This window comes from Thioalkalivibrio versutus (genome assembly GCF_001999325.1).
In the GTDB taxonomy this organism is placed as follows: domain Bacteria; phylum Pseudomonadota; class Gammaproteobacteria; order Ectothiorhodospirales; family Ectothiorhodospiraceae; genus Thioalkalivibrio; species Thioalkalivibrio versutus.
In genome coordinates this window covers 55,686-113,356 of the sequence record NZ_MVAR01000007.1, presented here as the reverse complement: position 1 = coordinate 113,356, position 57,671 = coordinate 55,686, and the positions used below count along the sequence as shown (strand labels likewise).

The 57,671-nt window shown below is 66.0% G+C and carries 47 protein-coding genes and 1 tRNA gene (2 of these 48 cut by a window edge); 25 read left to right on the top strand and 23 right to left on the bottom strand.

Annotation, left to right across the window (positions count from 1 at the left end; translation table 11 throughout):
• The 3 genes from B0684_RS03160 to B0684_RS03150 form a co-directional block, all read left to right on the top strand.
• Positions 1-661, top strand: partial view of a pteridine reductase gene (locus B0684_RS03160; protein WP_026312998.1) — the 3' portion only. It extends 62 nt beyond the left edge of the window; 661 of the gene's 723 nt are visible here — the last part of the coding sequence; the start codon falls outside the window, past its left edge; it ends in the stop codon at positions 659-661.
• Positions 662-725: 64 nt separating this feature from the next.
• Positions 726-986, top strand: coding sequence for a ubiquinone biosynthesis accessory factor UbiK (ubiK, locus tag B0684_RS03155; protein WP_018145076.1), 261 nt, complete (start codon positions 726-728; stop codon positions 984-986).
• Between the two features lie 59 nt (positions 987-1,045).
• Positions 1,046-2,551, top strand: a complete 1,506-nt coding sequence (locus B0684_RS03150; protein ID WP_018649613.1) for a YifB family Mg chelatase-like AAA ATPase — start codon at positions 1,046-1,048, stop codon at positions 2,549-2,551.
• Positions 2,552-2,623: 72 nt separating this feature from the next.
• Here B0684_RS03150 and B0684_RS03145 read toward each other — a convergent pair whose 3' ends face one another.
• Positions 2,624-3,502, bottom strand: coding sequence for a c-type cytochrome (locus B0684_RS03145; RefSeq protein ID WP_018649612.1), 879 nt, complete (start codon positions 3,500-3,502; stop codon positions 2,624-2,626).
• A 183-nt stretch (positions 3,503-3,685) separates the two neighbouring features.
• Between B0684_RS03145 and B0684_RS03140 the strand changes: the two genes are divergently transcribed.
• Positions 3,686-3,762 (top strand) — tRNA-Arg (locus B0684_RS03140).
• A 179-nt stretch (positions 3,763-3,941) separates the two neighbouring features.
• On the opposite strand, the gene rfaH is transcribed toward B0684_RS03140, so the two are convergent.
• Entirely contained in the window at positions 3,942-4,493 is a 552-nt protein-coding gene (gene rfaH, locus B0684_RS03135) for a transcription/translation regulatory transformer protein RfaH (protein WP_018168896.1), read from the bottom strand.
• Positions 4,494-4,667: 174 nt separating this feature from the next.
• Here rfaH and B0684_RS13995 point away from each other — a divergent pair, with 174 nt between their 5' ends.
• Entirely contained in the window at positions 4,668-4,802 is a 135-nt protein-coding gene (locus B0684_RS13995; protein WP_018168895.1) for a hypothetical protein, read from the top strand.
• Positions 4,803-4,896: 94 nt separating this feature from the next.
• Here B0684_RS13995 and B0684_RS03130 read toward each other — a convergent pair whose 3' ends face one another.
• The 3 genes from B0684_RS03130 to B0684_RS03120 form a co-directional block, all read right to left on the bottom strand.
• Positions 4,897-5,835 (bottom strand): dimethyl sulfoxide reductase anchor subunit family protein, encoded by a 939-nt coding sequence (locus B0684_RS03130; RefSeq protein ID WP_018168894.1) that lies wholly within the window; start codon positions 5,833-5,835, stop codon positions 4,897-4,899.
• Positions 5,836-5,861: 26 nt separating this feature from the next.
• On the bottom strand, positions 5,862-6,557 hold the full coding sequence (locus B0684_RS03125) for a 4Fe-4S dicluster domain-containing protein (protein ID WP_038032074.1): 696 nt from the start codon (positions 6,555-6,557) through the stop codon (positions 5,862-5,864).
• A 75-nt stretch (positions 6,558-6,632) separates the two neighbouring features.
• Entirely contained in the window at positions 6,633-9,542 is a 2,910-nt protein-coding gene (locus B0684_RS03120; RefSeq protein ID WP_018168893.1) for a molybdopterin oxidoreductase family protein, read from the bottom strand.
• Positions 9,543-9,777: 235 nt separating this feature from the next.
• On the opposite strand from B0684_RS03120, the gene moaA reads away from it, so the two are divergent.
• Positions 9,778-10,788: a GTP 3',8-cyclase MoaA gene (gene moaA, locus B0684_RS03115; protein WP_018168892.1), complete on the top strand. Its 1,011-nt coding sequence runs from the start codon at positions 9,778-9,780 to the stop codon at positions 10,786-10,788.
• 96 nt (positions 10,789-10,884) lie between these two features.
• Here the strand turns inward: moaA and B0684_RS03110 are convergent, their stop codons facing one another.
• Positions 10,885-11,373: a universal stress protein gene (locus B0684_RS03110; RefSeq protein ID WP_018145067.1), complete on the bottom strand. Its 489-nt coding sequence runs from the start codon at positions 11,371-11,373 to the stop codon at positions 10,885-10,887.
• Between the two features lie 310 nt (positions 11,374-11,683).
• On the opposite strand from B0684_RS03110, the gene B0684_RS03105 reads away from it, so the two are divergent.
• Positions 11,684-13,189: a SulP family inorganic anion transporter gene (locus B0684_RS03105; RefSeq protein ID WP_018175974.1), complete on the top strand. Its 1,506-nt coding sequence runs from the start codon at positions 11,684-11,686 to the stop codon at positions 13,187-13,189.
• Positions 13,190-13,455: 266 nt separating this feature from the next.
• Positions 13,456-14,184: a rhomboid family intramembrane serine protease gene (locus B0684_RS03100; protein ID WP_018175973.1), complete on the top strand. Its 729-nt coding sequence runs from the start codon at positions 13,456-13,458 to the stop codon at positions 14,182-14,184.
• A 115-nt stretch (positions 14,185-14,299) separates the two neighbouring features.
• Here the strand turns inward: B0684_RS03100 and B0684_RS03095 are convergent, their stop codons facing one another.
• On the bottom strand, positions 14,300-16,420 hold the full coding sequence (locus B0684_RS03095; protein WP_018175972.1) for a TonB-dependent receptor family protein: 2,121 nt from the start codon (positions 16,418-16,420) through the stop codon (positions 14,300-14,302).
• Positions 16,421-16,663: 243 nt separating this feature from the next.
• Here B0684_RS03095 and B0684_RS03090 point away from each other — a divergent pair, with 243 nt between their 5' ends.
• Positions 16,664-17,689: a porin gene (locus B0684_RS03090; RefSeq protein ID WP_018168888.1), complete on the top strand. Its 1,026-nt coding sequence runs from the start codon at positions 16,664-16,666 to the stop codon at positions 17,687-17,689.
• A gap of 121 nt (positions 17,690-17,810) precedes the next feature.
• Here the strand turns inward: B0684_RS03090 and B0684_RS03085 are convergent, their stop codons facing one another.
• Complete coding sequence (locus B0684_RS03085; RefSeq protein ID WP_018649611.1) at positions 17,811-18,683, bottom strand: dienelactone hydrolase family protein; 873 nt, start codon at positions 18,681-18,683, stop codon at positions 17,811-17,813.
• Between the two features lie 113 nt (positions 18,684-18,796).
• Positions 18,797-19,261, bottom strand: a complete 465-nt coding sequence (locus tag B0684_RS03080) for a tRNA (cytidine(34)-2'-O)-methyltransferase (protein ID WP_018649610.1) — start codon at positions 19,259-19,261, stop codon at positions 18,797-18,799.
• Here B0684_RS03080 and B0684_RS03075 point away from each other — a divergent pair.
• Positions 19,260-20,252, top strand: a complete 993-nt coding sequence (locus B0684_RS03075) for a dihydroorotate dehydrogenase (RefSeq protein WP_018168885.1) — start codon at positions 19,260-19,262, stop codon at positions 20,250-20,252. The genes B0684_RS03080 and B0684_RS03075 overlap by 2 nt on opposite strands.
• 277 nt (positions 20,253-20,529) lie before the next feature.
• Here the strand turns inward: B0684_RS03075 and ntrC are convergent, their stop codons facing one another.
• The 6 genes from ntrC to B0684_RS03045 form a co-directional block, all read right to left on the bottom strand.
• Entirely contained in the window at positions 20,530-21,966 is a 1,437-nt protein-coding gene (gene ntrC, locus B0684_RS03070) for a nitrogen regulation protein NR(I) (protein ID WP_018145059.1), read from the bottom strand.
• A complete protein-coding gene (gene glnL / locus B0684_RS03065) occupies positions 21,966-23,063 on the bottom strand; it encodes a nitrogen regulation protein NR(II) (protein WP_026312996.1) in 1,098 nt (365 codons plus the stop codon). The genes ntrC and glnL overlap by 1 nt, the downstream gene beginning before the upstream one ends.
• Before the next feature lie 188 nt (positions 23,064-23,251).
• Positions 23,252-23,899, bottom strand: a complete 648-nt coding sequence (locus B0684_RS03060; protein ID WP_018168883.1) for a DUF4124 domain-containing protein — start codon at positions 23,897-23,899, stop codon at positions 23,252-23,254.
• Positions 23,900-24,001: 102 nt separating this feature from the next.
• Positions 24,002-24,856, bottom strand: a complete 855-nt coding sequence (locus tag B0684_RS03055; protein WP_018168882.1) for a hypothetical protein — start codon at positions 24,854-24,856, stop codon at positions 24,002-24,004.
• The gene (locus B0684_RS03050) at positions 24,856-25,251 is read right to left on the bottom strand and encodes a DUF2782 domain-containing protein (protein ID WP_018168881.1); all 396 of its coding nucleotides are present in this window, start codon (positions 25,249-25,251) and stop codon (positions 24,856-24,858) included. Before B0684_RS03050 ends, B0684_RS03055 begins: the two co-directional genes overlap by 1 nt.
• Complete coding sequence (locus B0684_RS03045; RefSeq protein WP_018168880.1) at positions 25,251-25,976, bottom strand: LOG family protein; 726 nt, start codon at positions 25,974-25,976, stop codon at positions 25,251-25,253. The genes B0684_RS03050 and B0684_RS03045 overlap by 1 nt, the downstream gene beginning before the upstream one ends.
• A 144-nt stretch (positions 25,977-26,120) precedes the next feature.
• Here B0684_RS03045 and polA point away from each other — a divergent pair, with 144 nt between their 5' ends.
• From polA to B0684_RS03030, 3 genes are read left to right on the top strand one after another with little or no spacing between them, the layout of a single operon-like run.
• The gene (gene polA / locus B0684_RS03040) at positions 26,121-28,823 is read left to right on the top strand and encodes a DNA polymerase I (RefSeq protein ID WP_018649609.1); all 2,703 of its coding nucleotides are present in this window, start codon (positions 26,121-26,123) and stop codon (positions 28,821-28,823) included.
• Complete coding sequence (locus B0684_RS03035; RefSeq protein ID WP_018168878.1) at positions 28,824-29,342, top strand: hypothetical protein; 519 nt, start codon at positions 28,824-28,826, stop codon at positions 29,340-29,342.
• A gap of 11 nt (positions 29,343-29,353) precedes the next feature.
• Positions 29,354-30,001 carry an SCO family protein gene (locus B0684_RS03030; protein WP_018168877.1) on the top strand — a complete coding sequence of 216 codons (648 nt, stop codon included), beginning with the start codon at positions 29,354-29,356 and terminating at the stop codon, positions 29,999-30,001.
• 282 nt (positions 30,002-30,283) lie between these two features.
• Here B0684_RS03030 and yihA read toward each other — a convergent pair whose 3' ends face one another.
• Positions 30,284-30,898 carry a ribosome biogenesis GTP-binding protein YihA/YsxC gene (yihA, locus tag B0684_RS03025; protein ID WP_018175968.1) on the bottom strand — a complete coding sequence of 205 codons (615 nt, stop codon included), beginning with the start codon at positions 30,896-30,898 and terminating at the stop codon, positions 30,284-30,286.
• Positions 30,899-31,058: 160 nt separating this feature from the next.
• Here yihA and B0684_RS03020 point away from each other — a divergent pair, with 160 nt between their 5' ends.
• The 8 genes from B0684_RS03020 to B0684_RS02985 all read left to right on the top strand — a co-directional run bounded on the left by B0684_RS03020 (position 31,059) and on the right by B0684_RS02985 (position 40,745).
• A complete protein-coding gene (locus B0684_RS03020; protein WP_018168875.1) occupies positions 31,059-31,682 on the top strand; it encodes a c-type cytochrome in 624 nt (207 codons plus the stop codon).
• Between the two features lie 266 nt (positions 31,683-31,948).
• Entirely contained in the window at positions 31,949-34,018 is a 2,070-nt protein-coding gene (locus B0684_RS03015; RefSeq protein WP_018175967.1) for a cytochrome c biogenesis protein ResB, read from the top strand.
• A 26-nt stretch (positions 34,019-34,044) separates the two neighbouring features.
• Positions 34,045-35,217, top strand: a complete 1,173-nt coding sequence (gene ccsB, locus B0684_RS03010) for a c-type cytochrome biogenesis protein CcsB (RefSeq protein ID WP_018168873.1) — start codon at positions 34,045-34,047, stop codon at positions 35,215-35,217.
• The gene (locus tag B0684_RS03005) at positions 35,218-35,850 is read left to right on the top strand and encodes a thiol:disulfide interchange protein DsbA/DsbL (protein WP_018145046.1); all 633 of its coding nucleotides are present in this window, start codon (positions 35,218-35,220) and stop codon (positions 35,848-35,850) included.
• Between the two features lie 27 nt (positions 35,851-35,877).
• Positions 35,878-37,518 (top strand): acetolactate synthase large subunit, encoded by a 1,641-nt coding sequence (locus B0684_RS03000; protein ID WP_018168871.1) that lies wholly within the window; start codon positions 35,878-35,880, stop codon positions 37,516-37,518.
• A gap of 37 nt (positions 37,519-37,555) precedes the next feature.
• Positions 37,556-38,437, top strand: coding sequence for an endonuclease/exonuclease/phosphatase family protein (locus tag B0684_RS02995; RefSeq protein ID WP_018145044.1), 882 nt, complete (start codon positions 37,556-37,558; stop codon positions 38,435-38,437).
• Between the two features lie 117 nt (positions 38,438-38,554).
• Positions 38,555-39,841, top strand: a complete 1,287-nt coding sequence (locus B0684_RS02990) for a GGDEF domain-containing protein (protein ID WP_018175966.1) — start codon at positions 38,555-38,557, stop codon at positions 39,839-39,841.
• 19 nt (positions 39,842-39,860) lie between these two features.
• On the top strand, positions 39,861-40,745 hold the full coding sequence (locus B0684_RS02985) for a carbohydrate kinase family protein (RefSeq protein WP_018168869.1): 885 nt from the start codon (positions 39,861-39,863) through the stop codon (positions 40,743-40,745).
• Positions 40,746-41,307: 562 nt separating this feature from the next.
• Here the strand turns inward: B0684_RS02985 and B0684_RS02965 are convergent.
• From B0684_RS02965 to B0684_RS02945, 5 genes are all read right to left on the bottom strand, one after another.
• Positions 41,308-42,732 (bottom strand): HlyD family type I secretion periplasmic adaptor subunit, encoded by a 1,425-nt coding sequence (locus B0684_RS02965; protein WP_018649608.1) that lies wholly within the window; start codon positions 42,730-42,732, stop codon positions 41,308-41,310.
• Between the two features lie 8 nt (positions 42,733-42,740).
• On the bottom strand, positions 42,741-44,894 hold the full coding sequence (locus B0684_RS02960; RefSeq protein WP_018175964.1) for a type I secretion system permease/ATPase: 2,154 nt from the start codon (positions 44,892-44,894) through the stop codon (positions 42,741-42,743).
• A 136-nt stretch (positions 44,895-45,030) separates the two neighbouring features.
• On the bottom strand, positions 45,031-49,050 hold the full coding sequence (locus B0684_RS02955; RefSeq protein WP_018649607.1) for a calcium-binding protein: 4,020 nt from the start codon (positions 49,048-49,050) through the stop codon (positions 45,031-45,033).
• Between the two features lie 473 nt (positions 49,051-49,523).
• Positions 49,524-50,147 (bottom strand): hypothetical protein, encoded by a 624-nt coding sequence (locus tag B0684_RS02950; protein WP_018175962.1) that lies wholly within the window; start codon positions 50,145-50,147, stop codon positions 49,524-49,526.
• A gap of 274 nt (positions 50,148-50,421) precedes the next feature.
• Positions 50,422-51,783: a calcium-binding protein gene (locus tag B0684_RS02945; protein WP_026304758.1), complete on the bottom strand. Its 1,362-nt coding sequence runs from the start codon at positions 51,781-51,783 to the stop codon at positions 50,422-50,424.
• Between the two features lie 417 nt (positions 51,784-52,200).
• Here B0684_RS02945 and B0684_RS02940 point away from each other — a divergent pair, with 417 nt between their 5' ends.
• Genes B0684_RS02940 through ubiB form a run of 4 tightly spaced genes read left to right on the top strand, consistent with a single transcriptional unit; the run spans position 52,201 to position 55,642 of the window.
• Positions 52,201-52,566, top strand: coding sequence for a gamma-butyrobetaine hydroxylase family protein (locus tag B0684_RS02940; RefSeq protein WP_018145031.1), 366 nt, complete (start codon positions 52,201-52,203; stop codon positions 52,564-52,566).
• Between the two features lie 13 nt (positions 52,567-52,579).
• On the top strand, positions 52,580-53,329 hold the full coding sequence (gene ubiE, locus B0684_RS02935; RefSeq protein ID WP_018649606.1) for a bifunctional demethylmenaquinone methyltransferase/2-methoxy-6-polyprenyl-1,4-benzoquinol methylase UbiE: 750 nt from the start codon (positions 52,580-52,582) through the stop codon (positions 53,327-53,329).
• Positions 53,330-53,336: 7 nt separating this feature from the next.
• Positions 53,337-53,957, top strand: a complete 621-nt coding sequence (locus B0684_RS02930; RefSeq protein ID WP_018168864.1) for a ubiquinone biosynthesis accessory factor UbiJ — start codon at positions 53,337-53,339, stop codon at positions 53,955-53,957.
• Positions 53,957-55,642: a ubiquinone biosynthesis regulatory protein kinase UbiB gene (gene ubiB / locus B0684_RS02925; protein ID WP_018168863.1), complete on the top strand. Its 1,686-nt coding sequence runs from the start codon at positions 53,957-53,959 to the stop codon at positions 55,640-55,642. Before B0684_RS02930 ends, ubiB begins: the two co-directional genes overlap by 1 nt.
• Before the next feature lie 64 nt (positions 55,643-55,706).
• Here the strand turns inward: ubiB and odhB are convergent, their stop codons facing one another.
• Positions 55,707-57,050, bottom strand: coding sequence for a 2-oxoglutarate dehydrogenase complex dihydrolipoyllysine-residue succinyltransferase (gene odhB / locus B0684_RS02920; RefSeq protein WP_018175960.1), 1,344 nt, complete (start codon positions 57,048-57,050; stop codon positions 55,707-55,709).
• A gap of 35 nt (positions 57,051-57,085) precedes the next feature.
• On the bottom strand, positions 57,086-57,671 hold the 3' portion of the coding sequence (locus B0684_RS02915) for a 2-oxoglutarate dehydrogenase E1 component (RefSeq protein ID WP_018168861.1). The gene runs 2,225 nt beyond the window's last position; only the last 586 of its 2,811 coding nucleotides appear in the window; its start codon lies beyond the right edge, outside the window; the stop codon is at positions 57,086-57,088.

The window sequence follows — 57,671 nt, the reverse complement described above, 5'->3', positions numbered from 1 at the left end:
CGCCGGGTTGCGGGTACTGATCCACTACCGCGGCTCGCGCACGGATGCCGAAGACCTCGTCGCCGAACTGAACGCGGAGCGCCCGGACAGCGCCCACGCCCTGCAGGCCGACCTCCTCGATCTGGAGGCCATCGAACGCCTGGCGCGCGAGGCCGAGGCGGCCTGGGGCCGCCTGGATTTCCTGGTCAACAACGCCTCGACCTTCTACGCCACCGCCGTGGGCGAGATCAGCCAACAGAGCTGGGACGACCTGATCGGGTCCAACCTGAAGGCCCCGACTTTCCTCACCCAGGCCTGCAATCCGGCGTTGCAGCGTCAGCAGGGCGCGGTCGTCAATATCGTCGACATCCATGCGCTGCGCCCGCTAAAGGGCTACCCGGTGTACTCGGCGGCCAAGGCCGGGCTGTGGACCCTGACCCAGGCCTACGCCCGCGAGCTGGGGCCGGACGTGCGGGTCAACGGCGTTGCCCCCGGCGCGATCCTCGCCCCCGAGGAGGCCGAAAACACGGGCACCCACGAGGCAATGATTGAACGCACCGCACTCAAGCGCGAGGGCACCCCGGAGGACATCGCGCGTACCGTGCGCTTCCTGCTGCTGGACGCGCCCTACATCACCGGCCAGGTGATCCCGGTGGACGGCGGCCGGTCGGCATCGCAGTAGCCGCGCCCCCGTCCCGCCGCGCTACACTGGTCCCAACCGAGCATTTGCGCCAGGAGACTGCAGCATGATCGATTCCAAACGCTTCGACGACCTCGCCCGCCGCATCACCGAAAGCCTGCCGGAGTCGGTACGCCACATGCAGGAGGACGTGCAGCGCCAGGTCCGCTCGTCGCTGCAAAGCGGCTTCGAACGCATGGACCTGGTGACGCGCGAGGACTTCGACATCCAGGTGGCCCTGCTGGAACGCACCCGCGAACGCCTGGCGGAGCTGGAGGCGCGGGTCGCCGCGCTGGAAGCCCGCCCAAGCGACGAGACCGGGCAGTAACCACCACCTGAATCCACCCGCCGGGCACGGATGCCGGGCGGCAGAACGGAGGGGCACGGATGCCCGTCACCATCGCCTACGCCCGCGCCATCGACGGCATTCACGCCCCGCTGGTCACCATCGAGACCCACCTGGCCAACGGGCTACCCGCCTTCCAGATCGTCGGCCTGCCCGAGGCGGCGGTGCGCGAGAGCCGTGACCGCGTGCGCGCGGCGATCCAGACCAGCGGCTTCGAATTCCCCCGGCGCCGCATCACCGTCAACCTGGCCCCTGCCGACCTGCCCAAGGACGGCGGCCGCTTCGATCTCGGCATTGCGCTGGGCATCCTGGCCGCCAGCCAGCAGATCCCGGCCGCAGCGCTGGCCCGGCACGAGTTCCTCGGCGAGCTGGGGCTGGACGGCACCTTGCGCCCGGTGGGTGGCACCCTGGCTGCCGGACTTGCGGCAGCCGACGCCGAGCGGGCGCTGGTGGTAAACCCGGAGGATGGGGCGGAGGCGGCCCTCGCCAGCCGCGCCCGGGTTCTCACCGGCTCGCACCTGAGCGCCGTCTGCGCCGCGCTGGCGGGGCGCGAGGCCCTAGTGCCGGCACAACCGCCCGAGCCGTCCGCACCCGCGCACCCCGACCTCGCCGACGTGCGCGGCCAGCACCAGGCGCGCCGGGCCCTGGAGATCGCGGCCGCCGGCGGGCATCACCTGCTGATGGTCGGCCCACCCGGGAGCGGAAAATCCATGCTGGCCGCGCGCATCCCCGGCATCCTGCCGCCAATGGACGAGGCCGAAGCCCTGGAGACCGCGGCCATCCACAGCCTGCGCGGCAGTTCGCACCTGCGCCAGGACTGGCGGGCGCGTCCGTTCCGGTCCCCGCACCACACCGCCTCGGGCGTCGCGCTGGTCGGTGGCGGCAGTACGCCACGCCCCGGCGAGATCTCGCTCGCGCACCAGGGCGTATTGTTCCTCGACGAACTCACCGAATTCAGCCGCTCGGTGCTCGACGTACTGCGCGAACCGCTGGAGAGTGGCGTCATCCACATCTCGCGCGCGGCCCGCCAGGCCGAGTTTCCGGCCCGCTTCCAGCTGGTCGGTGCGATGAACCCCTGCCCACAGGGCTTCGATTGCGACCTCGCCGAACGCTGCGAATGCACCCCGGAGCAGCGGGCCCGCCACCGCAAGCGCCTGTCGGCACCGCTACTCGACCGGATTGACCTGGCCATCGAGGTCCCGCGCATCCCACCCGGGGACCTGGCCGGATCGGCCGACGCATCCGAAGACTCGGCCTCCGTGGCGAAACGCGTCGCGCGGGCCCGCAAGGTGCAGCGCGAGCGCCAGAACGGACTGAACAGCGCACTCGATGGCTCAGCCCTGGACCGGTACGCCGTCCTCGGCACGGCTGACCGGGAGCTGCTGGACAAGGCTGCGGAACGCTTCCGGCTCTCCGCGCGGGCCTACCATCGCATCCTGCGGGTGGCGCGCTCCATTGCCGATCTCAACGACGCCGAGGCGATCGCGACCCAGCACCTGACCGAGGCGCTGAGCTATCGCGCCCTGGACCACTGGCGCACGCAATAGCGACGACCAAAGAAAAACCCCGCCCAGGCGATGCCTGGGCGGGGTTTTGTAGTGCCGTTCCTACGGGGACGATTAGTCTTCGAACGTCGCCACGTAGACGGCCAGGTCGGCGATGTCCTCGTCCGACAGGTTGGCGGCATTCGGCGCCATCAGCGCGGTCTGGTCGCCAACGGTCTCGCCGGCGCGGTAGCGCACCAGCTTGTCGGCAATGTACTCGGCATCACGACCGGCCAGCTTCGGGAACACCGGGGTACCCTGACCCTGGGCACCGTGGCAGGCAACACAGGTGTTGTAACGCGACTGACCGCGCTCCGCATCACCATCTTCAACCGCGATGGCGGCAACCGCTGCGGCCTCTTCTTCGGCCGCCGCTTCGCCAGTCTCGGTAGTGGCGACCGGCTCTTCGCCCCCGGCAGCATCTTCGGCGGCGGTATCGCCATTGCCATTGCCGTTATCGCTGCCTTCGTAGTCGTGATCGACCCCGGCCTCATCCAGCATGTAGGCGACCACGTCGCGCATCTGCTCGTCGCTCAGGCTGGAATCGCCACCGCGCGCCGGCATGGCGCCGATGCCGTTGATCGAGTTGGCGAACAGGGTATCCAGGCCCTTGTCGTTCAGGCGGTTGCTCCACTCGTCGGTGTCGTCCTTGATTGGGGCACCGGACACACCAGCGTCATGGCAGGCCGCGCAGACGTTCGAGTAGAGGTCGCCCGGGCTCAGGTCCGCGGCTTCTTCGGCGCTATCCACCTGGCCGGACACCACCTGACCGATCGGCGCGATGCGCTGGGCGACGCGTTCGTCACTCACGGTGTCGGGCTGGGACACCTGCATGCCGCCAAGCCAGCCGGCCAGGTGCGACACCAGGAAAAGGACCGTACCCAGCAAGGCCAGGGACGCAATAAACAGCAACACCTTGTTCCCGGTGTCCATCTTGATCGGTTGATTTCCCACTTCTCTCCCTCCGAGATCCCGGCCTTGAGCGGCCATGTGGTGTGCTATTCGAAAGCCCTCGCGCATCAAGCGCAAATCGGGCGCAGAGTATAGGGCATCATGCAAACCACGACCACAAACCGAGTGTGGCGGTCAAATATGGCTGGACGCGTCAAAGCTCGCGCCCGTATCATTGCAGATCTTGCGCCCGTAGCTCAGCTGGATAGAGTACTGCCCTCCGAAGGCAGGGGTCGCAGGTTCGAATCCTGCCGGGCGCGCCATCATGACGACGAAGAAGGGCCCATTGTATGGGCTCTTCTTCGTTATGCGGATGGATCCCGGAGCCGGACGCCCCCTTCTCCAGCCGAGGCCCGCTGAACGGGACAACCGATCCGCCCCACCATGACAATCCCCAGTCTCTGCACATCGCAGACGACCGCCTTGCCCTCGCACTGCCCGATCAGACAACAGGCCCTACGGCCGCAGCCGGCAGCTCGACCTGCTGACACTGGCTCATGATCTGCATGAGAACGATCACGCGCTCTTCTCCGGTACGGGCGAGAAACAAGGCCTCGCGCCCCTGGAACGGCCCATCCGTGATGGTGACCGGCTGCTGCGGGGCAAAGTCACTGTCACGGGTAAGGTCGAGACAGCCGCTCTCGGGGTCCAAGCGCAGGCGGATCCCCTCGATAACCGGCTCGGGAACCGGCACCGGGCTGGAGCCAAAGCGCACCAACCCAAGCACGCCGCGCGTGGAGCGAATTGGGGCCCAGTTTTCTGCGACGTCGCAAAGCTGTGCGAAAAGGTAGCGCGGAAACAGGGACTCGGTGACGGCGGTGCGACGCCCCCTGCGGCGAATGGGCCGGCGGATCAGCGGCCGGAACGTGCGATAGCCCTGGCGGTCGAGATTCGCCTCGGCGCGGGCTTCTTCCCGGGGTTTGCATTGGATGGTGTACCAGTGTTTCAAGGGGACCTCTTCGCAGCAGTGCGCCGGCAATTGCGCACCAGCCATAGCATCAGCTCACTCTAATGATAGGCCGACTGGCAGCGAACGTGCGTAGTTGCATCACGAAACTGGATGCACAGGGTTGCCGGGGCGATCGGCTACTGCCTTGATCTGGATCAAATTCGGCAGCCCGGGGCAGCGCTAGCTTCAGAGGTGCAACAACACCTCAGGAGAACCCTCATGCTGACCGAAATCATGTTCCAGTCGCCCATCGGCATTCTGACCATCATCACCCTGCTGGGGATCGTGGCCTTCTTTGGCTACGTGGGCTATTACATCATCCACGGCATGCGCCAGGACGAGCAGCGCGAGTAAGACATCCGCGCCCGACGGCCAGCGGCCACGACGGGCGCCCATGAAAACGCCCGCGCAAGGCGGGCGTTCGATGTGCCACTTCAGCCAGCGGGGCTCAGGTGTGCTGGTCCCCGTGGTACAAGCGCACGACGTGCCGGGCCTCGGCGAAGAACAGCCAGCGCTCCATGATCACACCCGCCAGGGCCGCGACCAGGCCGAGCCAGGCCACGATGGCCGGCACGCCGGACAGGATCGCGGCGAACACCAGGATCGGGGTACCGAACGCGAGCAGGAACACGCCCATCTTCAGGGTGTCGGTGGTGTTCTTGCCTGCATCGTAGCCAAACTCGTCGGTCAGGAAGGTACCGGCGGTATGCCCGGTATCCAGCAACCGCACGGTCGCGCGGTTGAAGGTGGTGGCGGTGTTGATGGTCGGGCCGGTCACGCGGGAGATCCAGAAGTAGTAGATCCCCTTGAGGACGCCAGCGATCAGCAGCAGCACGATGGCCACGCCCGCATGCATCGCGGTGGCGTTGCCGAACACACTGGCAATGGCGGCGAAGGCGACGGCACCGGTGGCCACACCCAGAAGGATGTAGTTGGCCGGGGTCAGCGCGGTGTTCCACTGGCGGATGGTCTTCAGGCAGCCGTAGATCATCCCGGTGGAGAACAGCGTGACCACCGCCAGCACGGCGGCGATGGCGCCAGCCACTGCGGCCAACGGACCGACTTCGTGGCCCTGCAGCAGCACGCCGAGGCCATAGATCGCGGCGAACGGGTAGAACAGCACGGCAAATACCGCCTCGCGCGAGAGCCAGGAGGTCTTGAAGCGCATGAAGGAACGCCAGGCGTTCTTCTTGTTCGCCAGGTGGCCGGTGGACAGCATGAGCCCGACGGTGATCATGCCCAGGGCCGCAACCCCGTGCGCGATCAGCTCGCCATGGCTCATGACCGGACCGATGCCCGCGAGATGGAAGGCCACCAGCAACAGGAACAGGCCGTAGCCCGCACCGGAGATGACAGTAAACAGAATGACGGAAAACGCCGGATGCATGGTTTTCTCTCCCCGATCGGGCGCGCTTAGCGCGCCACCATCTTGTTGACCCAGTCCTTCACCGAGGTGATCAGCGTGTTGGCACGCACGTCGTCGGTGGGGATGGAACGGGTGATCCGCGGCGGCAGATAGGTGTTGACCGGCTTGTAGCCAAGCTCGGGCATCTGCTTCACACCGCCACGTTCGCGGACCAGGCGGCTCACCTCGGAGGCGTCGTCATCAAAGTCGCCGAAGAAGCGCGCGTGCGCCGGGCAGGTGATGACGCAGGCGGGCTGACGCTCTTCCGGCGGCAGCTGCTCGTCGTAGATGCGGTCCACGCACAGCGTGCACTTCTTCATCACGCCGTCTTCGCGGTCCAGCTCGCGGGCGCCGTACGGGCAGGCCCAGGCGCAGTAGTTGCAGCCCATGCACTTGTCCTGGTCGACCAGCACGATGCCGTCTTCCGGGCGCTTGTAGGAGGCACCGGTGGGGCAGACGTTCACGCAGTCGGCATGCTCGCAGTGCATGCAGGACATCGGGATGTTGACGGTCTTGTTGTTGGGGTAGTCCCCGACCTCGTAGTGGCGGATGCGGTTGAACCACACGCCGCTCGGGTCCTCGCCGTAGGGGCGATAGTCGGTCAGCGGACCCGTGGTGCCGCTGGTGTTCCACTGCTTGCAGGCCACCGCGCAGGCATGGCAGCCCACGCAGGTGTCCATGTCGATTACGAGTCCAAGTCGCATGGTTGGTACTCCCTCAAATCGTTCGTGCGGGCAAGCCCCGCGATGGCCTTGAGGCCGTCGCGGAACCGGGCCGGATCAGTTTTTCTCGTCGTCCAGCGAACCGCGCGTGAGCACGTCGCGGATGTCGCGGTTCAGGTGCACGGGCTTGTGCGCGTGGTAGCGCAGCTGGTCCGGCGATTCGGACATGCCCGGCGTGGCCTTCACCTCGTCGAACTGCGGCCAGGCGCTCTGCTCGTCGGGACCGGCCGGGGTGATCTTGACCTTGAGGTCGTACCACGCGGCCTGCCCGGTGACCGGGTCGGAGTTGGTGATGTTGTCGATCGGGTCGCCCTTCTTCGGGAGCAGCTCGCTGATCAGGTGATTCATCAGGAAGCCCTTCTGCGACTCGTTCGCCTCCGGCTTCAGGCCCCAGGCGCCCTTCTGCTTGCCGATGGCGTTCCAGGTCCAGACGGTGCTGGGCTCGCAGCCCTCGATCAGCTTGACCTGCACGCGAATCTTGCCGTTGTGCGACTCCAGCCACACCCAGGACAGATCCTCGATGCCCATGGACTCCGCCTTCTGACGGTTCATGTACAGGTAGTTCTGGGCGCAGATCTGGCGCAGCCAGGCGTTCTGCGAATCCCAGGAGTGGTACATGAACATCGGACGCTGGTTGACCGCGTAGAACGGGTACTCGTCCTCGTCGATCCGGGTCTGCTCCAGCGGCTTGTGCCAGATGGGCAGCGGATCGAAGTACTGGGTCAGCCGGTCCTTGTGCTCCTGCTTGGTCGGTTGCGGGCCGTCGTACAGGCCCTGGCCGGCCAGCTTGAAGCGCTGCTGGGTCTCGGAGTAGATCTCGATCGTGATCGGATCGGTCTTGCCTACCCAGCCGGCGTGCTTGGCCAGCTCCAGGTAGTCCTTGTTGGCGTAGCGGTAGAACTGCTGATTCGGCGCCAGGTGGTACAGGAAGAACCCCTGGTTCTCGATGTACGCCTCCCACTGCTTCGGGTTCGGCTCGCCGCGCAAGTGGCTCTGGCCGTCCTTGCCGCGATAGCCGGACAGGAAGCCGATGCCCGGCTCCTTCTCGAAGTTGACGATGAAGTCCTTGTAATCCGAGAACTTGCGGCTGCCATCGTCCTTGGTGAACGCCGGGAACTTCAGGCGCCCGGCCAGCTCGACCATGACCTCCTGCCACGGCCGCACGTTGCGATCGGGCTCGAGGATCGGGTGGCGGATGGAGTCCGCCGCCGCGGCCGGCTCGGAGATCGGGCGGTCGAGCATGGAGATGGTGTCGTAGCGCTCCAGATAGGTGGTATCCGGCAGCACCAGGTCGGCGAAGCTGACCATCTCGGAATTGAACGCATCCGAGACCACCAGGAACGGGATCTTGTACTCGCCGTTCTCGTCCTTGGACCGCAGCATGTCCATCACTTCGGCGGTGTTCATCGTGGAGTTCCACGACATGTTCGCCATGAAGAAGATCAGGGTGTCGATCGGGTACGGGTCGGCGTTGACCGCGTTGGTCACCACCATGTGCATCATGCCGTGGTTGGACACCGGCGCATCCCAGGAGAAGGCCTTGTCGATGCGCAGCGGGTTGCCGTCGTCATCGATGACCAGATCCTCCGGCGCGGTCGGGAAACCGAGCGGCGGGCTCTTCAGCGGGGTGTTCGGGGCGCATTCCTTGGCCGGCTTGATGCCCGGCGGGATGTGCTTCGGATACGGCGGCTTGGCCAGGTGACCGCCGGGGCAGTCCACCGAGCCGAGCATGATCTGCAACAGGTGAATCGCGCGGCAGGTCTGGAATCCATTGGAGTGCGCGGAGATGCCGCGCATCGCGTGCATGGACACCGGACGCCCGAACACCTTGTCGTGCTTGCGGCCCCAGGAGTCGGTCCACTCGATGTCGAGCTCGATGGTCTCCTTGAACGCGACGTGGGCCATCTCCAGCGCCAGGCGCTCGGTCTGCTCGGCCGGGATGCCGGTCACCGCGGCGGTATTCTCCGGGGAATACTCGTCCGCCAGGTAACGTTCGGCCAGCAGGGTCATCACGGTCTTGACCGGGCGGCCGTCCGGGGCGGTGTACTCGCCGAACAGGGCCGGCTTGATGTCGACCTGGCTGCCGTCGACGAAGGCCTCCTTCTCCAGTTCCCAGACCTGCGGGTTGCCGGCCTCGTCACGCAGGATCAGGCCGTCGCCCTTCTGGCCCGGGGTCTGTACGACCAGCTGGGTGGCGTTGGTGTAGCGCACCAGGAAGTCCCAGTCGAACTGGTCGTTCTTCAGCAGCACGTGCAGCATCGACAGCGCGAACAGGCCGTCGGTGCCGGGCTTGATGCCCACCCACTCGTCGGCGATCGCCTGGTAGCCGGTGCGCACCGGGTTGATCGCGACGAACTTGCCGCCGCTGCGCTTGAGCTTTTCCAGCCCGATCTTGATCGGGTTGGAGGCATGGTCTTCCGCCACACCCCAGAGCATGTGGTACTTGGTGCGATCCCAGTCGGGGTCGCCGAATTCCCAGAAGGCGAAGCCAGTGGTGTACAGGCCGCCGGCGGCCATGTTCACCGAGCAGAAGCCACCGTGGGCCGCCCAGTTGTAGGTACCGAACTGGGTTGCCCACAGGCCGGTCAGGGCCTGCATCTGGTCACGGCCGGTGAAGAACGCCAGCTTGCGCGGGTCGGTCTCGCGGATCTTCTGCAGGCGCGCGGACAGGGTGTCCAGCGCCTCGTCCCAGGAGATCGGCTCAAACTCGCCAGCACCGCGCTCGGTGCCCGGCTTGCGGCGCATCGGCTGGTGCAGGCGCGCCGGGGACTGCTGCTTCATGATCCCCGCGTTGCCCTTGGCGCAGAGCACACCCTTGTTGATCGGGTGGTGCCGATTCCCCTGGATGTAGCGGACCTTGTTGTCCTGGACGGTAACCTTGATACCGCAACGACAGGCGCACATGTAGCAGGTGGTGTACTTGATCTCCTGCTCGCCGTGCTTTTCGAATTCGGGCAACGCGCTCATGGGGGCGACCTCGTGATCTCGGTTCAGTTATGCATCGCGCATTGTGGACGGAGCGGACACATTCTGCCAACGAGTCTTTTCTATTTGCGGATAAACCAGAATTATCGGGTGAAGATTTTTTTTATTGTGACCCGAATCCACAGATGATTTGCACGTTCATGTGGCAAAGACCGCAAAATGATCTACGATGTGTACCACGGAACATATCGCCCCACTCGACGTCACAGGCCCGCCAATGGAACACGCCGACACCCCCACGGAAGGAAACGCCCTGATCGACGCCTTCGGTCGCCGCATCGAATACGTGCGCCTCTCGGTCACCGATCGCTGCGATCTGCGCTGTTTCTACTGCATGCCCAAGGGCTTTCGCGACTTCGAGGAGCCGGAACACTGGCTCAGCTTCGAGGAGATCGAGCGCGTGATGGGCGCCTTCGGTCGCCTCGGCACCCGCCGTGTGCGCCTGACCGGCGGCGAGCCCCTGGTGCGCAAGAACCTCCCGGATCTGGCCGCGCGCCTGAATGCCCTGCCCGGCATCGACGATATCTCGCTGTCCACCAACGCCACGCGCATGGCGCGCCATGCGCAGGAGCTGAAGGATGCTGGCGTCGACCGGATCAACGTCAGCCTCGATTCGCTCAAGCCCGAGGTCTTCAAGGAGATCACCGGCGGCAAGCTGGAGAAGGTGCTGGACGGGCTGATGGCCTCCAAGGCCGCGGGCCTCGCCCCAATCAAGATCAACATGGTCGTGATGGGCGGGATCAACGAGCCGGAGGTCGAGGACATGGTCGACTTCTGCATCGAGCACGGCTTCACCCTGCGCTTCATCGAGACCATGCCGATGGGCGACACGGGCCGCCAGGCGAAAGAGGGCCATTACGTGAACCTGCAGGATGTGCGTGCCCGCCTGGAGCCGCGCTACAACCTGGTGCCCGGCGTGATGCCCGGGGGCGGCCCGGCGCGCTACATGCAGATCCCGGATACCGATGTGCGCATCGGCTTCATCACCCCGATCTCGCAGCACTTCTGCGATACCTGCAACCGCGTGCGCCTGTCGGTGGACGGCACCATCTACACCTGCCTCGGCAACGACCACAGCCTGAACCTGCGCCCCTACCTGCGCGAGGGCTGTACCGATTCGGAACTGGAGGACCTGGTGGTTCAGGCCATCAACCTGAAGCCGGAACGCCACGAATTCTCCGAGCGCCCGGAGAAAGTCCTGCGCTTCATGTCCATGACCGGGGGCTGAGGCCCGGCCAGCCGGCACCGCGATGAGCATGCCGCAGGAACGAGAAAGGCCCGCTGAAAGCGGGCCTTCTGCATGCCGGGAGGGCTGCGAGCCGCTTCAGTCGACGGCGCCTTCCGGCGGCAGCTTTTCCTTCATCGAGTCGGACAGCGGCACGTCGTGCACCACCAGGACCGGCAGGCGCGCATTGCGCACCAGCCACTCGGTGGCAGAGCCGGAGAGCATGTTGGAGATCTGGCTGCGCCCACGGGTCCCCATCACGATCATGTCCGCACCCCACTCTTCGGCGTGGCGGGAAATTTCCTCGGGGGCGCTGCCCACGGCGATGGCGACGTCGTCGTCTGCCTCGGCCCACTCCTGCATCTGGGCACGCACCTTCTCCTCCGCAGCATTGCGCATGTCCTTCGCGTTCAGCGGCGACGAGCCCGCACCACTGAACGCACCGGCAGAGCTGGGACCGGCCACGTCCGACGGCTTCATCACATAGAGCAACCGCTTCTTCGCCCCCGGGCAGTGCTGGCGGGCAATCGCCAGGGCCGAGGCCGAAGCGGGCGAAAAGTCGATGGCGATGATGACGCGCTGCAGCATGGGGATCCCCTTTGTGATCGCATGAAACCGACCCGGCGTACGCGCCCGGGGTCATGAAAACTTCAGAACCGACTACATAGAGTGGTACAATTTCGCGCCTTTCCTGAGCGGTTCTCAGTCTGTACTGGCACCGAACCGCTTGCAACCGCGCCATCCACTGGTGGCAACCGGGCCCGGCTACTTCCCGGGGAAGCGCCGATCCAACCCTTCGCGTGGATCCGCGCCTCCCAAAGTCTCTGGTACCTGTTCGTTCACCCGTTGATCCCGACCCTGGTCGGCTTCGGCGCGCACCGGTATTGGGGAACGCAACGTGCAGCAGACCATACAAGACTTCCTGTCCCGCCAGCGCAAGGTCTGGTTCTTCAATGTCCGCGGCGACCTGATCGCCGGGATCGTGGTCGCACTGGCCCTGATCCCCGAGGCGATCGCCTTCTCCATCATCGCCGGCGTGGACCCGAGCGTGGGCCTGTACGCCTCGTTCACCATGGCGGTGGTGATCGCCTTCGCCGGCGGGCGGCCCGGAATGATCTCGGCGGCAACCGGGGCGATGGCCCTGCTCACGGTCACGCTGGTGGCCGAGCACGGGCTGCAGTACCTGCTGGCGGCCACCATCCTGACCGGGCTCATCCAGCTCCTGTTCTCGTGGGCCAAGCTCGCGCGCTACATGATGTTCATCCCGCGCACCGTGCTGGTCGGCTTCGTCAACGCGCTGGCGATCCTGATCTTTCTCTCCCAGGTGCCCTACCTGGTCGATGGCGACACCACCATGTGGGCGCTGGTCGCGGCCGGTCTGATCATCCTCTACGGCCTGCCGATGATCCCCGGCTACCCGAAGCTCCTGCCGCCACCGCTGGTCGCGATCATCGCGCTAACCGCCGTCGTCTACTACATGGGCATGCCCACGCTGGAAGTCGGCGACATGGGCGACCTGCCCTCCGGCCTGCCGGTGTTCCTGTTCCCGGACATCCCGTGGAACCTGGAGACCCTGCAGATCATCTTCCCGACCGCGTTCGCGCTGGCGATCGTTGGTCTGCTGGAGTCGCTGCTGACGGCCTCGATCCTCGATGACCTGACCGACACCCCCTCCGGCAAGAACCGTGAGGCCCAGGGCCAGGGCATCGCCAACATCGTCACCGGCTTCTTCGGCGGCATGGCCGGCTGCGCGATGATTGGCCAGTCGGTCATCAACATCAAGTCCGGCGGTCTCGGTCGGCTGTCGACCCTGTCGGCCGGCCTGTTCCTGCTGTTCTTCATCCTGGTGCTGGGCGATCTGGTCTCGATCATCCCGATGGCCGCACTGGTCGCGGTGATGATCATGGTCTCCATCGCCACCTTCGACTGGGGCTCGCTGACCACGCTGCACAAGTTGCCGCGCACCGATGCCGTGGTGCTGATCGTGACCGTCGCGGTCACCGTGATCACCCACGACCTGTCGATGGGCGTGTTCGCCGGCGTGCTGCTCTCCGCGATCTTCTTCGCACGCAAGATGGTCAAGGCGGTGGAAGTGAAGAGTGACCTGTCGGAGGACGGCAAGACCCGTATCTACACCGTTCGCGGCCAGCTCTTCTTCGTCGCCGTGGACAAGTTCATCGACAGCTTCGACTACCGCGAAGGCATCCATAACGTCGAGATCGACCTGACCCGCGCCTCGCTGTGGGACAGCTCGGCCGTGGCCGCGATCGACAAGGTGGTCGGCAAGTTCCGCCGTAACGGCATGGAGGTCGAAGTGAAGGCCCCGCGCGGCGAAAGCGGCGAACTCCACGACAAGCTTGCCCTGCACGACAAGGGCGCCGACCTGGGGCCGGGCGGGCACTAATCCCGCCGTTCGCCTTCGGCACCGTCATTGCGAGGAGCCGAAGGCGACGCGGCACAAAAAGCAGCGGAGCTGGGTTGAACGGCCGCACGCCGGCCCGAAGGGCGTGCGGAGCGAGTAACCGCCATCCGGAACCACCGGCTCCCGACTCGGTGCCAGCTTTGGGAGGTTGCCACGGCCCCTGCGGGGCCTCGCAATGACGGTGCCAGGGGCGGCGCCCGGGAGCCAGAGAGATTGGACCTCGTGCCCGAGCGTGGCAGGCTAGGCGCATGATGAATCTGCGCCGGCCGGCACCCCCGACCGATCCCAGGGCCGAACGCGAGCGCATTCGGCGCGCCCTGATGTGGCCCATGCTCGGGGCCGGCATCCTGATCGCGATCCATGCGCTGCAGGAGCTGACCGGCGGCGACTGGTCACGCCTGGGCATCCTCCCGCGCGACGCGGTCGGGGTGCTGGGCATCATCACCTCGCCGCTGATCCACGGCTCCTGGGGCCACCTGCTGGCCAATGTCCCGACCCTCTGGGTGCTAGGCATGCTGACCCTCTACGGCTTTCCCCAGGCCACGCGCACGGCGGTGCCGCTGATCTGGCTGATGGGTGGACTGGGCGTGTGGCTGTTTGCCCGCGAGGGGCTGCACATCGGGGCGTCCGGCCTTACCCACGGTCTGATGTTCTTCGCGGTCGTGATCGGGATTCGCCGCCGCGATGCGCTGTCCATCGCGCTCGCCATCATCATCCTGTTTCTTTACGGCAGCATGCTGTGGGGCGTGTTCCCCAGCGGGCCCAAGGTGTCGTTCGAGGCACACCTGTTCGGCGCGGTGGTGGGCGCGGCCTGCGGCGGGTTGCTGTACCGGCGTGACCCGTTACCCCCGGCGCGCCGATCCTCCTGGGAGGACGACGACGAGACCGACCCGGAGACCCTGCGCAAGATCGAGCAGGGGCGCCTGGACGAGATCGAGCCCGGGAAGTCGTCGGACGAGCCGTGGCGTCGTGATTAGTCGGACCCGTGTGTGGATGCGGTTCGCTGCGCTCAGCGCATCCTGCGATGATGCTTCCGGCCCCGCAGATCACAGGGTGCCGTGAGCGCAGCGAACCACACCGACCCCACCCCTCTCACTGTCCGAAATACATCCGCACCCCCGCCATCAAGGTCAGACCCGGCGCTGGCTCGTAGTAGCGGCCGCCCGCCGCATTGATCCGGATGTTGTCGACATTGTCAGCATCCAGCAGGTTGTTGGCGGCGACGAAGGCCTCGGCACGGGTATCGCCCTGCTGCCAGAACCGGCCGGCGCGCAGGTTCAGCGTCGTCTGCGGCCCCACCTTCTCCGTGTTCGCGTTGTCCACATAACGCGACCCCACATGCAGCGCGTCCACGGTCACGAACCAGGGGCCGTCGCGCCAGTCGGCCTCGACGAACAACTGCTCGCGCGGCAGCCCCGGCATCCGGTTGCCGTCATGGCGAACACCCTCGGCATCCTCGAACTCGCGAAAACGGAAACGATTGAGGCTTGCAGCGGCGCTCAGGGTCCACTGTGGGTTCAACCGCCAGTCTGCGCTTAGCTCAACGCCATCGCGGGCCGTGCGCCCGGCGTTGGTATAGAACGTCCGGTCGCCCTGACCTTCAAGCTGGTACGGCGACAGCTCGTCGCGCACCCGGGTAGCGTAGACCGAGGCCTCCCAGGAGAGCTGCGGATTCTCGCGCCGGATACCGACCTCGATACTGCGCGCCCGTTGTGGGTCCACCTCGGGGTTGAAGCCGCCTCCGCCCTCCGGATTGGCAAACTCGGTGAAGGTCGGGGTCTCGAAGTTGGTCGCCACATTCACGTAGGCGCGATACTCGGGCCGGAAGTGCCAGATCAGCCCGGCCATGCCGCTGGTCTCGTCAAAGGTCCGTCGGCCCGATCGGTCCGTGACGTCATCACCGTCGTCAAACCGCTCGACGAAGTGATCGTCGATGGACATGCGAATACGGTCGTGACGGGCGCCGGCCACCAGGTTCCAGTCCGACCCGAGTGCGGTATCGGTCTGCACGAACACCCCGCGCGAGCGGGCACGCTCCCGCTGGTCGAGCGCCAGGTCGCTCATGGGATCAACCGGGTCCGCGGAACACTCGCCGCCGTCGCGATCGAAAAGCCGGCCAGCAGAACAGCGCCGTGTGCGGTCATCGCGCTGTTCTTCCAGGTCGATGCCGGTGAGCACACGGGTCGCCCCAACGTCGCGCTCGTACTGGGCATTGACTCCAAAGAAATCGCGCTCGTAGGCGACGCGGGAATCACCGGGGAACGGCAACTGCTGCGCATAGTCGCGCTGGGTCCAGAATCCGCCCAGGCGCAGCTCGCCCCCGGCCAGCGGCTGCTCCCATTGCAGGCCGGTGGTCAGCTGTTCGGCGGACTGGGTACTGTCCAGCGCCGTGGCCAGCGGGGCCGCGGCACGCCGGTCCTCGCGCATCTCCTCGCGGGTCAGGCCGCCGGGATCGTCGGTGCGTGGCGCATCCAGGTAGCGCAGGTGAACGTTGAGCGTGCCGGCATCCAGTTCCGAGGCGGTATGCAGGCGCAGATAGCGCTTCTCGGCGGTGGACTGTTCGCGGTAGCCGTCGATGGCGAAATCATGTGCGGTCAGGGAATAGCGGTGGGTGCCGTGGTCCTGCTCCGCCACCGCCTCGGCGCGACGATAGCCGTAGCTGCCCAGCAGCACCCCGCCGCCGAAGCCGCGCGGATCCCGCCCATCGCGGGTGCGCGCAGCGATCACACCGCCGGAGGCATTGCCGTACAACGCCGCGCTGGGCCCGCGCAGCACCTCGATGTCGCGCAGGTTCAGCAGATCGATGGCATCCACCTGCGACTGGCCGTCCGGCGTGGTCTCGGGGACCCCGTCCTGGAGGATGCGCAGTCCACGCACCCCGAACGGGGCGCGCGAACCGAAACCGCGGATCGAGATTCGCGCATCCTGGGCAAAGTTGTAGCGGTTCTGGCCGAACAGCCCCGGCACACGGTTGAGCGCCTCGTCCAGCTGCAGACCCTGCCGCCCCTCGGTGGCCTGGCGGTCGTCGACCCGGCTGACCGCCGCCGGCAGATCCGCCAACGGGGTCGCCAGGCGCGGCGCCGTCACCGTGATCTCGACCGGATCGAGCACCGGCGGCGCCTCATCCTCCGCGCCGCTTGCCGGGGATACAACCAGAAGGGGCCACAGCATCCAGCCACTCAGGCGGGGGATCGTCGACTCCGATGCTTCCAATGCCGCACCTCCTCTCGCTCGCCCCGAGACCTCCAGTAGACCGGAAACCGGCTCCTCATCGGAAGGACCCATCGCCTTGCGGCGGGTTCCGTTCGAAGCCGTGTCATTTCCGCAACGGTGTGGCCTTTTAACGGGATCTTCATGAGCGCTTAACCAGGGCGTCACCCGGCCTCCCCATGCTTGCGCCCTGTCGAGAGGCACTCGCGTCTCGCCAACGTTCAAACGCAAATAGGGGAGAAATCCATGAACCGCAAGCACCTGCTGACCAGCCTGATCGCCGCCGGCCTGGTCGTCCCGGCCCTGGCCACCGCCGACTGGACGCTGTACGGGCGGGCCCACCTGTCCGCCGACATCCTGGATGACGGCGCCGAATACAACGAATTCAACGTCTCGAGCAATTCCAGCCGCCTGGGCTTCAAGGGCGAGCGCGAATTCCGCGAACAGCTGGTCGGCATGTTCCAGATCGAGCAGCAGATCGATTTCGACACCAACGGCACAAACTTCGCGACCCGCGACACCTTTGTGGGCCTGAAGGGTTCCGAGTGGGGCATGCTGCGCATCGGCAAGTTCGACACCCCGTTCAAGCGCGCCCGTGGCCCGGCCAACTTCTTCGGCGATCAGGTCGGCGATATGCGCAACCTGACTCGCTCACGCGCCCAGACCGGACGTTTCGACGAGCGCTTCAACAACAGCATCCACTACCAGACCCCCAGCTTCGGCGGCCTGACCTGGAACATCCAGTACGCCAACGAGACCGGCGATGCCTCCACCGTGGACGGTGCGACCAACAAGGCCTACTCCACCTCGCTGAATCTCAACATGGGCGACCTGACCGGTGCCCTGGCCTACGAAAAACAGGAAGACGGCGCGATGGATCCGGATGCCTGGCGCCTGGCCGTTGGCTACCGCATCACGCCGGCCTTCCGCATGGGTGCCTTCTACCAGAACTCGGAAACTACCAATGGCGACGAAGCAGATGTGTACGGCCTGGGCGGGCAGTTCCGCCTGACATCGAACATGTACCTGAACGGCCACGCCTTCCAGCTGGATTCCGATCTGGACGATGCCGACGCCACCATGTATGCGCTTGGCCTCGAATACCGTGTCGACAGTGACCTGCGTTTCTACGGCAACGTCGCAATGGTCGACAACGACGCGAACTCCGCCTTGAGCCCCTGGAGTGCGGCCCGCAGTGCCAACCCCGACGATGCCAACCCCCTCGCCCAGACGGCCACGGCACTGTCGATCGGCATGCGCTACGACTTCTAAGGCCGTAGCACGGACACCCCGACGGCCAGGACCGCCGGGGCGTCTACCATCCCAGGCCCTGCCGGATTACGCCCCGGCGGGGCCTTTTTCGTTGGTGCCCAGCTCGCGGACGGCAGCGAGGTCAGTCGCGCAGGTGCTGATTGACGAAGCGGGTGACGCGGATCATGGCGTCGCGCGATGCGAGGTCGTCGGCGAAGGTGCGGTTGTTGCCGTTGCGGAAGTCGAAGCCGCGGCCCACGCCGGGGTATTCGATCCAGTGCACTTCGCCCCCGCGGCTTGCGAGACCATCGGCGGCCATGCGCGCGGTGCGGTGGCGCTGGTACTGCTCCTCGTCCCCGATCAGGATCATCATCGGGATCTCGAGCTCGTTGACCTCGTTGGCGTAGCGATATACCTGGTGCGGCTCGCCCAGGTTCGGGTCCTGCAGGTGCGGGTAGTAGCCAGCCCAGCAGGCGACATCCTCGACCTGGCGCTCGAAGGTGACGGCGACCTTGAGCGCCTTGTAGCCGCCACGGGTGATGGAGAGCAGGCAGGCGCGATTGCCAATGATGTCCTCGCGCTCCAGCAGCACGTCCAGGCCCTGGTTCAGGTCACCTTCCAGCTCGTAGTCATGGTCCAGCGGATGACTCTCCATAAAGCGGCCGGTGTACAGGTCCGGCGCCAGCACGACGAAGCCGCGCGCGGCCAGGCGCTTCACGTGCAGTTCGGCCAGATCGTCCAGGCCGCGCCGGCCATGGGTCCAGAGGATTGCGGGATAGTCCTCACCGTCCGCCGGACGGGCGACCATCGCCGGAATGCCGATGCCATCGCGCTCGTATTCGATGCGTTCGATCGCCACCTTGTGGTTTTCGAGATCGGCGTACATGACCCCGTCCTCCCACCAGTCGTCGTCCCACCACCAGTTGTCGGAACCGGTGGGTTCATCGGCCGCCAGCGGGGCCGAGATCAGGGCCGTGGCGGCCAGCAGACAGAAAGAACGCAGCACTGGAAACATCGGAAACCTCTCGTGGTGGACGTACGGGCGCGATCGCCCTCGAAAGACGGACGGCGCGGGTGCTTTCTTCCGAGGGTAGTGCAATCCCGCACGCCGTACCTGCTGACTCGGCGTCATGCGCCGTCGGGAAACCCCAGCTGGCGCCAGGCCTCGTAGACCACCACCGCCACGGCATTGGAAAGGTTGAGGCTGCGGCTGCCCTCGCGCATCGGGAGGCGCAGGCGATGCTCCGACGGCAGGGTATCCAGGACGGACTCCGGCAGGCCTCGCGTCTCGGGACCGAACAACAAGGCATCGCCATCGCGGAAGGTCGGGGCGTCGTAGCGAACCTGCCCGCGCGTGGTCATGGGGAAGACCCGGCCAGGCTGCACCGATTCCCGCCAATGGTCGAGGCTGTCATACTCTTGCACCCGGGCCAGCTCGTGATAGTCGAGCCCGGCGCGGCGCGCCCGCGCACTGTCCAGCTCGAAGCCTAGCGGATGGATCAGGTGCAGCGCCGCCCCGGTATTGGCCGCCAGACGAATGATATTGCCCGTGTTCGGCGGGATCTCCGGTTCATAGAGGACGATGTGAAGCATGAGTGATTCGCGCACCGATCCGCGGCTGGCCCTGGAATTCTGCGGCCTGCATTTGAACACGCCGCTGGTGCTGCTGTCCGGCTGTGTCGGCTTCGGCGAGGAGTACACCCGCGTGGCCGGCTTTTCCAACCGCGATGCGGGCGCGATCTGCCTGAAGGGCACGACCGGCCAGGCGCGGCTGGGCAACGCCCCGCACCGCGTCTACGAGACCCCGGACGGCATGCTGAACGCAATCGGCCTGCAGAACCCCGGGGTCGATCACGTGGTGGACCACACCCTGCCACAGCTCGATTTCGACGAGACGCGCTTCTTCGCCAACGTCTCGGGCTCCACCCTCGAGGAGTACATCGAGGTCACCCGACGCTTCGACGACTCGCCGATCGACGCCATCGAGATCAACATCTCCTGCCCCAACGTGAAGGAAGGCGGCGTCGCCTTCGGCAATGACCCGGACATGTCCGCCCGGGTGGTCGAGGCCTGCCGCAAGGTCACCTCCAAGCCGCTGATCACCAAGCTCTCGCCCAACCAGACCGACATCGCCGAGAATGCCCGGCGCTGCATCGAGGCCGGCACCGACGCCTTTGCGGTCATCAACACCCTGATGGGGATGGCAGTGGACGTGGAAAACCGCCGCGCGGTCATCGGCAACAACCAGGGCGGCCTGTCCGGCCCGGCGATCAAGCCGATCGCGCTGCTGAAGGTGCAGCAGGTCTATCAGGTGGCCGCGCCGCACAACGTGCCGATCATCGGCCAGGGCGGCGTGATGAATGCCACCGACGCGCTGGAATTCCTGATCGCCGGCGCCAGCACCGTGGGCGTGGGCACGGGCCTGTTCTACGACGCACTGTGCCTGCCGAAGATCCTGCACGGCATCAGCGACTACATGGACCGCCACGGCTACACCCACGTGCGCGACCTGACCGGCACCCTGCAACTGAACGGTGCCGTTTCCGCCTGCGCCCCGCCCGCTCCGCAGGACCCCACGACCTGAAGGGCCTGTTCACCGCGAAGGCGCGAAGAAGGGCAAGGGCGATTTAACCACAGAGTGCACATAGGACACGGAGAACGGCGCCAATTTTTCAGAGGGGTAGGAGCGTTGAGCCATGCGAAACGCATCGGGGCCAACCCACCCCGTGTGGCCGATGCGATTCGCTACGCTCATCGGCATCCTACCCGTAACAAAACGATCCCTGGTTTTCTCCGTGTCCTCCGTGATCTCTGGGGTTAAATCGCCCTTGCCCTTCTTCGTGCCTTCGCGGTGAAAAGACCTACTCGTCGTCGAGGCCGAGCTCCTGGATCTTGCGAGTGAGGGTGTTGCGGCCCCATCCAAGCAGGGCGGCCGCCTGCTGGCGGTGACCACCGGTCGCGTTCAGGGCCTCGCGGATCACCGTGCGTTCCATCTGCGGCAGGACCGAGCCCAGCAGGTCGTGATCGCCGCGCTGCCAGTGCTGACGGGCGACCTGGGCGAGTTCGGCGGTCCAGTCCCGCGGACCGGCAGCGACACGGACCGGGGCACTCCCGGGCTCGGCACGGCTCTCGGTCGGCTGGTGCAACTCGGCCGGCAGGTCATCCAGGTGCACCTCCCGGCCCGATGCCATGACGGTGAGCCAACGGCAGGTGTTTTCCAGCTGGCGGACGTTCCCCGGCCACGGCAAACGCTGCAGCTCCGCGACCACCTCGGGGCGCATGGTCTTGGCCTCCACCCCCAGTTCCTGAGCGACCTCGGCCATGAAGTGCTGTACCAGCAACGGGATATCCTCCGGCCGCTCGCGCAGGGATGGCACGTGGATGCGGATCACGTTCAGGCGGTGGAACAGATCCTCGCGGAACAAGCCCGCGCGGACGCGTTCTTCCAGGTCCTGGTGGGTCGCGGCGATGATGCGCACGTCCACCCGGATCGGGGTATGCCCGCCCACACGGTAGAACGTGCCATCGGACAGCACCCGCAACAGGCGCGTCTGCAGGTCGAACGGCATATCGCCGATCTCGTCGAGGAACAGGGTGCCGCCGTCGGCCTGCTCGAAGCGGCCCTTGCGACTCTGGTTGGCCCCGGTGAACGCGCCGCGTTCGTGACCGAACAGTTCGCTTTCCAGCAGATCCTTGGGGATGGCCGCGGTGTTCAGCGCGATCAACGGCTGGTCGGCGCGCGGGCTGTGCTGGTGCAGGGCCCGCGCGACCAGCTCCTTGCCGGTACCGGACTCGCCATTGATCAGCACGGTGATATTGCTGCGCGAGAGCCGCCCGATGGCACGGAACATCTCCTGCATGGCCGGGGCCTCGCCGATGATCGGGGTCTCCTCGATCTCGGGACCGGCGGGACCGTTCTCCTGCCCGGCACGGCGCGCCTCCAGCGCGCGCTGCACCAGGGCCACGGCCTCGTCCACGTCGAACGGCTTGGGCAGGTACTCGAAGGCCCCGGTCTGGTAGGCGCCCACCGCGCTCTCCAGATCGGAGAAGGCGGTCATGATGATGACCGGCGGCGGATCCGGGCGGGTCTGCATGCGGGCGAGGAAATCCAGCCCGTTTAGGCCCGGCATGCGGATGTCGGCGACGATGGTGTCCGGGACCGGATCCCGCTCGAGCGCCGCCCAGGCAGCGTCCGCGGTCTCGAAGCCGCGCACGGCGATCGCGTGACGCTGGAGGGCGCGTTCCAGCACCCAGCGGATCGAGTCGTCGTCGTCAATGATCCAGACGATGGGTTCCATCAGTGCGTCTCCTCCCGGCCCTGGGGGGAATCAATAGGAAGCAGGATGTCGAATGAGGTCGCCCCCGGGCGCGAATGGCATTCGATCAAGCCGTCATGCAGCTGGATCAGGCTCTGGGCAATCGGCAGCCCCAGCCCGGTGCCCTCGGCGCGCCCGGTGACCATCGGGAAAAAGATGCGTTCGCGGATCTCCTCCGGGATGCCGGGGCCGTTGTCGCGCACACTCAGTTTGGCCACCAGCCGGTGGCGCTTTCCGGAGATCGTGTACTGGCGCAGGATCCGCGAGCTCAGGGTGATCTGCCCCCCGTCTTCCAGTGCATGCACCGCGTTCTGCACCAGGTTGAGGATGGCCTGCACCAGCATGTCGCGATCCGCCTGCACGTCGGGAATACTGGGGTCGTAGTCGCCGCGGATCTTCAGCCCCAGCGGCAGTTGCACGCTGACCAGGCCCCGCACGTGCTCCAGGACCTCGTGCAGATTGACGGCCTCGCGCCGCGGCATGTTGTTCGGCCCCAGCATGCGGTCGACCAGGCTGCGCAGGCGGTCCGCCTCGCGGATGATGATCTGGGTGTATTCCTTGAGGCCCGAGTCGTCCAGCTCGCTGGCGAGCAACTGCGCCGCGCCGCGCAGCCCGCCCAGCGGGTTCTTGATCTCGTGGGCCAGCCCGCGCGTCACTGCACGGGTGATCGCCTGCTGCTTCTGCAACTGTTCCTCGCGGCTGATGCGCTCGTGGCGGTCGATGGCGTTCAGTTCGAACAGCAACTGGCCTGGCCGCTCGCCGGCCGGGTGCAGTGGCGTGATGATCACGTCGGCCAGGAAGCTGTCGGCTCGCAGGGGCTCCATCTGACGGGCACGCAGCGTGATCGGCTGATCCAGGGTCAGCGCCGAACGCAAGCGGTTGGCCAGATTCCGGTCCAGCTTGAGCCATTGCCCCAGTCCGTAACCGACGATGCGTTCGCGGCTCAGCCCGAGCAGGACCTCAGCCGCACTGTTCAGGCTCAGCAGGCGCAGGTCCGCATCGGTCACCAGCACCGCCGTGGAGAGGTCGTCCCACCAGGGCGGGGTGGTCATACCGGGATTGGCAAGGGGCGTAGTCATCGAAAGGCCTCAAGCAGGAATCGCGCCAAGCGAAAATCGCCGGGCGGGACGCTGAAGCCGAGGGCTGCGTCACACCAGAAGCCTGGCCGCCGACACCCTTGAAACCGAAACGCCCCAGAGTGGTGCAATAATAGCACCAATCTGGGGCGTCAACCGCACCACTTCGGTGCGCTATGCGAGTGCCGGCGTCAATTCGGGCCAGGCGTCACCGGCTGCGGCGCCCGGGGAGCCTGCGGTGCCTGCGGTGCACCGCCCGACGGAAACTGCTGGGGCCGTTGCTGCTGTTGCTGGCTGCGCGGGATGGCCATGCGCAGCACGTTGAACTCGATGGTATCGCTGGCGCCCAGTTCCTGACCCGACTCGTCCACGACCCGCGCCTGCAGGGTATAGGCACCGCGGTTCAGGCCCTGGAAGGTCGCGCTCGTCGAAGCCCCCTCGCCGGCGGCCTCCCCGTCCAGCAGCCAGACCACGCGGTGGCCGGCGTCGGCATCAAGCGCCGGTTCAAGCTCGAGCTCGGCGGTCACGTTGCCGTCGTTCGCCCGCACGCCCTCGCCATCCTCCGGCCGCGCGATGGCGACCCGCTGGTAGGCACCCTCCACCTCCGGCTGGCCGCGGGGGCGCACCGGACGTTCGAGGATCTCGCGCGCGCCCTCCAGCGGCACGCCCCGCATCGGCTCACGCACATCGACCGACTCGCTACGGCTCCCCTCGGGGGGCCGGTCGCCGAAGTGGACATTGCCCTGATCGTCGGTCCAGCGATAGACGTCGGCACTCAGGAGCGCAGGGGCGAGAAGGGCGGCCAGGGGCAGCGCCAGCCAGACAGCGATTCGGAACATGGGCTTTCCTCCTTGGAAGGCACGGATCCACGACCCCGCCTCGTTGTGTTTGCGAACGACTGGCCCAGGCGCCCCACACGTCCGTGCGGGCCGGCTGGGCCATCAAGCCGCGGCGCGAACCCAGATACCCTGCAAGCGAGCCGCTTCTGCCTGAAGGGCTGCCAGCCGTTCGCGCTCGGTGCGCCCATCGGCCCCGGCCTCCAGTGCGGCGAGCCAGTCGTCCAGCGCAGCCAGGCGCAGCAGGGTCGGCGCCGCCCCTCGCTCGATGGCGGTCAACGGTCGCCGTCCGTTATATCCGGACAGCAACGCCCGGTAGCCCTCGGCATCCGGCCGCCCCGCGTCATCCACGGCGACCGCCAGGGCGAGCCGTGCGACCTGCCAGAAGGCCGGCACCGGCGCGGGCGGGAGGACCAGATCGGCCAGGCCGGCGCCCTCCGGATAGATGCGGACCGTCTGCCAGACACTTCCCGCCAGCGGCAGGTCCTCGAAACGGTAAAGCCCCTGATGGTGCAGCTCGGCATCCAGGATCGCCCGCGATTCGGCATCCAGCGAAGACGTGATTGTGTCCGCACGCTCGCGCATCCTCTGCTGCAGCACGCCGCGTCGGTAGCCGTCTCCAGCAGGCAGGGCACCGGCCGTGTGGCGGCCCTGCCAGTCGGCCGCGCGCTCGCCCAGGGCCTCCAGGCTGCCAGGCCCTTCGGCCGCGACCGTGCCCTGAATGGCCTGGCCACGCTCGAGCACCAGCACCACCTGCCCGGCCGCATCATCCGCACCCCGGCCGATCACGCGGCCACAGCCAGCAGGGACCTCGGCGAGGGCCTGCTCCAGGGCCGGCGCCGCGGCGGCCGGCAGGCGCAGGCACTGCACCGGCCGGCCGTCGAGTTCCGGCCCCTCGGGACCGGCCGTCAGTGCCAGGCCGGCAAGCTCGCCGCAGCCCTGAATTTCGGATTCATTCATTACCATCGGAAAATCACCCAGGACGGGGGTACAAAGTCGGGATCCAGCTCATTGCGGCGACCATCCAGCGTGCCATCGCCGGTGGTATCGATGAGGTAGTAGGTCGGGCCGACCGCAGGCGTAACCTCGACCATCACCAGCTGGCCGCCCATGCGGTATTCGCGCCGCGTCTCGCCATCGCGCTCGATAATGATGATGTCGGCCTCTTCCAGGGAGCGCTGCTCGCGGGCGCGCTCGTCCAGCACCGGGGGCGGCGGATCGGCAGCCTCGTCCAGTTCCGGCGGCGGCGGGGCATCCCCCCACTCGCGGTCTTCCTGCGCCAGCGCCGAACCGGGCACCAGCAGCAGGGCCGCCAGCAGCGACAGGGGCAGGCTCAGGCGGGTCGGGGTCATCATCACAGCTCCATCAGTCGTTTCTTTTCTTCCGCGGACGGCTCGAAGCTGCGCGTCTCGTAGTGCTCGAAGATCGCGCTCACCACATCCTCCGGCGAATCTACCAACGAGTATAGCTGCAGGTCCTCCTGGTCGATGGTGCCCTGTTCCACCAGGGTGTCCTGGAACCAGTCGAGCAGCCCCTTCCAGAACTCGCTGCCCACGAGGACCACGGGAATACGCCGAGTCTTGCCGGTCTGCACCAGCGTCAGGATCTCCGCCAGCTCGTCCAGCGTGCCAAAGCCGCCCGGCAGGACCACGTAGGCGGATGCATACTTCACGAACATCACCTTGCGCGAAAAGAAGTGGCGAAAGCCCAGTCCCACGTCTTGGTAATCATTCGCACTCTGCTCGTGGGGTAGCTGGATGTTCAGGCCGATGCTGGGCGAGCGCCCGCCGAAGGCCCCCTTGTTGGCCGCCTCCATGATGCCCGGACCGCCGCCGCTGACCACCGCAAAGCCGGCATCCGACAGCTGGCGCGCGGTCGTCTCGCCCAGCTGGTAATAGCGATGCTCCGGGGGGAAGCGGGCAGAACCAAAGATGCTGACCGAGGGCTTGATGTGCGCCAGGCGCTCGAAGCCCTCCACGAACTCCGCCATGATCTGGAAGATCTTCCAGCTTTCGCGGGTCAGGGCAGAGTCATCAATCGGACGCAGGCCCGGGTGTTCGGCACGTTCACGGTTGTTCATGCGGCGGGTTCCTCGGATGGAGACTCAAGCGTAACGGGCGCCCCGCGTCCATACAAACGTATCCATACAAATGGCCCGCACGAATGGGCGCCTCACGGCCAGCCCTGTAGAATGGCGCGCGTTCCCTGTCCGGATTCCGCCTGCATGTCGCAACCGCCCCTCGTCCTGGTCGACGGCTCGTCCTACCTGTTCCGCGCGTTCCACGCCCTGCCGCCACTGACCGCGCCGGATGGCGCCCCGACCGGCGCGATGATCGGTGTGGCCAACATGCTGCGCAAGCTGCGCGCGGACTACGGGCCGGAGCACATGGCGGTGGTGTTCGACGCCAAGGGCAAGACCTTCCGCGATGACATCTACCCCGAATACAAGGCCACCCGCCCCCCGATGCCGGATGAGCTGGCGGCCCAGATCGAGCCTCTGCACGAGCTGGTCCGGGCGATGGGCCTGCCGCTGCTGTGCGTCGGGGGTGTCGAGGCCGACGACGTGATCGCGACCCTGGCCGACCAGGCGGCGCGCGCCGGCCACGCGGTGGTGATCTCCACCGGCGACAAGGACCTCGCCCAACTGGTGGATGACCGCATCACGCTGGTGAACACCATGAGCGGCGTCACCCTGGACCCGGACGGCGTGCAGGAGAAGTTCGGCGTCGCCCCGGAGCAGATCGTCGACTATCTCGCGCTCATGGGCGACAGCGTCGACAACATCCCGGGCGTCGACAAGGTCGGCCCGAAGACGGCGGCCAAGTGGATCGCGAAGTACGGTGACCTCGATACCATCCTCGAGCAGGCCGACGACATCGGCGGCAAGATTGGCGAGAACCTACGCGCGGCCGCCGACCGGCTGCCGACCTCGCGCGAGCTGATTACGGTCAAGCGCGATGTCGAGCTGGACATCGGCCCCGATGACCTCGCCATCCAGGAACCGGACCATGAACGCCTGCTGGAGATGGTGCGCCGCTACGGCTTCACCCGCTGGCGTGCGGAACTGGAGGGCGGCAACGGCGAGGCCGCAGGCGACAACCCCGGGCCAGCGAAGGCACAGGGGACCTACCAGACCGTTCGCGAAGAGGCCGATTTCGCTGGGCTACTGGAGCGTCTGGACAAGGCCGAGCGCGTGGCCTTCGACACCGAGACCACCAGCCTGGATGCGATGCGGGCCGAACTGGTAGGCATGTCGTTCGCGTTCGATCCGGGTACCGCGTACTACCTGCCGCTCGCCCATACCGGGCCGGATGCGGACCCGCAGCTACCGTTCGACGCGACGCTGGAGCGCCTGAAGCCGTGGCTGGAGTCCACGGACCACGGCAAGCTCGGACATCACCTGAAGTACGACCGCAACGTACTGGGGAATCACGGCATCACCCTGCGGGGCATCGTCGATGACACGCTGCTGGAGTCCTTCTGCCTGGACGCCGGCGCCAACCGCCACGACCTGGACTCCCTGGCCGAGCGCCACCTGGACTACAAGACCACGCACTACGAGGACGTGGCGGGCAAGGGCGCGAAGCAGATTCCGTTCGCCGAGGTGGATATCGGGATCGCGACCGACTACGCGGGCGAGGACGCCGACATCTGCCTGCAACTGGACGCGGTGTTCCAGCCGCGCCTGAAGGAAGCGGAAGGGCCGGCGTTCGTCTATCGCGAGATCGAGATGCCGCTGGTCCCGGTACTGGCGGATATCGAGCGTGCAGGCGTGAAGGTCGACCCGGACCAGCTCGGCGCGCAGAGCCAGGCGCTGCTGACCGAGATGGAGCGTATCGAGCGCGAGGCCTTCGAGGAGGCCGGTGGCGAGTTCAACCTCGGCTCGCCCAAGCAGATCCAGGAGATCCTGTTCGAACGCCTGGGGCTGCCGGTGCTGCGGCGCACGCCCAAGGGCCAGCCCTCGACCGCCGAGGACGTGCTGGAACAGATGGCGGGTGACTACGCCCTGCCACGCCTGATCCTGGAACACCGCGGGCTGTCCAAGCTGCGCAGCACCTACACCGAGACCCTGCCCCGGCGCATCCACCCCAAGACCGGGCGGGTGCATACGTCCTATCACCAGTCGGGCGCGGCCACCGGACGCCTGTCGTCGTCGGAACCGAACCTGCAGAACATCCCGGTGCGCACCGAGGCCGGGCGGCGCATCCGCCAGGCCTTCATCGCCGAACCGGGCCACCAGCTGCTGGCGGCCGACTACTCGCAGATCGAGCTGCGCATCATGGCCCACCTGTCGCAGGACGCGGGCCTGCTGCGCGCCTTCGCCGAGGGGCAGGACATCCACCGCGCGACCGCCGCCGAGGTCTTTGGCACAGAGCCGGACCAGGTCTCGAACGACCAGCGCCGGGCGGCCAAGGCGATCAACTTCGGCTTGATCTACGGCATGTCCGCCTGGGGGCTGGCGCGCAACCTCGGCATCGAGCAGGGCGAGGCGCGCGAATACATCGACCGCTACTTCAATCGCTATCCCGGCGTGCACGACTATATGGAGAAGGCCCGCGCCAGCGGGCGCGAGAACGGCTATGTCGAGACGCTCTTCGGCCGCCGCCTGTACCTGCCGGAGATCAACAGCCGCAACGGTGCCCGGCGCCAGCAGTCCGAGCGCGTCGCAATCAACGCCCCGATGCAGGGCACGGCCGCCGACATCATCAAGCGCGCGATGGTACGGGTCGCGAACGACCTGGCCGAGTCAGCAATCGAGGCCTGCATGATCATGCAGGTACACGATGAACTCGTATTCGAAGTCGCCAACGACGCACTGGATGCATTGACCGACCTCGTGCGCCAGGCCATGAGCGGCGCCGCCGATCTCGACGTGGAGCTGGTGGTGGATGTCGGCGTCGGCGCCAACTGGGACGATGCGCACTAAATGACGGACGCGCCCGCCATGCGCTTCGATCGGGTCGCCCCCTGGCTGGTCGCGATCCTGTTGCTGGCTACGGCATGGGTGCTGGCTGATCGCTATCTGGACACCGGCGGTTCGGGCGACGTCACGATTCTCCAGCCAGGCGAGTGCGATCTGAACGTCGCCCCCTGCACCGCCACCCATCCGGCAGGCGGCACGCTCACCCTCGAGATCGCGCCGCGCCCGGTGCCGATGCTGCAACCCCTGGCCCTGACCCTGGATCTGGATGCGACCGCGCGGACCCACTTGGGCGACCCGGAGGCCCTGGAACTGGACCTGGCCGGGGTGGAGATGTACATGGGCTTCCAGCGCCCGCGACTGGAACATACCGGTGACGGGCGCTACACCGGCGAGACCACCCTGCCCATCTGCACCACCGAGGCCATGACCTGGGCCGCCACCGTAATGCCCGCGGGCGACCCCGATGCGGCCCGGGTCCAGTTCCGCTTCGTCACCCGCCGCAGCCACAGCGACACACCCTGAGGGAGATCGACATGCAGCGCATTCCGCTGAGCAGCCTGTTATGGGCGCTGGCCGTGCTGGCGGCCGGTGCCCTGCTCGTCTTCGTGATGCTCCGCCCGGCACCGCCGCCCGTGCCCCAGGGGGCCGACCACGAACGCCTGCCGGTGGCGGATGCGGTATCCGGCGGGCCGATCGAACTGCCGGTATCCACCGAGGGCAACCGGTTCCGGCTCGCGGACCTGGAAGGGCAATACGTCTGGGTGTACTTCGGCTACACCGCCTGCCCGGATGCCTGCCCCACCAGCCTGGGCTGGATCAGCGCCGCGCTGGATCGCCTGCCCCCGGAACTGGAGGACAAGGTGGCCGCGGTACTGGTGAGCGTCGACCCGGAACGCGACGACGCCCAGCGCCTGGAAACCTACGTCGGCCACTTCCACCCGGCCATCCAGGCCGCCACGGGTCCCCACGAGGAGCTACGACCGATCACCGAACGCTACGGGGTGTTCTACGAGCGCACCGAGATCGACTCGGCCATGGGGTATGTGGTGGATCACAGCTCGTCCACCTACCTGATCGGGCCCGAAGGCGAACTACTGGAGATCCACCCGCACGGCACATCGGCAAGCGAGCTGATGGCCACCCTGCAGGCGCGAATCGAGGGCCGTGAGGGCCGCGAATAAGTTCGCCTCTTCCGCGCCGGACGCTTGTGTGAGCCTGGGGCAATCGATTCTGTGAACAAATTCGCAATCGAGACGGATCCGGCCGGAACTTTGCCCGGACGACGCTTTCTCACCTCATAAGCGCTCTAGCCCAGCGCGGCCCGCTTCTCTCCCTGAGCGGGCAATAGGCCTCTCCACCCCCTGTAGAGGCCGAAATTAGCCCCGGTCCCACCCCAAGGCCGGGGCTTCTTTTTGTCCAAGCCTCCTGACCCAACGCCTGACACCCGGCCCTATGCCCGTGGGTCAATCGGACTCGTGGTCAACCAGCCAGTCGCCGAGCAGGCCGCGCAAATCGTCCACGCCCTGGTTTTTCAGGGAAGAAAAGGTCTGCAGCGTCGCCTCCACGCCCATGACCTCGAGCTCGCCATGGGCCTTGCGCAGCTGCCGATCGGCCTCCTGGCGCGAGAGCTTGTCCGCCTTGGTCAACACACAGTGCAGGCGGCAGCGCTCCAGCGGGACCCACTCCAGCAGCTGGCGATCCAGGTCCGTCAGCGGGCGGCGGATATCCATGATCAGCACCAGCCCGATCAGGTTTTGGCGCGTCCGCAGATATGCCCCCAGCAACTGGTCCCACTCGGCCCGCTTGCCGGCCGAGACCTTGGCAAAGCCGTAACCCGGCAGGTCCACCAGCCGCCAGTGCTCTGCCGGCGGCAGACTGAACAGGTTGATCTCCTGGGTGCGTCCCGGTGTGCGCCCGACCCGCGCCAGCGCCTTGCGCCCGCACAGGGCATTCAGGGCACTCGACTTACCGGCATTGGAACGCCCGGCGAAGGCGATCTCGACGCCGGCATCCTCGGGGAGCTGGGATAGCTGAGCCACCCCGCGCATGAAGGCGGTCTCGCGGAATCGGGGTTGCATGGGGGGATACTGTCCTTGGCCGAGTGCGGGGCTCGGTTTATTTTTGAGTACAAATTAGCATTGTGCTATAAACTGCGCCCCTTATGTTGATCGCCCTGCCATGGGGCACAAGGAACGGGTCGAGACCCGGCACGCATTTACAAGCAGGAGATTCTCCATCATGAACCACAAGCTTTCCGCTCTCTTTGCTGCCCTGTCCGTATCCCTGCTGCTCCCGCTGTCGGCGGCCCAGGCGGGCGATCCTCAGCGCGGCCAGGAACTCTCCCAGTCCTGCGCGGCTTGCCACCAGGCTGACGGCAACAGCGTCAATCCGGAATGGCCCAAGCTCGCCGGCCAGCACCCGAAGTACACCACCAAGCAGCTGGAAGACTACAAGTCCGGCCGCCGTGAAAACTCGCTGATGGCCGGCCAGGTTGCCAACCTGGACGAGCAGGACATGCGTGACCTGTCCGCCTACTTCGCCGAGCAGAGCACCAGCAGCGGCACCGCCGACGAAGAAGTCGTCGAGCGCGGCGAACAGATCTACCGCGGCGGCATCCCGTCGCAGAATGTCGCCGCCTGCATCGCCTGCCACGGCCCCAACGGCAACGGCAACCCGGAAGCCATGTTCCCGGCCGTCGCCGGCCAGCACGCGCAGTACAGCGCCGACCAGCTGCGCTACTTCCGCAGCGGCGAGCGCGCCAACGATAACGGTCGCATGATGCGCAATGTCGCGCGCAACATGTCGGATTCCGACATCGAGGCCGTGTCCCAGTACATGGCCGGCCTGCAGACCGGTAACTGATCCGGTCCGCAGTTGTGCCGCGCAGGATGGGCGGCGAAGCGACCCAGGAAAGGGGCGGCCTCGGCCGCCCCTTTTTGTTGGGCGCAAGAAATACACGTTTTGCGGGAATGCCCTCGTAGCCATTTGCGTCATGGTGGGGCACGACCGAACTCCTCGGCACGCCATCGGTCCACCCAGTGCTCGCGGAACGCCCGTGCAGTTTGTCTTGGAAATTGAACCCCCTCGGGTTGCTTCGCATAGTCGCCAGGGTTAAAGCAGGTTTCAGAATGTCGAATATCGATCAGGCCGCAGACGCCGGCCCGTCCTCCGCATCTCGCCAGAAAGCCGCCCGCAAGCCGCGGCGTAGCCGCATCCTTGTGGATTTCATGGGCTCGATGACCCTGGCGATCACCCTGCTGGTGGCGCTGTCCATCGCCTCCGTGATCGGCACCGTACTGGTGCAGAACGAGCCCTATACGGAGTACCTGATGGATTTCGGGCCGTTCTGGCATGAGATCTTCGCCGGGATGGGCCTGTATCAGGTGTACTCCGCCACATGGTTCCTGCTGGTGGTGGCCTTCCTGGTCATCTCCACCTCCTTCTGCGTCTATCGCCAGTCGCCCGGACTGCTGAAGGACCTTCGCCGCTATAACCTGCAGGTCAAGGAAAAGTCCCTGCGCTCGTTTCACTCGAGCGCCACCGGCGACCTCGACCAGCCGCAGGACGAATTCGTCCAGCACGCCCATCGGGTGCTGAAGGCCCAGGGCTTCAAGGCCCGCGAGAAGAACAGCGATGGCCAGACCGTCATTGCCGCGATGCGCGGGCGCTGGAACCGCCTGGGCTACCTGCTGACCCATGTCGGCATTGTCGTCATCTGTGTCGGCGCCCTGGCCGATGGCACGACCCTGCTCAAGATCAACGAATGGCTGGGGAACCTGGAGATCGAGACCCGCAGCGTGCCGATCTCCGAGGTCCCGCGCTCGGCCTGGATCCCGGACTGGAACCCGTCCTTCCGCGGTTCGGTGGAGATCCCCGAGGGCGCCTCGGCCAACGTGGTCTTCCTGCCGATGCGGGAGGGCTATTTCGTCCAGGAACTGCCGTTCCGCATCGAATTGGAGGAGTTCCGCATTGAGCGCTTTTCCACCGGCGCCGAGAGCTCCTACGAATCGGACCTGATCATCCACGATCCGAACCGCGACGAGCCGCTGCGGCATACGATCTCGGTCAACTATCCGCTGATCTACAACGGCTACGCCATCTTCCAGGCCAGTTTTGCCGACGGCGGCACCCGCCTGGACATCGACGCCATCCCGCTGGGTGCCGAGGCGCTGCAAGCGCTCGAAGTCCCCGGCCGCGTGTTCCAGGAGATGGACATCCCGACCCCGGATGGCGATACCCGTACCATCGAATTCATCAATTTCCAGCTGGAGAACGTAGTCCCGCTCCTGAATGAAGAAGGCGTGCGCGAAAACCGGCACATGGGCCCGAGCTTCGACTTCCGCCTGATGGATCGCACCGGCCATGGCCTGTACTACCGCAACTACCAGCGCCCGGCCCTGCAGGAAGGGGCGATGTATTTCCTGAGCGGCGTGCGCGAGAGCCCGGCCGACGAGTTCCATTACCTGTTCCTGCCGGCCGATGCCGACAACTCGCTGGAACGTTTCCGCACCTATCTGGCCATGCTGCACAACCCGGAGGTGCGCAACGAGATCGCCCGCCAGGTCGCCCGTGACGACGACACCGTCGAGGGGTCGCAGAACCAGGCGATTGCGCAAACCGCGGCCGAACTGATGGGCCTGTTCGCCCAGGGCGGCTACATGGCCGTGCACAACGAGATCGAACGCCGCGTCCCGGCAGAACGCATCGAGGAAGTACGTGACCTGATGGTCCGCATCCTTCACGCCGGTCTTCAGGGGCTTTACATGGAGGTCCTGCAGGACGAGGGTGTGGTCTCGATCCAGGAAGAAGAACAGCGCTTCCTGGAGGACACGATCTCGGCGATCAACGCGATCAGCCTGTATCAGTCGCCGTTCTTCTTCCACCTGAAGGACTTCGAGCACCGCGAGGCCTCGGGCCTGCAGATCGCCCGCGCCCCGGGCCAGAGCACGGTGTACGTCGGCAGCACCATGCTGATTGTCGGGATCTTCCTGCTGTTCTACGTGTCCTATCAGCGCCTGTGGATCATGGCGCGGCGGCGCGAGGACGGCGAAGGCACCCACGTGGTGATGGCCGGCACCAGTAACCGCCATCAAGTGGAATTCGAGGAACGTTTCGCGCATCTTAAGCGCTGGATCATCGAGCAAAAGCCGGTCCGTTCGGACTCGGCTGGCGACGACAGTCACAACAAGAACGCCTGACCCGCGCGTAGCCGGAGGAGCACACCATGTCTGTACCCCACGAGGCCCTGGATTTCGAACGGCCCGGTTTCTTCCGCCAACTGCAGTTGCGCGACTGGGCCTACTTTGCACTGATGGCCGCCGTAGCGGTGATCTCGCTGACGTTCTACGGCGAGAACATGGACCGCTACGACATCGGCGGCCTGATCCTTGCGGTCGGCACCAGCGCCTGGATGGGCTGGTTCTGGCGCCCATGGCAGGCCTTCTCGATCATCGTCGGGGTGCTGGCGCTGTTCGGCATCTGGCTTTACGGCGACAGCCTGGCCGCCAACGAGACCAATTTCTGGCTGAACTACATCGGTTCCGGTCAGGCCGGCGTCATGTGGATGAGCGTGTTCCTCTATCTCTCCACCGTCGCCTATCTGATGGGCCTGTTCTCCAATTCCGATTTCCCCGCCCGCGTGGGTGCCGCCTTCGCCTGGGTCGGTGCTGGTGCGGGGGCCATGGCGCTGCTGGTGCGCTGGCGCGAGATCTACCTGACCGACCCGACCTGGGGCTACATCCCGGTGGCGAACCTCTACGAGGTGTTCATCCTGTTTGCGGCCCTGACCGCGCTGATGTACCTCTACTACGAGCAGCGCACCGGCTCGCGCAACATGGGTGCCTTCGTGATGCTCATCATCGCGGCCTCGGTCACCTTCCTGCTGTGGTACATGTTCACCCGCGACGCGCACATCGTCGAGCCGCTGGTGCCGGCGCTGAACAGCTGGTGGATGAAGATCCACGTACCCACCAATTTCGTGGGCTACGGCGGCTTTGCCATCGCCGCCATGCTCGGCGTCGCCTTCCTGATCCGCGATCGCCTGGAACGCACGCGGCCGGACGCCGCGATCACCCAGCGCATGCCGACCAAGGAGACGCTGGACAGCGTGATGTATAAGTCCATCGCGATCGGCTTCGCCTTCTTCACCCTCGCGACCGTGCTCGGCGCGATGTGGGCGGCCGAGGCCTGGGGCGGCTACTGGTCCTGGGACCCGAAGGAGACCTGGGCGCTGATCGTCTGGCTGAACTACGCGGCCTGGCTGCACATGCGCTTTACCAAGGGCTGGCGTGGCCCGACCATGGCCTGGTGGGCGATTGTGGGCCTGTTCATCACCACCTTCGCGTTCCTGGGCGTGAACATGTTCCTGTCCGGCCTGCATTCCTACGGAGAACTGTAAATGAAGCGTCGTGAATTCATGGGCGCCCTGGGCGGCGCCGGCCTGCTGCTCGCCACCGGTACCAGCCTCGCGGCCGAATACCGCGAAGGCCAGCACTACCGGGCCATCCAGCCGCCGCTCGACACCGGCCTGGAGGACGGCAAGATCCAGGTCGTCGAGATCTTCTGGTATGGCTGCCCGCACTGCTACGAATTCGAGCCCAAGGTCCAGGCGTGGAAGCCCGGCCTGGCCGACGACGTACAGTTCGAATACCTGCCAGCACCGATGAACGATGTCTGGGCGCTGCATGCCCGGGTGTACTACACCGCAGAAAAGCTGGGCGTGCTCGACGAGGTGCATCAGGCGTTCTACGACGCGATCCACGATCAGGGCCGCCAGCTGCGCTCGGAAAGCGCCATCCTGCGCTTCATCAACCAGCGCGGACTCGACGCCGACGAATTCCGCGAAACCATGCGCTCCGACGCGATTCGCCAGCGGATCGTCGAGGCCACCGAGGCGGTGCAGGACTACGCCGTGAGCGGCGTGCCCACCCTGGTCATCAATGGCGAGGCCAGCGTCTCCGCCAGCATGGCCGGCGGGCACGACGAAATGCTGGAGGTTGCCGACTACCTGATCGAACGTGCCCGCGGCTAACGCGGGCCCGCTCCGACGGGTTCGGCCATGAGCGATCCGACCACCGCCCAGCGTCTGGTCGAGTGCCTCGAACAGGAGGGCGTTGAACGCATCTTCGGCCTCCCCGGCGAAGAGAACATGGCCGTTCTCGACGCCCTGGCCGATTCCCCCATCGAGTTCGTCACCACCCGTCACGAGCAGGGCGCTGCCTTCATGGCCGACGTCCACGGGCGGCTGTCCGGCAAGGCGGGCGTCTGTCTGGCGACCCTGGGACCCGGCGCCACCAACCTGATCACCGGCGTCGCCGACGCCAACATGGATCACGCCCCCCTGGTCGCAATTGCCGGCCAGGCCAGCACCCATCGGCTGCACAAGGAATCGCACCAGGTCCTCGACCTGAAGGGCCTGTTCCAGCCGATCACCAAGTACAGCTCACAGGTGCTGGAACCCGAGATCCTGCCCGAGGTGATCCGCAAGGCCTTCAAGTGGGCCGAAGGCGGCAAACCCGGTGCCAGCTTCATCGAGCTGCCAGAGAACATCGCCTCACTGCCGTGCCCGAATCCACCCTTGCCGGTACATGCCGGCCCGGCCGCCGTACCGGCCGAAGCCTCCCTGGAGGCGGCCGCACGCCTGCTGAACGAGGCCCGGCACCCGCTGATCCTGGCCGGGAACGGCGTGATCCGTTCCGGCGCCAGCGGCGCCCTGGCCATGCTCGCCAGCGCCCTGAACATTCCGGTCGCCAACACCTTCATGGCCAAGGGCGTACTGCCGTTCCGCCACCCGCTGGCGCTGGGCTCGGTCGGCCTGCAAAGCCAGGACTTCGTGAATTTTGGCTTCCACAAGGCCGATGTGATCGTCTGCATCGGCTACGACCTGGTCGAATACCCGCCCAGCTTCTGGCATCCGGACGCCGACCGGACCCTGATCCATATCGACTCCGCGCCTGCCGAGATCGACGGTCACTACAATGTGACCGCCGAGGTACTGGGCGATCTGACGACCTGCCTGCACCGCCTGGCGGAACAGGTGAGCCCCCGCGAAGAGACCATCCTGCGCCCGCTACGCCAGAGCCTGATCGACGACATGAACGAGCACCGCAACGACACCCAGGTGCCGCTCAAGCCGCAAAAGCTGATCTGGGATCTGCGCACCGCCGCCGACCTCGACGCGATCATGATCACCGATGTGGGCGCGCACAAGCTCTGGATGGCGCGCATGTTCCGCTGCGAGCTGCCCAATACCTGCCTGATCTCCAATGGCTTTGCCAGCATGGGGATCGCGCTCCCGGGCGCCATTGCCGCCGCCAAGCTCCACCCCGAACGCCAGGTGGTCGCGGTCACCGGCGATGCCGGCTTCCTGATGAACGTGCAGGAACTGGAAACGGCGGTTCGCCTGGGCCTCAACTTCGTTGTGCTGATCTGGAACGACAACGCCTACGGCCTGATCGAGTGGAAGCAGGTGCGCGAATATGGCCGCAAGGCTTTCGTCGAGTTCGGCAATCCGGACTTCGTGCAGCTGGCGCAGTCGTTTGGGGCGCAAGGCGTGCGCATCGAACCCGGCGACAGCCTGGAGATGGCGCTGCGCGAGGCCCTGGTAACACCCGGGGTCACGATCATCGACTGCCCAGTGGACTACAGCGAGAACATGAAGCTGACGGAACGTTTGGGCGAACTGGTTTGTCCATTCTGACAACGCGGACTTCCCCGCCAGCAGGAGACGACCCGCGATGACCTCGATCGCGTCCGGCCATGATCGCACCGCGCCCACCGGGCCCGAGGGCGCGACACAACCGGAAGCCTCCACCCCGGAACGCCTGGGATATCACCACGAGCAGGGCAGCCAGCGCCTGCGGCTCTTGAGCTTCAACGCCCAGGTCGGCATCCACTCCTCCCGGTTGCATCACTACCTGACCAACAGCTGGAAGCACGTGCTCCCCTACGGTGGGCGCATGGACAACCTCGACCGGGTGGCACGCTTTATCTCGGAGTTCGACATCGTCGGTGTGCAGGAACTGGACGGGGGTAGCCTGCGCAGCAACTTCGTCGATCTGGCCTCCTATCTCTCCGAACGTGCGCAGTTCCCGTATACCTACAACCGGATCAACCGCGATCTGGGGCAGTTCGCCAAGCACTCCCTCGCCCTGTTCTCGCGCTTGGAGCCGGACCGGGTGGAGATGCACCGTCTGCCCGGAGCGCTGCCCGGCCGTGGCGCGATTGAGGCCCGCTACGCCATGGGCGACGGCGAGGAGCTGGTGCTGTTCCTGCTGCACCTGGCCCTGGGCAAGCGCACGCGGAAATCCCAGCTGGCCTACGTCGCGGAGCATATCCAGGATTTTCCACATGCGATCGTGATGGGCGACCTCAACTGCCAGCAGGACAGCGAGGAACTGCGGCAACTGGTCGCGCGTACCGGGTTGATGGAGCCGATGGCCTGCCCGGCCACCTATCCCGCCTGGGACCCGCGCCTGGTGTTCGACCACATCCTGCTGACCCCCGACCTGCACGTCAGCGACGTGCGTGTCTACAACGTGGCGCTCTCCGACCACCTGCCGGTCGGTATCGAGATCGAACTGCCGCAGCGCCAGGCCCTTCATGATCCAGCGCACTAAACCGATGCCGAAAGACGGGTACGGTTCGAGCGCTAGTGGGTACATTAGTCCGTGTTTCCCTGGCATCCACCCCATTTCCGCGCTTAAATAGGCGCGCCTACTATCCGGGATTTCCCGATGTCCGATAGCGATCTGCGCAAGACCATTATCGAGCTCGAGCGCTCGCTGGATCGGGAGCGAGCCCTGCAGGACGCGATCCGCCGCGTCGCCCTGCGATCGCTCGCGGTGGTCTCCGCGAAGGTGCCGGCACTGGAAGGCGCCGTGCGCGACCTGACCCGCGCCATCGAATCCGACCCCGGCGACACCGCCTGGCTGGATCGCTTGAGCGGCCAGCTGGCCGACGCCGTGCGCTCCAGCGATCAGCGAGAGGACCTGGCCGACGGCATCCTCGCGGTCGTCCAGCGTGGCCTGCTCGGCTTCGAATTCCTCGACCCCGAGCTGGAGGCCCTCACCCGGGCCGCCGATCGGCGCGACAAGGCAGAGATCGAACGCACCCTCACACGCCTGTTCTCGGTGATGCACGACAAGTGCGAGCAGGCAATGACGGAGCGCGAAGAACTCACCGAGGTCGTCGGCGAGATCTGGCACCGCCTGGAAGACGTGGATACCGCCCTGTCCGAAGACGAGGCGCGCGGCCAGCGCGCCCGGGAATCGGTCTCCGAGCTGCACGCGGGGATCTCCGGGGATGTCGAGCACATCAAAGGCCGGGTGGTCGACGTCGAGGACCTCGCGACGCTGCGCACCGAGGTGACCCGCGGTCTCGACCGCATGGTGGAGCGCGTCACCACGTTTCGGAACGAGCAGGAAGACGAACTGCAGGTGGTGCAGGAACGGAACCGCCTCCTGCGCTCCAAGGGCCGCAGCCTGGAGGGTCAGGTGCAAGCACTGCGCAACCGGCTGGAGCAGGCGCGCGCCGAAGCCAGTCGCGACAGCCTCACCGGCCTGCCCAATCGAATGGCCTTCGAACAGCGGCTGGAGCAACTCCCCGCAGAACTCGAGAAATCGGGCGCGGCCTCGCTGCTGGTCTGGGACATCGACCACTTCAAGACCATCAATGACGAGTACGGCCACACTGCCGGCGACAAGGTCCTGCGGGCGGTCGCCGAGATCCTGGCCGAGGGCGTGCGCGAGCCGGATTTCGTCGCGCGCTACGGCGGGGAGGAATTCGTGATGATCATCCATCGCGAGCCTGACGCTGCATACAGCCAGGCCAATACCATCCGCGACGCTGTGGACCGTCTGATCGTGCGCTCCGGCAAGACGCGTCTGAAGGTCACCATCTCCGCCGGGCTGGCCGGAATCGATCCCGCCGCCGCCCCGGAGGCGATATTCGATGCCGCCGACCACGCGCTGCTACAAGCGAAAAAGCGAGGCCGTGACCGCATCGAGCGGGCCGGCGACTGATCCACTGCCGAGGGAACCCATGAACGGCACGCCTCAACCCCACCTGATCTTCGGCGAAGTCCTGTTCGATTGCTTCCCCGACGGTACGCGCGTCCTCGGCGGCGCGCCCTTCAACGTCGCCTGGAACCTGCACCAGCTGGGCGAGGCCGCCTGTTTCGTGGGCGGAGTCGGGGACGACGCGGACGGCCGCAGCATCCGCGAGCGCATGAACCGCATCGGGATGGACACCCGCGGCCTGTACAGGCACCCCGCGGCCCCCACCGGCCAGGTCCGCATCGCCCTGGAAGACGGCGAACCGACCTACACCATCGTCCCTGACCAGGCCTATGACACCGTTCCGGCGGAATGGGCGGACCAGCTGCCGGACACCGCGGGCCTCCTCTATCACGGCACGCTCGCCCTGCGCGCGGACAACCGCGAGCTACTGGAACGGTTACAGGCCCGCGCACAACATCGTTTCGTCGACGTGAACCTGCGCGCACCGTGGTACCAGCCTGACGACGTCCTCGCGCTGATGCGCGGGGCCGACGTGGTCAAGCTGAACACCGACGAGGCGGCCACGCTGGCCCCCGACGTCGCCGCACCGGAGCGCTCGGCGGCGCTCCTGGAACGCGCCGCGATCCGCTCCGCCCTGATCATCACCCACGGCGCCGACGGCGCAGCCATCCACACCACCGATGGCCAGCACTGGCAGGCCCCAGCCCCCGCGGTCGACGGCTTCCGCGACGCCGTAGGCGCCGGCGACGCCTTCGCCAGTGTCGCCATCATCGGCCAGCAACACGGTTGGCCCTGGGCGACCACGCTGGAGCGCGCGCTCGGGTTCGCAGCCGCCGTCTGCTCCCTGCAGGGCGCCACCAGCGAAGACTCCGACTTCTACCACCGCGCCCGCACCGCCTGGAGCTAATCGCTCCCTTCGCACAAACAATGCCCCGCGCACAAAAACCGGCGGCAATCTGACTCCAGAGAAGGGACTCAGCCCATCCTCACGACACTGGGCAGCGATGAGAGCCAAGCCGAGCATGTATCGCTTGTGGGCATTACAACCCCGCAACTAACCCAATGGGACGCTGATCGCTTTGCAGCTCGCCCATACAGCGCGGTGACAGATCATTAACCGTGCCCTGTCAGTACACAGACCGACTCCAACACGAACGTTTCCATCATGCGATGCCGCCCTATCGCCTAGGGAGACGCTGATTGAATCGCGCGCTCGCGTTGGTGCCCCCTGTTTTCCGAGACAAGGCGCGTCGTGCAGCGCGTAGTGGTTCTACCCGCAAGCGGCGCAACGAAGGATCGGGGAACAGGGGGCACCAACCCGACAAGTGATTGAAAGAGCGGGCTCGGCCGCTTTTGCGCGCGCACGGCGTTGCTGCTCCCTTGTGCAGAATGACTGCACGGCAGTCACCGCGCCTTGTGCGCACGCAAAAGCGACTCGAGCGCGAGCGCGCGATTCAATCAGCGTCTCCCTAGCGCTCCCCCAGGCTCTCGTTGGCGGCGCGCAGCAACGGCGCGAGGAAGTACTCGATGATCCGGCGGTAACCGATCTTGATCTCGACCGTCGCCATCATGCCCGGTGCGATGCGCACCGCCTCGCCATGGACATCCACGGTGTCCTGCTCCAGGCGGACACGTACCACAAAGACCAGTCCCTGTTGCTCGTCCTGCACCGCATCCTGCGAGACGTCCGTCACCACACCGTCGATGGTGCCGTACTTGGTATAGGGGAACGTCTGCAGCTTGACCTCGGCCTCCTGGCCGGCCCGGACAAAGCCGATGTCCTTGTTGGGCAGGGTGGCCTCGACTTCGACGGCCCCGTCCTCGGGAACCACGACCATCAACGGACGGGCTGGCTCCACGACCCCACCCACCGTGTGCACCGCCAGTTGCTCGACCGTGCCATCCACGGGGGCCCGCAGGCGGGTCAGTTCGTCCAGGCGGCGCGCCTTGATCAGGTCCTGGCGCAGCGACTCGGCGTCCGAACGCGCCCGGTGCAGAATATCCAGCGCCTCACGACGACTCTCCGCGCGCAAGGCCTCGCGTTGTTCCCGGACTTCGTGCAGCGCCGCTTCCGCCTCGGCCAGGCGCGCGCGCTGGGCGATCAGTTGATGCGTCGTCTCGATGTAGTTCTGTTCCAGCTCCAGTTGTTCGTGCGCCGCGGCCAACCCCTGGTCGGATAACTGGCGAAAATCCTCGCTGCGACGGCGGATGATGGGCAGGGTGTTTTCCAGGCTGATCACCATCGCCCGGGTCGCCTCCACCTCCTGCTGACGCCGGGCCGTTTCCGCCTGGAGTTGCTGGATCCGTGCACGGTAGTGGTGGACATGCCCGACCAGCACGCGCTCCTCGAGCCGCCTTGCGTTTTCCGGGACGGGGTAGCCGGTGTTGAGAAGCGGGATTCCTTCCTCCGCCTCCAGGGCTTCGAGAAAGGCCTCCGACCGCGCGGCGGTGAGTCGCGTGGAACGATACTCAACGCCCAGGCGCTCCAGATCGGCCCCGGGCAGGGTCGGATCCAGCTCGATCAGGATCTCTCCCGCCTTCACGCGCTGGCCGTCGCGCACGTGGATAGCATGCACGCTGGCCGTCTCGGTAGCCTGGATCGTCTGGGTACGTCCATCCGGTACCACTCGGCCCTCGGCAACCGCCACGATGTCCATGCGCCCCAGGGTCGCCCAGATCAGCGCGAGTACCGCCAGCAAAAGGATGGCGCCGACAATCACCCGGGGCAGTGGATGCACGGGCGTCTCCTGCAGGGAGAGGGCCGCGGGCATGAACTCATGCTCGTGTGTCTGGCGGCGCGGCGGATCCATTTCCCGCCGCCGCGCCCAGGCACGGGCGAATACCCGTCGATAGCGTCCTCCCAGGTCACCCCAGGCCTTGCGCAGAATGCCCATGCCGTCCCTCACTCTCGCTGCATGCGCAGCAGACCCGCATAAAAGCCGCCCTCGCGCCCCGCCAGTTCGTCATGGCTACCGGACTCGATGATCTGGCCGTGCTCCATGGCAATGATGCGATCGCTACGGCGTACCGCGCTCAACCGGTGCGCAATAATGATGACCGTGCGCCCGCGCGCAATGTGCTGCATGTTCTGCTGAATGAGCCGCTCCGACTCGTAGTCCAGCGCGCTCGTGGCCTCGTCGAAGATCAGGATGCGGGGATCGTTCATCAGCGCCCGGGCGATCGCAATGCGCTGGCGCTGCCCGCCGGAGAGGCTGGAGCCGTGCTCACCCACGGTTGTGTCATATCCCTCGGGCGTTTCCAGGATGAAGTCATGCGCGCCCGCCTGGCGGGCGGCGGTCATCACCTGCTCCAGCGATGCGCCCGGACTGGCCAGGGCGATGTTCTCGCGAATCGACCGGTTGAAGAGCATGTTCTCCTGTTGCACGACCCCGATCTGGCGGCGCAGCGAGCTGATCTCGGCCACCGCCAGGTCGGTCCCGTCCACCAGCACGCGCCCGCGTTCGGGGACGTACATCCGCGCCATCAGTTTGGCGAGCGTGCTCTTGCCCGAGCCCGAGCGACCCACCACGCCCAGCACTTGGCCGGGCGGGATCTCCAGGCTGAGCCCGCGCAGCACCTCGGGGCCGTCGGGCCGGTAACGGAAATGCACCTGATCGAACTCGATGCGCCCCTCCAGACGCGGCAGGTTGCTGCGGTTGGCGAACGAGGACTCGGTCGGCGCGTTGAGGATGTCGCCAAGACGCTGCATGGAGATCCCCACCTGCTGGAAGTCGGTCCACATATTGGCTAGCCGCATGATGGGTTGTGCCACGCGGGCCGCCAGCATGTTGAAGGCGATCAGCTGGCCGACGGTCAGGTCCCCCTCGATGACCAGGCGGGCCCCGAGCCACAACGTACCCACCGTGACCAGCTTGCCCACCAGCGAGATCAACTCGCGGGCGATGGTCGACAGACGTGTGGTGTGCAGCCCGGCCGAGACATAGCCCGCCAGCTGCTCGTCCCATTTCTTGGTGGTCTGCGGCTCCACCGCCATGGTCTTGAGGGTGTCGATGCCGTTGATGCTCTCGACCAGGAAGGCCTGGTTCTCGGCCCCGCGGTTGAACTTCTCGTGCAGGCGCGCCCGCAGCGGTGGCGTGATCAGCACCGAGATCAGTACGTACAGCGGGAGCGAGGCGATCACGATCAGCGTCAGCCACCCGCTGTAGAGCAGCATCACGGCGATGAAGACGACCGAAAACAACAGGTCCAGCACCAGCGTCAGCGCATTGCCGGTCAGGAATTCGCGGATGTTTTCAAGCTCCCGCACGCGGGCCACCGAGTCCCCGACTCGACGTGACTCGAAATAGCCCATGGGCAGGTGGATCAGGTGGCGAAACAGGCTCGCCCCGAGCTCGACATCGATGCGGCTGGCGGTGTGCGCCAGGATATAACTGCGCAACCCGGACAGCACCACCTCGAAGACCATCACCGCCAGCAGGCCGATCGCCAACACATCCAGCGTGGTCAGGCTGCGATGGACCAGCACCTTGTCCATCACCACCTGGAAGAACAGCGGCGTGACCAGGGCAAAGATCTGGAGGAAAAACGAGGCGAGCATCACCTCGCCCAGCAGCTTGCGGTGCTTGACCAGCGCCGGGACGAACCAGGTGAAGTCGAACTTGCCCAGTTCCGCCCTGAGCAAGGCCCGGGAGGTGAGCAGGACCAGCTCGCCGGACCACAGCTCTTCTAGCGCCTCCCAGGACATTCGCTCCGCCTGTCCCCGGCCAGGGTGCTGCACCAATACGCCCTGCTCGCCGACGCGCGCCAACACGAAAAAGCGCCCGTCGGTAGCCTGAGCGATCGCGGGCAGGGGCGTGTGCTCGAGCCGCGCTAGTTTCGTCCGGACCCGCTTGGCCTTGAGCCCCAGATGCCGTGCACCGTGCAGGATGCGATCGAAATCGAATGGCTGACCATCCGGGGCAAACTCATGGCGCAGCTGCGCCGGGTTGGCCGGCACCCCGTGATACTGCGCCAGCATCGCCAGCGCGGTCAGTCCTGTGTCGAGGGCCCCGTTCTCGTCGTGCGGGTCCGGGGCGGCCTTCCCTGGCGAATCCATGCTGCCTCGCTTGATCCGTCACCGGCATCCGTGCCGGGGACATGCAAAAGCCGGCGGCCCGCTTAATCGGGCCGCCGGAGTTGAACTGGAAAAGCGGGGCGGCCGCGAAGAACCGGCCCCGCGGGTGGCTACCGCTTCATTGCCACGCGGAAGCGACCACGGGCTGGAGCTGCTCCCGGTACGCCTCGGGGATGCGGGTCTCGTCCGCACTCGGCGGGTCGAACGCGGCCATAGCCTGCACCAGCTTGTTGACCTCGGACGCCGCCAATACCTCACCGCTTGAGAGTTCCACCTGATCCAGGGTCTCGCCCTGCGGACCAAACCACGCATCCACCGTGACGCGGTCATCCGTGCCGATCACCTCCACGGCCAGGTCGCGACCGTCCTGGCGGAACCAGAGCTGGTCCGCCGCGATATCCTCGCCCAGGAGCAGGGTGTCCTCTCCCGGGTCGCGGGCGCGCTCGACGATCCGGTCGTGCCCGTCTCCGCGCTCGAAGAAATAGGTATCGCTGCCCGCGCCACCGTACAGGACATTGCTACCGCGACCGCCGTGGATGAAGTTGTCACCACCCTCGCCGCGCAGGACATTGTCGCCGTCGTTGCCGATCAGGGTGTTGTCGAGCTCGTTGCCCCGGCCCCAATAGTCACCGTCCCCGGTCAGGGTAAGGTTCTCCACGTGATCGGGCAGCCGGAAGTGGGTCTCCGCCTTCACGGTATCCGTGCCACCACCTTCCTGCGCGATCACCTTCGTGCCCGGGTTGCTGACCACGTACGTGTTGTCCCCGTCACCCCCGTACAGGAAGTTGGCGGAGCGGCTGCCGCCCACCAGCACGTTGTTGCCGCTGACGCCGTAGAGGTGATTGGGGCGTTCCGTGCCGATGATGATGTTGTCCTCGTCGTTGCCGCGCCCGACCCGGGCATCGCCCACTAGCGTCAGGTTCTCCACGTTGTCCGGCAGGGTGTAGTCGAAGGGGCTGATCACCGTGTCGTTGCCCTGGTTCGGCTTTTCGATGACCACGTCCTCCTCGCTGTTGAGGATGTAGGTGTTGTCGCCCCGGCCACCGGCCATCACGTTCGCGCCGGCCACGCCGTTGAGAACGTTGTCGCCATTGTTGCCCTGGATGTAGTTGTCCAGCTCGTTGCCGGTCCCGTCGATATCGGCCCAACCGGTGAGGATCAGATCCTCCACATTGTCGGGAAGGGCGTAGGTCACCGAGGACCGGATGGTGTCGTGGCCCTCGCCGGACTGTTCGATCACCACGTCGTCCTCGCTGTTGACCACGTAGATGTCGTCGCCCGCGCCGCCGATCATGATATTGGCACCGGCGCGGCCGTCGATGTAGTTGTCGCCCTCCACGCCATTCAGCACGTTGTCGCCGGTGTTGCCGGTGATCACGTTGTCCAGCGTGTTGCCCGTGCCATCCAGATCCGCGCCGCCCATCAGTGTCAGGTTGTTCACGCTGTCCGGCAGGACATAATCGATGTACGAGTGCACGGTGTCGTTGCCCTCGCCGGGCTGTTCGATCACCAGGTCGTCGTCGCTGCGCACCACATAGGTGTCGTCGCCGGCACCGCCAATCATGACGTTGGCGCCGCCACGACCATCGATGTAGTTGTTGCCCGCCACGCCGTGCAGCACGTTGTCGCCGGTGTTGCCGGTGTTGCCGATGAGCTCGTTGTTCAGCTCGTTGCCCGTGCCATTAAGATCCTCGCTGCCCAGCAGGTGCAGGTTCTCCACGTTGTCGGGCAGGACGTAGTCGATGTGGGACTGGACGGTGTCGTTCCCCTCGCCCGGCTGCTCGATCACCACGTCGTCGGTGCTGTGCACCACGTAGGTGTTGTTGCCGCGGCCGCCGATCATGGTGTTGGCACCCGCGACCCCGTCGAGCCGGTTGCTGCCGGAGTTCCCGATCAGGACGTTGTCCAGTTCGTTGCCGGTGGCGTTGACCCCGCTACGGCCCAGCAGCGTCAGGTTGTGGAGGTTGTCGGACAGGGTGAACGACACGTGCGACTGCACGGTGTTGATGCCATCCGCCGATTCCGCGATCACCTGATCATCCCGGTGCCGGACCACGAACAGGTTGTCGCCTTCGCCACCCACCAGCACGTCAGCATCCCGACCGCCGTGCAACCAGTTGTCGCCGGAGCCACCGGTCAGGGTGTTTTCGCCTTCATTGCCCACCAGGATGGCGTTCTCCGTCCCGCCGGTCAGCTCGTCGCCCTGGGTCGAGCCGAGCTGTAGCAGGGACAGGTCGAAGCTGTGGCCATCCGCGAAGCGCAGGGTGTTGATACGGTGGCGCTCGGCATCGGCACTGCCGAACCAGTTTTCGATGGTGATGCTGTCACGACCGTTGCTGTGCGCCAGCACCAGCGAACTGCCCTCGGCGCGGATGTCCAGATCGCCGGCGCGAATCTCCGGGCCGAACTCCAGCACGCTGTGGCCGCTGTCGCCGTGCATCTCGATAATCGTGTTGTGGCCCTGGCCGACATCGAAACGGTAGGTGTTGTTGCCGGCACCGCCATACAGGATGTCGTTGCCCGAGCCGGCCTGCAGCACGTCATCGCCATCACCGCCCAGCAGCCAGTCGCCGCCGGAACCGGCGGTAAGCTCCGCACCGTCGTTGCCCCCAAACACGATCTCGGAGGCGGCCGTACCTTCACCGTCGGCGCGCACCCCGTCCCAGCCGAAGTCGGCCAGGGCATCCTGCACCGCCGGATCATCACCTGCCTGCGCGAGCCAGTCGCGCAGCACGCCATGGCTGTCGAAGCCCATGGGCGAGAGCTGTTCGCCGGTCGCGCGCTGCAGTTCCAGAAGGTCCGCCACGCCACGGGCCGGGTCCGCATCGAACTGCTGCTGCAGGGCCTCCGTGGTGCCCGCGAAGTCGATGCGGATACCGTCTTCATCGAAGACCAGGTCCATCCCTTCCAGATAGGGCGCCAGATGGGTCTGGCGCATCATCTGCCCGTACATGGTCGTCTGCAGAATGTCGAAGCCGGCGCGCAGCTCACCCGAAGCCATGACCCTCGGGTCGGGGCTGCCATGCTGGCGGAACTCCCGCCCCAGAAACGCCTCCAGGGTGGCGACCTTGCGCCCGTCGATATGGGAGCCCCGGCCCTCCGGGTCCACGTCACTGACGCCCGCCCACTCGTACAGCAGGTTCTCCATGCGGGCTTCACGAGCCTTCACGTCCGTCTCGGCCATAAAGGCCTCGACCTGCTCGCGGAGCTGGCCGCTGTCGTCCCGCACCAGCGCCTGATGCAGATCATGCACCTCGCCGTAGCCCATTAGGTCGGGCAGGGTGGCGATGTCTTCCGGCACGTCCAGGCGCTCGCGCGCCTCGGTCTGCGCGGTGTCCTGGATGAACCACACGTCCGTGGCCTCGCCTTCGCGGCCGTCCGCCCACTCGAACCGGCCGATCTGGCGATGTTCGTTGCCATGCTCATCCACGTAGGTGGAGTTGGTGTAGCCCAGATCGATGGAACCGATGCCGACTTCGTCCAGGGTCAACAGTTCACCGTCGTCGACCTCGCCGTTGCCGTTGGTGTCCTGCCACAGGCGCAGGTCGCCCCAGGCCTCGTCGCCCGGGTCGATGCGGCCATTGCCGTTGGTGTCGTGGATCGCCAGCGCCTCGAAGCCGTTCATGGCGGTCACGCCTTCCTCAATCTCGCTGGCATTGCCGAACAACTCGCTGCCGGTCTCGATCTCTTCGTTCCCGGTCAGGTCCATCGCCAGCAGCGCATCCGCAGGCCCCACCCAGCCGGTCGCCTGCGCAAACCCGTCGCCGTTGTGATCGAACTGCACCCCGGCCTCCAGACCGAGCGTGGAGATACCGTTGCCGTCCAGGTCCAGGATGATGGGGGAGGCGTGGGATTCGCCGCGGTTGAAGAAGTCTCGCACGTCATTGATGAAGTTATTGGTCCAGAAGCCCCAAGCAGACCGCACCATATCCCGAACCGCATCGGCCGCTGCCTGGGCCCAATCCACCGAATCGTCCCACGTATCCGCCACCGCCTCTTTGGTCCTCTCAAAGACGTCTGCAACGCCTTCCGTCACGCGATCCCATTGATCCCCGAACCATTCGGTCGCAGCATCAATCTTATCATTGATCGAATTCAGATTATCTCGCAGCCAATCGGTAACCCGCTCATCTTTCAACCATTCCGCTGCAAAATGCCCAGCAACGGCACCTACCGTAGCCGCGATGGCAGCTGTAGCAGCCACAGGGAATACCCCGGCTAACACAACACCCGTCCCGGCGGAGACAGCCACCCCAACCGCAATGCTCGTCGCAACCTTAGCGACTTTTGACGAGTCGCCTTCCGCTGCAGCTATGCCAAGATGTATAATGTTCAAAACACCGGCCCGCGTGTACGAAAACGCTCTGAATGATTTCAGATCGTCGTTTGACATCCCCCCAAATTTCTTCCCAACGTCCTGAAGGGAACTAAGAAATATATCGCTTGCCGAGGATATAACACTAACGACGTCGGTTCCGCTTGGCGAAGAATCATCAGACTCATCAGGTGGATTCGGGGTAACAACAATGTTCAACACCCCCTCATCGTCATAATACCAAAGCCTATCATCATGATCGGACATGCTCTTTACCTCCCTGTAAAGTATGTAGCCTAGCCACGCAGCGTGCGGACCAGGACGTCACGAAAAAACACCAGATGCTGACCCAGTATTGCACCAATTAAACCGTACATTGGGACCCAATAAATCATCACCGCAAAAGACCACTCCTGCATACTCGATAGGCCAATCTTTTCAGCGGAATGAGTCACGTCAGAAGAAAACGCATATAGCCCGAAATAGACGATCAATACCATCGGAACCCATCCAAAAAGCAAACCAAATGCTATCTTAGGAGAGACACCCTCACCAATAATCCTTACTACTCCTAAAACCACCATGCGGCGGCGGTTGAAGAATAAAAAAGACGCCGCAACCAAGATCGAATAAAAAAATGCGATCGCGAATATGTAAGGCATCTGATCTCTGAGATTATAAGCGAAATTGGTACGTCCCTGAGCGGCCGGCACGTTGGCGAGTAACCACTCGGTCGGGACACTCAGCCAAGTGGGTGGGTTATTCACGTCCATGTAATACAGGACGTACCACAACAAAACCTTCGCCAACACAGCGACACCCACCAACCCCCATCGCACCCGACGCCAGCGTCGATCTTGGTCTTCAGTAGGGCCGGGCACGCCCTCAAACCAGTCGATTACGCCTTGCTTCATGCCCATCTCACACTCAGTGTGGCCGAAGACGCCGCGACGAAACCTTGCCAAAGGTTCAGGGGGATGCCGGACGTGTAGCGCGGGCCATCGCGGCACGGTCTTACCTTTCGCGCTACGGGCAGCATTTGTGAAGAATGCAGAACCTCGCCCCTTGCGCTTGGCCGAACAGTCCGGCGATAGCTTCCGGCGCCCCCAAGTGTTGGGGGATCTGCGAGCAAATCAGGCAGCATCGGTCTGATAGAAACTGTGCGGCTGGTATGTTGCGACACGCTATTCACGGTTACGGTCTTACGGCGGAAAATGCCTCGGGGAGATCGATGATCTCTCCGTCGGCGAGGCGAACGGCGTACAGACGGTGGCGTTCCGGGTTGATGGAGCCGAACCAGTTCTGGATGCGGACGCTGTCCTTGGCATTTCGGTGGGCGATCACCAACTCGTGGTCCTCGACGTGAACATCGACATCTTCGGGGCGGATGTCCGGGCCCAGCTCGAGTACGCTACGGCCGCGGTCTCCGTGCATCTCCACCAGGATGTTATGGCCGGTACCGACGTCAAAGCGGTAGGTATTGTCGCCAGCGCCGCCATACAACAGATCGTCACTGGGCCCGGGCTGCAGGACATTGTCGCCATCGCCCCCGAGCAGCCAGTCACCGCCGGATCCGGCCTTCAGCGTTGCGGCATCATTGCGGGCCACGACAATCTCGCGCTCCACCGTGCCTTGGCCACCCATGCGCACGCCGTCCCAGCCCAGGGCCGATAGCGCCGCCTGCACACTCGGGTCGCCCCCAGCCTCGACCAGCCAGTCGCGCATCAGGCGGTAGGGATCGAAGCCCATTGCGCGCAGGCGCTCGCCACCCGCCCGCTCGAATTCGAACAAATCGGTCAGCCCTCGGGCCGGGTCGCGCTCGAAGCTCTCCTTCAGGGCGCTCGTGGTATCGGAGAAATCGAAGCCGGGACCGGATTCGTTCAGGGCAAAGCTGATCGCATCGAAGTAGGGCGCCAGGTGCGTCTGCCGCATGAGCTCGCCGTACATCGCCGTTTTCAAGATCGCGAAGGCCTTGTGCAACTCCGATGCTCCTCCCGGGCGAGGGTCGGGGCTGCCCTGCTGGCGGAAATCCCTGTCCAGGAAGGCCTCCAGGGTGACAAGCTTGCGGCCATCGATGTTCGGCCCCCGGTCTTCCGGATCGACGTCGGCGGCTCCGGCCCATTCAAACAGCAACGCTTTCATGCGGGCGGCACGCGCCTGCACGTCGGTCTCGTTTCGAAAGGCCTCGACATGCTCGCGCAAACGGCCGCTGTCGTCGCGCTCCAGGGCCACGCGCAGGTTCGGCACGTTGCCGTAGCCCTTCAGGTCAACGTCAGCGCCAGAACCAGCCGGAATACTCGGGTCCCGGATATCGCCCAGGGAACGCGGCTCCGAACCACCCCGCCCGGTCGAAACCTCGGATGAAAGCTCTGACGAGTGATCCGGAGACCACCCCGGAAGAGGGACGCCACCTGCGGTCGAGGAAAACCCTTGCTTGAACCCCCGAGCGAACTCGGCCGCGAAGAGGTTCACGCCATGCCGGACCTCGGGTAGCAACGTATACACCGCACCCAGGCAGGCCAGCACGAATACAACGGTGACCAGGGCAGACCTCATGAGGCCACCCTCCCGAACGGCCGGAAAGAAGCGGCCTCGGGGATGCGAGCAGGAGACCCTGGGGCTGAACACCAGGCAAAACGGCGGTCCTGCGACTCTGCGCGGCGATCGTCCGCAAGGCGCGGGAGAGCACGACGGCCTATCCAGGCACCTGGCGCAAGGAATTCGTCGTCCGACTCTTGTCGAGATGGGGGCACGCCAATCCGTGGCGAAGTCATGGACATTCCCTTTCCATGAATAAGGCTGCGGACTCTGACGCGCCACCCAAAGGGTGTCAAGATCCGCAGACCTGCGGTGCGCGGGGAGATGCCACGCTGGCCCGCAGGGCTGGTATCCTCGCAGTCCATTGATGGCCGCCGTTTGGCGGTCCGCTGATTCGGTTCGGGCGGCGCCCGGACTGTGGATTCTGGAGGCCGCATGAGCAGTACCCACCGACCCACCGATATCCAGCTGCATCAGAAGTCGCGCATCCTGGAGCTGACATATTCGGACGGCTCGCATTTCGAGTTGCCCTGCGAGTTCCTGCGCGTGTATTCGCCCTCGGCCGAGGTGCGCGGGCACGGCAAGGGCCAGGAGGTGCTGCAGGTCGGCAAGGAAGACGTGAACATCACCGGGATCGAGCCGGTCGGAAACTATGCGGTGAAGCTCGTGTTCTCCGACGGGCACGACACCGGCATCTATGACTGGGACTACCTGCACGAACTCGGCACGAACCAGGAGCGACTGTGGCAGGATTACCTGGATCGGCTGAAAGAGGCCGGACACGAGCGCAAGACGCACTGACAACGGCACTTTGATGAAAGAAGAATCCGGCAAGACCCACTTCGGCTACCAGAGCGTCCCCGAGTCCGAGAAGGCCTCGCGGGTCGGCGAGGTGTTCCATTCGGTCGCCTCGCGCTACGACGTCATGAACGACCTGATGTCCATGGGCGTCCATCGCATCTGGAAGCGCTACACCCTGGAGCGCACGGGCGTGCGCCCAGGCATGAAGATCCTGGACCTGGCCGGCGGCACCGGGGACCTCGCCGGGGCCTTTGCCCCACGGGTCGGACCGAAGGGTCAGATCGTGGCCTGCGACATCAATGCCTCGATGCTGGAGGCCGGGCGCGACCGCATGCTGGACGAGGGCCATGTGGGTAACCTCGACTTCGTGCAGGCGGACGCCGAACAGCTCCCCTATCCGGACGACTACTTCGACCGCGTGACCATCGCCTTCGGCCTGCGCAACGTGACCCGCAAGGAGCGCGCGCTGGCCGAGATGCGCCGGGTGATCAAGCCGGGCGGGCGCGTGCTGGTGCTGGAGTTCTCGCAACCGATGGCGCCGCTGCGCCCGATCTACGATGTCTATTCGTTCAAGATGCTCCCCCTGATGGGCAAGCTGGTCGCGAACGACGCTGACAGCTACCGCTATCTGGCCGAATCCATCCGCATGCACCCGGACCAGGAAACCCTGGCCGGCATGATGCGCGACGCCGGACTGGAACGGGTCGAATACGACAACCTGACCGGCGGCATCGTCGCCCTGCACCGCGGCACCAAGCTCTAGCATTTTCATGGCCGAACCCTTCGCCCTGCCCAGTCCGTTCGCGGCCCTGATCGAGGCCACACTGAACGAACACCTGGCCAGCGCTCCGGAGAAGGACCGGGCGCGGCTGGCCGGGCGTGCGATCGCCATCGTGATCGAGCCACCGGGGCTCGCGCTGTCGCTGGTCGGGGCCGCCGACCGGCTGCAGGTTACAGGCGGCGTCGAGGAGCCAGTGGACGTGCAGCTGAAGGGCTCGCCGCTGTCGCTGGCCGCGGCGATGGCACGTGACGACCGCTCCGGGTTGAGCATTACCGGGGATGCGACCGTGCTCTCCGACCTGCAACATGCACTGCGCGATGCCGGTATCGACTGGGAAGATCTGTTCGAACGCTTTGCCGGCGCCGGAGCGGCCGGGCCGCTGCGGCATCTGCTGGACCAGGCGCGCGACAGCCTGCGGCACCTGGGCCGGCGCTCCGCCGAGGACACGGCCGACTACCTGCGCGACGAGCTCGAGTGGCTACCGGCCGGCGGCGCGTTCGAGGCCTTCGCCGAAGACGTAGCCACGCTGCGCGACGACGTCGCCCGGCTGGATGCGCGGCTGCGTCGTCTGGAGGCATCGGCCTCCGCACCTGACGACCGGCAGGCCTGATGCGCCGCGCGCTGTACCGGGGCCTGCGGCTGTGGACCATTGCGCGGGTCCTGGTGCGCTATCGCCTGGACGTCATCCTGTTCACGCTGAAGCCGCTGCGCCCGCTCAGCTTCCTGCTCTATCTCGCCCCCTGGAACTGGTTCCGCCGCACCGAGGGCACGCGCGGCGAGCGCATCCGCCGCGCACTGGAGGACCTGGGCCCGATCTTCATCAAGTTCGGGCAGATGCTCTCCACCCGGCGCGACCTGCTGCCGGACGACATCGCGATCGAGCTTGCGCGCCTGCAGGACCGGGTGCCGCCGTTCCCCAGTGACCAGGCGCGCGCCGTGATCGAGGCCGAGCTGGAACGCCCGATCGAGATCGCCTTCGCCGCCTTCGAGGACACGCCGATCGCCTCGGCCTCCATCGCCCAGGTGCACGCGGCCACGCTGCAGGACGGGCGCGAGGTGGTCGTGAAGGTGGTGCGCCCCGGCATCCTCAAGACCATCCGTGCGGATCTCGAGGTCATGCACCTGATCGCGGACCTGGCGGACCGCTACTGGTCCGAGGCCAAGCGCCTGCGCCCGCGCGAGGTGGTGGACGAATACGAAAAGACCATCACCGACGAACTGGACCTGATCCGCGAGGGCGCGAACGCCGCCGCGATCCACCGCAACTTCGAGGACAGCCACCTCCTCTACATCCCGGAGATCATCTGGGATTACACCCGCCGCAGCGTACTGGTGATGGAGCGCATCGGCGGCCTCCCGGTGGCCGATGTGGCCGCCCTGCGCGAACGCAACGTGGACCTGAAGCTGCTGGCCGAACGCGGGGTGGAGATCTTCTTCACCCAGGTGTTCCAGCACAACTTCTTCCACGCCGACATGCACCCGGGCAACATCTTCGTCGATGCCACCCACCCGGACGACCCGACCTACCTGGCCGTGGACTTCGGCATCGTCGGCTCGCTGCTGGACTCCGACCAGCGCTATCTGGCCGAGAACTTCCACGCCTTCTTCAACCGCGATTACCGCCGCGTGGCCGAACTGCACGTGGAATCCGGCTGGGTCCCGAAGGACACCCGCGTCGACGAGTTCGAGGCGGCGATCCGCACCGTGTGCGAACCGATCTTCCAGCGTCCGCTGGACGAGATCTCCTTCGGTCAGGTCCTGTTGCGCCTGTTCCAGACCGCTCGGCGGTTCAACATGGAGGTCCAGCCGCAGCTGGTGCTGCTGCAGAAGACCCTGCTGAACATCGAGGGCCTGGGCCGCCAGCTCTACCCCCAGTTGGACCTGTGGACCACCGCCAAGCCGTTCATCGAAAAATGGATGCACGAACGCATGGGCGTGCGCGCATTCATCCGCAACGCGCAGCAACACCTGCCGCGCCTGCTGGCGCACCTGCCGGAACTGCCGATGCACCTGGAGAAGGCCCTGACCGTGGAGGAACAGCGGGCCGAGCGCGACGCCGCGCTACGCCGCCAGATCCTCGAGCTGGAAAACGGGCTGAGGCGCCAGTCCCGCCGCCGCAACGAGGGCTGGGCGGGTGTGGCCCTGCTGGCCCTCGCGGGGCTGGCCACGCAGCTGGAGGTCACCGCCTGGCAGGGGCTTGCCTGGCCGGCCTGGCCGCTCGCGCTGATCGGCGCCGGCGTGCTGCTGTTCAGCCTGCGCCCCGGCCCCCGGCGCCGTCCCGTCACGGACGACTGAGCCAGCCGTCACGTGGGATGCGGCTTGAGTCGCAGCCCTGACGCCACCACTCCACCTCACAGGGTCAAACGTCGAGCAGCAACCGTGCCGGGTCCTCGATGGCTTCCTTGATGGCGACCAGGAACTGCACCGCCTCGGCACCGTCGACCAGGCGGTGGTCGTAGGACAGGGCGACGTACATCATCGGCCGGACGACGACCTCGCCGTCCACCGCGACCGGGCGTTCCTTGATCGCGTGCATGCCGAGGATCGCGCTCTGCGGCGGATTCAGGATCGGCGTGGAGAACAACGAACCGAACACGCCCCCGTTGGTGATGGTGAAGGTGCCACCGCGCAGCTCGTCGATATCCAGCTTGCCGTCGCGGGCACGCTCGGCGTAGTCGCGGATACGCCGCTCGATCTCGGCGATGGAGGCGTTTCCGGTATCGCGCAGGACCGGCACCACCAGTCCGCGCGAGGAGGAGACTGCAATGCCGATGTCGCTGTAGTGGTGATAAACGATCTCTTCGCCATCCAGTGCGGCATTGACGACCGGGAAGCGCTCGAGCGCGCGGCTGGCCGCGGCCACGAACAGGCCCATGAAGCCGAGCTTGATGGAATGGCGCTTCTCGAAGGGCTCCTTGTAGCGGCTACGCAGGGCCATCGCCGCGGACATGTCGACCTCGTTGAAGGTGGTCAGCATCGCGGTGGTCTGCTTCGCCTCCAGCAGCCGTTCCGCGATGCGCGCCCGCAGGCGGGTCATCGGCACACGCTCGATGCGCTCGGCGCGGTCTCCGGGGTCGGCCGCATGCCCCTGGGGTCGCGCCGCCCCGACGGAACCCGATGGCTTCGAAGAAGCCGCGGGCGCGCTGCGATCGCTGCACGCACGCTCCACATCGGCACGCTGGATGCGCCCGTCGTCGCCGGTGCCCTCGACATCCTCCGGACGCAGGCCGGCTTCCTGCAGCAGGCGCCGCACGGCCGGCGTGGGCGGCGGCGGGCTACCGGCCGCTCCGTTCTCGGCCCCGGACGGCGCGGGCTCGGGTGAGGAGGCAGCGACCGGTTTCCCTTCCCGATCCCCCGTTGCAACAGACGCTGGCTTGCCGCCCTCCGTGGCTGTCGATGCCCTGGAAGGCGCTGCCTCATCCTCGGTCTCTTCGTCCGGGTCCTCCGGGACGGCTTCGGCGGGACCCAGATAACCCAGGATCGCGTCGGCCTTGACCACATCACCCTCGTTGGCGGAGAGCTCGACCAGGGTGCCCGCACTGGGGGCCGACACCTCGAGGACCACCTTGTCGGTCTCCAGCTCGGCGATCAGCTCGTCGCGCTTGACGGCGTCACCAGCCTTTTTGTGCAGGGCGATCACAGTCGCATCGGCGACCGACTCGGGGAGTTCCGGGACCTGGATCGGGGTGCGATCGGATGCCATCTCGCTTCCTTGTTCTGTGCGTCTTTATCGAATGTTCAGGGCGTGGGGTGCGGCGTGTCACGCGAGCTGATCGGCCCGAACGCGCGCTCGAGCAGATCTTTCAGCTGCGCCTTGTGCACCTCGGGGTAACCGACGGCGGGCGCGGCGGCCGGGGGTCTCGCGACGGCGTGCAGGGTCTGGCCACGCACCGCCAGCAGCGGGTTGATACGCGGGGCGACAAACTCCAGGTAACCCTGGTTCTCCGGTTCATCCTGGACCCAGACGAATTCATCCGCCTCCGGATAACGCCCCAGCAATTCGGTCAGGCGCGCCTCGGGGAAGGGGTAACACTGCTCCAGGCGCAGGATCGCCGTATCCGCGTGCTCGCCCTCGGCCTGGCGCGCGGCCAGATCGTAGAAGATGCGCCCACTGGTCATCAGCACGCGCTTCACCTTGCCGGGATCCTCGATACGGGCGTCGTCGATGACCGTCTGGTACTGGCCCGTCGCCAGCGCATCGAGGTCGGAGACCGCGTCCTTGTGGCGCAAAAGGCTCTTCGGGGTCATCACGATCAGTGGCTTGCGATAGGGCCGCAGCATCTGCCGGCGCAGCAGGTGAAACATCTGCGCCGGCGTAGTGGGC

Bases quoted from the DNA above. Each gene is read 5' to 3' on its own strand.
- ubiK (WP_018145076.1), top strand. From the start codon at position 726: ATGATCGATTCCAAACGCTTCGACGACCTCGCCCGCCGCATCACCGAA.
- B0684_RS03150 (WP_018649613.1), top strand. From the start codon at position 1,046: ATGCCCGTCACCATCGCCTACGCCCGCGCCATCGACGGCATTCACGCC.
- rfaH (WP_018168896.1), bottom strand. From the start codon at position 4,493: ATGGCTGGTGCGCAATTGCCGGCGCACTGCTGCGAAGAGGTCCCCTTG.
- B0684_RS13995 (WP_018168895.1), top strand. From the start codon at position 4,668: ATGCTGACCGAAATCATGTTCCAGTCGCCCATCGGCATTCTGACCATC.
- B0684_RS03130 (WP_018168894.1), bottom strand. From the start codon at position 5,835: ATGCATCCGGCGTTTTCCGTCATTCTGTTTACTGTCATCTCCGGTGCG.
- B0684_RS03125 (WP_038032074.1), bottom strand. From the start codon at position 6,557: ATGCGACTTGGACTCGTAATCGACATGGACACCTGCGTGGGCTGCCAT.
- B0684_RS03120 (WP_018168893.1), bottom strand. From the start codon at position 9,542: ATGAGCGCGTTGCCCGAATTCGAAAAGCACGGCGAGCAGGAGATCAAG.
- moaA (WP_018168892.1), top strand. From the start codon at position 9,778: ATGGAACACGCCGACACCCCCACGGAAGGAAACGCCCTGATCGACGCC.
- B0684_RS03110 (WP_018145067.1), bottom strand. From the start codon at position 11,373: ATGCTGCAGCGCGTCATCATCGCCATCGACTTTTCGCCCGCTTCGGCC.
- B0684_RS03100 (WP_018175973.1), top strand. From the start codon at position 13,456: ATGATGAATCTGCGCCGGCCGGCACCCCCGACCGATCCCAGGGCCGAA.
- B0684_RS03090 (WP_018168888.1), top strand. From the start codon at position 16,664: ATGAACCGCAAGCACCTGCTGACCAGCCTGATCGCCGCCGGCCTGGTC.
- B0684_RS03085 (WP_018649611.1), bottom strand. From the start codon at position 18,683: ATGTTTCCAGTGCTGCGTTCTTTCTGTCTGCTGGCCGCCACGGCCCTG.
- B0684_RS03075 (WP_018168885.1), top strand. From the start codon at position 19,260: ATGAGTGATTCGCGCACCGATCCGCGGCTGGCCCTGGAATTCTGCGGC.
- B0684_RS03080 (WP_018649610.1), bottom strand. From the start codon at position 19,261: ATGCTTCACATCGTCCTCTATGAACCGGAGATCCCGCCGAACACGGGC.
- ntrC (WP_018145059.1), bottom strand. From the start codon at position 21,966: ATGGAACCCATCGTCTGGATCATTGACGACGACGACTCGATCCGCTGG.
- glnL (WP_026312996.1), bottom strand. From the start codon at position 23,063: ATGACTACGCCCCTTGCCAATCCCGGTATGACCACCCCGCCCTGGTGG.
- B0684_RS03060 (WP_018168883.1), bottom strand. From the start codon at position 23,899: ATGTTCCGAATCGCTGTCTGGCTGGCGCTGCCCCTGGCCGCCCTTCTC.
- B0684_RS03055 (WP_018168882.1), bottom strand. From the start codon at position 24,856: ATGAATGAATCCGAAATTCAGGGCTGCGGCGAGCTTGCCGGCCTGGCA.
- B0684_RS03050 (WP_018168881.1), bottom strand. From the start codon at position 25,251: ATGATGACCCCGACCCGCCTGAGCCTGCCCCTGTCGCTGCTGGCGGCC.
- B0684_RS03045 (WP_018168880.1), bottom strand. From the start codon at position 25,976: ATGAACAACCGTGAACGTGCCGAACACCCGGGCCTGCGTCCGATTGAT.
- polA (WP_018649609.1), top strand. From the start codon at position 26,121: ATGTCGCAACCGCCCCTCGTCCTGGTCGACGGCTCGTCCTACCTGTTC.
- B0684_RS03035 (WP_018168878.1), top strand. From the start codon at position 28,824: ATGACGGACGCGCCCGCCATGCGCTTCGATCGGGTCGCCCCCTGGCTG.
- B0684_RS03030 (WP_018168877.1), top strand. From the start codon at position 29,354: ATGCAGCGCATTCCGCTGAGCAGCCTGTTATGGGCGCTGGCCGTGCTG.
- yihA (WP_018175968.1), bottom strand. From the start codon at position 30,898: ATGCAACCCCGATTCCGCGAGACCGCCTTCATGCGCGGGGTGGCTCAG.
- B0684_RS03020 (WP_018168875.1), top strand. From the start codon at position 31,059: ATGAACCACAAGCTTTCCGCTCTCTTTGCTGCCCTGTCCGTATCCCTG.
- B0684_RS03015 (WP_018175967.1), top strand. From the start codon at position 31,949: ATGTCGAATATCGATCAGGCCGCAGACGCCGGCCCGTCCTCCGCATCT.
- ccsB (WP_018168873.1), top strand. From the start codon at position 34,045: ATGTCTGTACCCCACGAGGCCCTGGATTTCGAACGGCCCGGTTTCTTC.
- B0684_RS03005 (WP_018145046.1), top strand. From the start codon at position 35,218: ATGAAGCGTCGTGAATTCATGGGCGCCCTGGGCGGCGCCGGCCTGCTG.
- B0684_RS03000 (WP_018168871.1), top strand. From the start codon at position 35,878: ATGAGCGATCCGACCACCGCCCAGCGTCTGGTCGAGTGCCTCGAACAG.
- B0684_RS02995 (WP_018145044.1), top strand. From the start codon at position 37,556: ATGACCTCGATCGCGTCCGGCCATGATCGCACCGCGCCCACCGGGCCC.
- B0684_RS02990 (WP_018175966.1), top strand. From the start codon at position 38,555: ATGTCCGATAGCGATCTGCGCAAGACCATTATCGAGCTCGAGCGCTCG.
- B0684_RS02985 (WP_018168869.1), top strand. From the start codon at position 39,861: ATGAACGGCACGCCTCAACCCCACCTGATCTTCGGCGAAGTCCTGTTC.
- B0684_RS02965 (WP_018649608.1), bottom strand. From the start codon at position 42,732: ATGGGCATTCTGCGCAAGGCCTGGGGTGACCTGGGAGGACGCTATCGA.
- B0684_RS02960 (WP_018175964.1), bottom strand. From the start codon at position 44,894: ATGGATTCGCCAGGGAAGGCCGCCCCGGACCCGCACGACGAGAACGGG.
- B0684_RS02950 (WP_018175962.1), bottom strand. From the start codon at position 50,147: ATGGGCATGAAGCAAGGCGTAATCGACTGGTTTGAGGGCGTGCCCGGC.
- B0684_RS02945 (WP_026304758.1), bottom strand. From the start codon at position 51,783: ATGAGGTCTGCCCTGGTCACCGTTGTATTCGTGCTGGCCTGCCTGGGT.
- B0684_RS02940 (WP_018145031.1), top strand. From the start codon at position 52,201: ATGAGCAGTACCCACCGACCCACCGATATCCAGCTGCATCAGAAGTCG.
- ubiE (WP_018649606.1), top strand. From the start codon at position 52,580: ATGAAAGAAGAATCCGGCAAGACCCACTTCGGCTACCAGAGCGTCCCC.
- B0684_RS02930 (WP_018168864.1), top strand. From the start codon at position 53,337: ATGGCCGAACCCTTCGCCCTGCCCAGTCCGTTCGCGGCCCTGATCGAG.
- ubiB (WP_018168863.1), top strand. From the start codon at position 53,957: ATGCGCCGCGCGCTGTACCGGGGCCTGCGGCTGTGGACCATTGCGCGG.
- odhB (WP_018175960.1), bottom strand. From the start codon at position 57,050: ATGGCATCCGATCGCACCCCGATCCAGGTCCCGGAACTCCCCGAGTCG.